The sequence below is a fragment of the Corynebacterium pacaense genome (assembly GCF_900169525.1).
Taxonomy (GTDB): domain Bacteria; phylum Actinomycetota; class Actinomycetes; order Mycobacteriales; family Mycobacteriaceae; genus Corynebacterium; species Corynebacterium pacaense.
In genome coordinates, this window is the sequence record NZ_LT821239.1 from 1,216,860 (window position 1) to 1,273,485 (window position 56,626).

Consider the following 56,626-nt stretch of genomic DNA (forward strand, 5'->3'; position numbering starts at 1 on the left):
GCGCTGGGTGGGCAGGCGGCCGCGGCTGTGGCGTTCGGTGATCCGCGAGCTGGAAATCGCAGAGGATCTGACCAGGGACAACACGAGGATGACGCTGGCGATGTGCGTCAACTACGGTTCCCGCGCGGAAATCGTGGACGCCGCGAAGGAGATCGCGCGGCAGGCCGCGGCCGGGGAGCTCCGCCCGGAGCAGATCACCGAGAAGACCTTCCCGGACTTCCTCGACGAGCCGGACATGCCCGATGTGGATCTGTTTCTCCGGCCCTCGGGGGAGAAGCGCATCTCCAACTTCCTGCTGTGGCAGTCGGCCTATGCGGAAATGGTCTACCAGGACAAACTCTTTCCCGACTTCACCCCGCAGGACCTGTTCGCGGCGGTCGAGGAGTATGCGCGCCGTGACCGACGGTTCGGAAGCGCGTAGATTGAAGCGGATGTCCAACGGAGGTAACCGAGTGTGGAGAAGGAAATCGCAGTGAACACCAGTGCACCGACACCGGCGCAGATCAGGAGATGGCAGCAGTATCTGGCCAATGAGCGGGCCGAGGCCAGTGTCTACCGTCAGCTCGCGCACCGGCGCAGCGGGGAGGAGCGGGATATCCTCCTGCGCATCGCCGAGGCCGAGTCCCGCCATGAGCGCTACTGGGAGGACAAACTCGGGGATGCGGCGCAGAGTATCCCGCGCGCGGATCTGAGAACCCGGATGCTCGCGGTACTCGCCCGCCGATTCGGTTCGGTCTTCTCCCTGGCGCTGATGCAGTCCGCGGAGTCGCGGAGCCCCTATGCCGACGATGAGGACGCCTCCGGACAGATCAGTGCCGATGAACGGATTCACGCGGAGGTTGTCCGGGGACTGGCCAGCAGGGGAAGGGAGCGGATGAGCGGTACCTTCCGCGCTGCGGTCTTCGGGGCGAATGACGGACTGGTTTCCAACCTCGCGCTGGTTCTCGGCGTTATGGCCAGTGGCGTATCGCCGCAGGTGGTGCTGGTCACAGGTGTCTCGGGTCTACTTTCCGGTGCCTTGTCGATGGCGGCTGGCGAGTACATCTCGGTGAAGTCGCAGAATGAGCTGCTCGAGGCCTCCGCACCAAATCCCGATATCACCTCAGCGCTGCCCGAGCTCGATGTCAACGCAAATGAACTGGAACTGGTGTACCGGGCGCGGGGTATGAGCCAGGAGGCGGCGAGCCAACGTGCGAGCCAGGTGTTCGCCGGTCTCCAGCGGGCCCACGGTGAGGAAGCCCCGGAGCTGATCGAGAAGCCCGCCGAACACGGGACGATGAGTTCCGCGCGTTCGGCCGCGCTGTCGAGCTTCATCTTCTTCGCCTCCGGTGCACTGATCCCGATCCTGCCGTTCATTTTCGGTGCGACGGGACTGACCGGTGGAGTGATCTCGCTGGTACTGGTCGGATTGGCGCTGCTGTGCACCGGTGGGATCACCGGTGTGCTGTCCGGCAAGCCCCCGACCATGCGGGCACTCCGGCAGCTGGGAATCGGCTACGGTGCGGCCGCCGTGACCTATGTTCTGGGGCTGGTTTTCGGCACGGTGATCGGCTAGCCGCGCCCCGCAGGGGTGTCCCCGCTCAATCGGTGGGGGTTGACGTAAGCCACGTCACAGTACATGATGGTCACCATGAACCTGTCTGACAGCTGGACACCCCAACAGCATGCGATCCACCGGACCAGTGCAGCCGAGGAGGTCTTCGTCGCCCTGCGTGCGGCGATCGAGGCCGCGGACATGCCCCTCGGCGCAAAACTGGGCTCGGAGGCGGCACTGGCACGGGCGTACGGGGTCAGTCGCTCCGTGGTCAGGGAGGCGCTGCGTTCCTGCGCGGCGCTGGGACTGACCCGTACCGAAACGGGACGGGGCACCTTCGTCATCTCCCGCACCCCGACCAGGGGTCTGGTGCTGGGAAACTACTCCGCCAGCGATCTCTACGAGGCACGCCCTCACATCGAGATCCCCGCGGCCCGGCTCGCCGCGGAACGCAGGAGCGAGGCGGACGTGGAGCATCTGTTCGGCCTCATTGAGCACATGGAGGTCGAGGAGGATTCCGCCCCCTGGGTCGAGCTGGACACCGAGTTCCACGCCTCCGTCGCCCGTGCCAGCCGCAACTCCGTGTTCAAGCAGGTGGTCGGGGATATCCGGGAATCACTCGCCAGGCAGTCCGAGACCGTCAACCTCGTGGCGGGCAGACGGGAGCCCTCCAATATCGAGCACCGCGCGATCGTCGAGGCCATCGCCGCCGGGGAACCCGATGCCGCGGCAGCGGCGATGGCCAGGCACCTCTCCGCGGTCCAGGTCATAGTTGACGCCATCGTGAGTACCGCGGACGCCGGTGAGCGGCACGCGACCCCGGTGAAAGCGCACAGAAGTGCAACGCCCAAGGATCCGACCCCTCCCACCGTTCAAGGATGACAATGCATAACAACCGACACGATCAAACCGGTCCTACCGTAAAGGTCCGGCCGGAGACCGCCATCACGGCGGGGGACAACGACTACCACAAGGGGCTGAGTACCCGGCACGTGAACATGATCGCCATCGGTGGTGCCATCGGCACCGGCCTGTTCATGGGTGCCGGAGGGCGTCTGGAGCAGGCGGGACCGGGCATCGTGTTCAGCTACGCCGCGTGCGGTCTGCTGGCGTTCCTCATTCTCCGGGCACTGGGGGAGCTGGTGATGCACCGGCCCTCCTCGGGATCCTTCGTCTCCTACGCCCGTGAGTTCTATGGAGAAAAGCGGCCTTCGCCACCGGATGGCTCTACTGGATGAACTGGGCGATGACATCCATCGTCGATATCACCGCCGCCGCCCTGTACATGAACTTCTTCGGCCGCTACGTCCCCTGGATAGCGGCGGTCCCGCAGTGGGGCTGGGCACTGGCGGCCCTGACCCTGGTTCTGGGGATGAATCTGATCTCCGTGAAGGTCTTCGGGGAAATGGAGTTCTGGTTCGCGCTGATCAAGGTGGTGGCGCTGTCGGTGTTCCTCGTGATCGGGTGCTACTTTGTCATCTTCGGCACACCCATCGAGGGCCATGATGTCGGGTGGTCGCTGATCACGGACAACGGCGGACTGCTTCCCGGCGGAATCCTTCCCGTCATCGTTCTGATGCAGGGTGTGGTGTTCGCCTACGCCTCGATCGAGTTGATCGGTACGGCCGCGGGGGAGGTGGAGAACCCCGAGAAGATCATGCCGAGGGCGATCAACACGGTGATTGTCCGGATCGCGGTGTTCTACGTCGGTTCGCTCATCCTCCTGTCGCTGCTGCTTCCCTACACCGAGTACCGGGCGGGGGAGAGTCCCTTCGTGACATTCTTCGCCGCCATCGGCGTTCCGGGCATGGATGTGGTGATGAACCTGGTTGTGCTCTCAGCGGCACTGTCCTCCCTCAACGCGGGGTTGTACTCCACGGGAAGGATTCTGCGTTCGATGGCGCTCAACGGCTCGGCTCCCCGCTTCGCCGGCCGGATGAGCACCTCCGGAGTCCCCTACGGGGGCATCGTGATCACCGCGGTGGTCGCCGCGTTCGGGGTCGGTCTCAACGCGATCGTGCCGTCGCAGGCCTTCGAGATCGTGCTCAACTTCGCCGCCCTGGGCATCATCGCGTCCTGGGCGATGATCGTGCTCTGCCACATCGCCCTTGTCCGCCACGCCAGGGCAGGTAGGCTGCAACGACCGGCGTTCAGGATGCCGCTGGCGCCCTACTCCAGCTGGTTCGTGCTGATCAGCCTGGTGTTCATCGTCATCATGATGGCCTTTGACAAGCCGGTGGGAACTTGGACCGTGGCCGGTCTGGGTGTGATCATCCCGCTGCTGGTCGGAGGGTGGTACGCCTGCCGCGGAAGGATCACCGCCATCGCCGCCGAGCGCGGGGCGGAGCTCAACCCCTAGGAAAGGAGCTGACAGTCGGGGCAGAGGCCGAAAACCTCCGCCTCGTGGCTGCTCACCAGAAAACCGTGGGAGGAGGCCACCTCCCGGGCCCAGGATTCCACCGGGCCCCCGTCGATCTCCACCGTTTTCCCACACCGCGTGCACACGAGATGGTGGTGGTGATGGCCGGCGACGCACTGCCGGTAGAGCGTTTCGCCCCCGGCTACGTTGAGCACGTCCACGGCGCCGATCTCGGTAAGGGACTGGAGGGTGCGGTACACGGTGGTCAATCCTACCGCGAGGCTCCTGGAATCGAGCTCGGAATGAATCTCCTTCGCCGAGGCGAAATGATCGAGCTCGTTGAGTACATCGACAACCGCCTTGCGCTGCCGGGTGCTGCGCACACCGAGCTTGGGGGCGCTCGCCTGCCCGACTCTGTTGGGGCCCACCTCGTGCCCTCCTGAATCCTGATAGAAAACGTTGAATCTCTCCCGTATCCTACCCCGGACCGACGTGCTACTGCTGTTCCTGGCTGTAGGAGCTGGCCTCGTGGGCCGCTCTGATCACGTCGATGACGGGCGGTGCACTGAGGCAATAGGTCATCTGTCTGCCGTTGCGGGTCGCCGAAACTATCCCGGAATCCTTGAGCACCTTGAGATGCTGGCTGATCAGGGGCTGGGAGTTTCCGATGACCGAGACCAGCTCGTGGACGTAGTGGGGGCGTTCGTACAGCGAGAGAATGATGTGGATGCGGATGGGGGAATCGAGCAATCGGATCAGGTTCGCGGTTGCGACCAGCGCGGCCCGTGATTCGATCACCGAGGAACCGGTGGGAACGGGATCGGTCGCTTGAAGATCGCTCACCTGATCCAGCGGACTCATGAACTCTCGCGGGGTGTCAAGCATCTCCGGTAACCCCCTTTCTATCGGGATGCAGGATAGGTTTTCCTACCCCTAACGACTAGCAATAATGCTATGCTATCGCATTTGAGATCTTCTGCCGGGTATTTGTGCCACCATTCACCGGAGGTGGGGATAACTGCAGGAAATTCCGCACCCGGCGCGCACAATCCACGGGGATTTCCGTCCGTGGGGGTCAGGGATGAAACCGGGGCATCTTGGGCTAGAATCGGACGGGTATGTCCCCGAGGGGGACCTGAGTTTTAGTAATCAATCTGGAGGAGAGCATCCGACGTGGCTCAGCAATCGATCATCGACACCGTAGTCAACCTGTGCAAACGACGCGGATTGGTCTACCCGTGTGGTGAGATCTACGGTGGCACCCGGTCCGCATGGGATTACGGTCCGCTGGGAGTGGAGCTGAAGGAGAACATCAAGCGTCAGTGGTGGCGTTCCATGGTGACCTCCCGGCCCGATGTCGTCGGCGTGGACACCTCCGTGATCCTGCCCCGTCAGGTCTGGGTCACCTCCGGGCATGTCGAGGTGTTCACCGATCCCCTGGTGGAATCGCTGCACACCCACAAGCGCTACCGCGCCGACCACCTGCTCGAGGCCTATGAGGAGAAGCACGGCCACCCGCCGGTCAACGGCCTGGCCGATATCAACGACCCCGAGACCGGTCAGCCCGGCAGCTGGACCGAGCCGAGGGCCTTCTCCGGCCTGCTCAAGACCTTCCTCGGTCCGGTCGATGACCAGGAGGGGCTGCACTACCTGCGCCCCGAGACGGCGCAGGGTATCTTCATCAACTTCAAGAATGTGATGAACTCCGCCCGGATGAAGCCGCCGTTCGGCATCGCCAACATCGGAAAGTCCTTCCGGAACGAGATCACACCCGGAAACTTCATCTTTCGTACCCGTGAGTTCGAGCAGATGGAGATGGAGTTCTTCGTCAAGCCCGGTGAGGACGAGGAGTGGCACCAGTACTGGATCGACACCAGGCACCAGTGGTACCTCAACCTGGGTGTGCGGCCGGAGAACCTCCGCCTCTACGAACACCCCAAGGAGAAGCTCTCGCACTACTCCAAGCGCACGGTTGACATCGAGTACGCCTTCAACTTCGCCGGCAGCAAGTGGGGCGAGCTCGAGGGTGTGGCCAACCGCACCGATTATGATCTCCGCGTGCACTCCGAGGGATCGGGGGAGGATTTATCCTACTTCGATCAGGAGACCGGGGAGCGCTGGATCCCCTACGTGATCGAGCCCGCCGCGGGTCTCGGTCGCGCGATGATGGTCTTCCTCATGGATGCCTATCACGAGGATGAGGCTCCCAACTCCAAGGGTGGAGTGGACAAGCGGGTCGTGCTCAGGCTAGACCGCCGTCTGGCACCGGTCAAGGTCGCGGTGCTGCCGCTGTCGAAAAAGGACACGCTCACCCCGGTCGCCGAGAAGCTCGCCGCGGAGCTGCGCCAGTTCTGGAACGTCGACTATGACACCTCCGGAGCCATCGGGCGCCGCTACCGTCGCCAGGATGAGATCGGCACCCCCTTCTGCGTGACCGTCGATTTCGACACCCTCGAGGACAACGCAGTGACCGTGCGCGAGCGCGACACCATGGAGCAGGTCCGTATCCCTCTGGATGAGTTGCAGGCATACCTCGGTGAGCGCCTCCTGGGCTGCTAGACTTCCTCGTATGTCCAACTTTTGATTGACACCGGCTTTGTTCAGGGCCGGTGCTAATCTGTTTTCATGACCACGAAGGATCTCGCCGTGACCTCATATACCTCCTGGAGCAAGCGCAGTAAACGCGAAGGGCAGCTGTCCACCGACCTGTTGCGGGGGGAGGAGGGCACGAAGGTGGCAACATTCGGGGATTCCCCGGCAAAGACATTCGAGTCCACCGCCACCGTCGAGAACGCGGACTGGAAGATCCACTTCGCAATCGGCGGTGAGGCGAGTGCGACCCTGCCGGACGGCCGGGTCTTCACCGCCGATCCCGGGGATAAGGGGTTCAGCAAGAGCAAGAGCATCGAGATCGATATGGCGGGTTTAAAGATGCTCGCGCTCAACGAGAACAAGAACAACTGGATCATCGACGACGCCGATTCGCAGAAGGTCGCGCAGTTCACCGGGGTCAACAACGGCGTGCGCCGGTCCATTCTCGAGTTCGAGGACGGGGTCGCGCTCCCTCTGGATCAGGAGGTTTTCCTGTCCTGGGTCGCACGGAAAACACTGGAATCCCGGCTCGTCGGCTCCAGCTGGGGCCTGACGCTCTTCCTCATCATCCTCACACCGATCATCATTTACCTCACCTTCAACTAGGGGATCGGCGCTGATGGAAGGCACGGACCACGCCAAGGCGGGCATCTTCGGCGCCCACGCCCAGGAGATCTGGGTGTGGATGGGGAATGAGCTTTTCGACGACAACGGGGGCGTCATCGCCGAGGTGCGCTCCGACGTGCTCTACGTGGCACATGAACGCATGCTCATCGAATCCACGCGGGGTTCCATGAAGTTCCGCTGCCGGGCGACCACGGCGGGCGGTGAGGTGTACACGATCACCCAGGAATCCTTCACCGTGTCCGAGCTGCACGCCAGTTGCGGGCAGCGCAGCTACACGCTGCGCAGGGTCTCGCCCTGGCGCAAGGAACGCGTCATCGACAACACGGGGGTGGAGGTGGCGCGGGTGCGCCCGATGACCAGTGGCCGGGTTGAGTTCCAGGTGGGAACCGTCGGCGATGAGAAGCTGCCCTTCATCGATGCGGTGTTTCTCAGCTGGGGCTGCGTGCTGGTCGATTCCGCGGTACGTCGTCCAAGATTCTAGAATCGACCTCCGCGGAACTGATCACCATTCCGGTCACGATGGCGCCGCCCGCGCCACCCCCTCGATTGTTACGGTTGTTGTAGTCTTTGATGTCCGAACGCGCCGATGCGGTTGCCCGCTGCGCCGCAACTGCCGACTGTCTGGCGAAATCAATGGCCTGGCGGGTGTCGGAGGTGCGTTGCTGTTGGGCCTGCGCATAGAGTCGTTGGGCATTGGCCAGGTGGGTGCGAGCCTCGGTTTGGATGATCCTTCCCCTGGTGGACACCAGATCCTCGGCACCCTGGATCTGCTTCGCCGCGGACTGCAGTTGTTGATCGAAGATCTGCAGCTGGCGGGCCTGATCGGCGGCGGTGGCACGGACCGTGTCCAACTGTTCATCCAGTGCGGAGTCGATGTCGGTGAGCTCGGTGTAGGTGCCCAGTGGGTCAGCGGAGGCGTCGGAACGCGCGCTCTGCACGGCGGCGACGGCCTTGCGCACCACCCGGTCGAGGGACTCCCAGTCCGCCTTCGTGCCGTCGGTGGCGGCGCGTTGCTTGATGTCGCCGGCCTCGCGTATCTCATCCTCGATCTCGGAGATCAGATCACCTACGTGAGCCCGTGCGGTGGCGATGTTCTCGTCGGCATTCTCCACACCCGACAGCAACCGGTCGGCGGTGGCGATCGCATGCTCCGAATCCCGGATGGCGTCGACGAGACCTCCCTGCTGGCCCGCCGGCTTCTCCTCGAGCCGCTGTGCCAGTGACAGTGTCTTCTCGGCCTCGTCGAGAGCCGCCGAGGCCAGATCGACGTTGTGGTCGATGCTCTCCAGCACCGCCGCGTCGTAGCTGCCACGCAGGGTGTCGAGGGTCTGCTGGGCCTTCGGCAGCCGCGTGCGCAGATCGATGGTCCGCTGGGTCAGCTCATTGAGTTTCGTGCCCGCGGTGAGCAGCAGATTGCGCATCTGACTGAAGTTCTCCGCCTCCGCGTCCAGGGCGGCATCGGCCTGCCCGCAGGAGGAGATGATCTCCACCAGCATGGACCGCCGCTCCGCCTCGGTCTCCGGAATGGAGTCGTGGAGCCGCTGCTTGATCTGGAAGGCGTTCTGCAGGGTGCCCACCGAATGGTTCATCGCCCTGGTGAAGCTCCTGGTGCGTTCGACACCGAACTCCGATTGCGCCAGTTCAAGTTCCTCCTTCCCCCGGCGGATGGATTCGTCCGTGGAGCTGAGCTCCTCCTCCGCGAGGTCCTCGAGGGTCTGCATCGGCAGCGAGATCAGGCGGTTGGAGTCCGCGGGGTCGATGGAGCGGGCATCCTCGAGCGTCGCGGCATTCTTCCTCTTGCCCTGGCGCCGACTGTAGGCCCAGATTCCGCCGCCGGCGGCAGCAACACCCGCCGCCCCGGCACCCAGCCACGCAGCGGACGCGCCGGATCCGCCGCCGCCGAGCGATTCCGCGACGGCAACCGCCGATCCCGCGATATTGCCCTGCTGCAGCTGCGCACGGGCGGCTCTGTCAGCCGCATCGAGCTGGGAGGCGGTCCACTGGCTGCCTCCGAGAATGCCATAGGTGCCCTCGCTGGGGGCGACGGCGTAGATGAGCACGTTGCCGGAGCCGTTCGCCGTCAACGCCTGGCGTGTCCAGGTCTCCGGATCCACACCCTCGAAGGAGTTGAGGATGACCACGAAGATCTCCTTCTGCTCCCTGGTGCGGACGGTATCGATGGCCGAATTGATCTCCGTGATCTCCGAATCGCCGAGTGTGCCGGTGTAATCGGTGACGCGGTCGGTGTAGCGCTGCGGTTGCTGCGCCAGGATCGAGGCGGGCGCGGCCATGGCGGGAAAGGTTCCCGTCATGACCATCGCCCCCGCTCCGATCGCGATGGCGGCGGAGGCTGTGGCGGCGATTTTTCGGACACGCGCCGGATTGGAGTTCATGGGCACCACATTACCCATCCTGCCTGGCAAACTGGATACGGTGAGAAGAAAACTTCTGGTCCTGCTGGGTGTGGTGCTCGTCCAACCCGCGCTGCGCATTCTGGGCTATTCCCTGGTCCGTCGCCCCAATGATGGAGAGACGATCGATTCCATTCTGGTGCTGGGCACCGCGCAGTACGATGGGCGGCCGTCGAAGCAGTTCGCGGCACGGCTGCGGCACACCGCCGAGCTGTGGCACCAGTGCGAAACGCAGCGTGTGTACACCGTGGGAGGAAAACTCCCCGGCGACCGCTTCAGCGAGGCCGCGGTCGGTAGGGAGTTTCTGCTGCGGGAGGGGGTGGATCCCGACTTGATACGGGTGCACCCGCACGGCTCGGACACCCGCGGATCCTACGCCGACCTGGATCCGCGGGAGGTCGGCCGGGTGCTCATCGTCACCGATCCGAACCACTCCTACCGTGCTGTGCGCATCGCGCGCCGCATGGGCTTCGACGCCGCGCCGTCCCCGACTCCCTTCAGCCCCACGGTCTTTCCGTCGAGAAGCTTTTTTCTGACCCTTCTCCACGAATCGGGCGGGGTGGTGGTCCTGGACGTGTCGGCGGTTTTCGGGCAACGGGTGGCCGATAGGCTGGAGGACACACTGAGATCGCTGCAGGCGGTGCTCCGGCCTTCCAGGCGGGTGCGCCATGAGCAGCTGCGAAGGCTGAGGGATTAGATGTATCACTACACCGCCGCGGATTCCGCGCGCCGACTCACCGAGCGTCCGAAGACGAGCAGAATGGCCTTCTCGGACGAGGATTCGCGCAGCGACTTCTCCCGTGACCGTGCCCGCGTGCTCCATTCCGCGGCGCTGCGGCGGCTGGCTGATAAGACCCAGGTGGTCGGACCCCGTGACGGGGACACGCCGCGCACCAGGCTCACGCACTCGCTGGAGGTGGCCCAGATCTCGCGTGGAATGGGTCAGGGACTCGGGCTGGATCCCGATCTCTCCGATCTGGCGGGGCTGTGCCACGACATCGGTCACCCTCCCTACGGGCACAACGGTGAAACCGCACTCAACATGGTCGCCGGGGCCTGCGGGGGCTTCGAGGGGAACGCCCAGACACTGCGGATACTCAGCCGACTCGAACCCAAGGTGGTCTCCGCGCAGGGGGAGAGCTTCGGTCTGAACCTCACCCGCGCGGCACTGGATGCCGCCTGCAAGTATCCCTGGACGAAAACGAACCTCGACGGTGGCACCAACCGCAAGTACGGCGCCTATGACGAGGATGCCGGGATTCTGGCTTGGGCGCGGGAGGGGCACCGAGATCTCCGGCCCAGCCTTGAGGCACAGACCATGGACTTCTCCGATGACATCGCATACTCGGTGCACGATGTCGAGGATGGAATCGTCTCCGGGCGCATCGATCTGAAGGTGCTCTGGGACCTGGTGGAGCTGGCCGCGCTGGCGGAGAAGGGCGCGCGCGCCTTCGGCGGCGACCCGGAGGAGCTCATCGAGGGGGCGGCGCAGTTGCGGGCCCTGCCCGTGGTGGCGGCCGCTTCGGATTTTGACGCCTCCCTCAGCTCCTACGCGGCACTGAAGGCGATGACCTCGGAACTGGTGGGCAGATATGTCGGTTCCACGATCGCGGCCACCAGGGCCGCGGGCGGTGAACTCGGACGCCAGCACGGCTCCCTGGTGATCCAGCCCAGGGCCGAGCGGGAGGTCAAGCTGCTCAAGACCCTGGCCGTGCTCTACGTCATGGACGACCCGGGCCATCTCGCACGCCAGGACAGGCAGCGCGACCGGATCTTCCGTGTCTTCGACTACCTGACCCTCGGCGCGCCGGGAGCCCTGGACCCGATGTACCGGCAGTGGTTCATCGACGCGGTGGATGATGCCCAACGGGTGCGGGTCGTGGTGGACCAGATCGCCTCGATGACGGAGTCCAGGTTGGAGCGTGTGGCCAGAAAGGCCTCTGAGATCTCCGGCTTCCTCGGGTAGGGAATCGGGCACTAACCCACATTTGGGGTGAGTTGTATCACCATAAATGTGGGTTTTCTTCCGGGCCGGCCCATCTGTGCTCGCCTGAAGCCGTGTAGCCGCTCAAACGTGTCCCCGATGTTTCACAAAACCAATGGACAAGACCTGTGTTTGTGGGGTTAGCTGGACTATAGGAAAACGATTTCATAATCATCAATCCACCACATGGAAGGGTTGAAGCATTGTCTACTTCAACACAAACTCAACAGAAGAGCGGGGGTATCCGGGTAGCGATTCAGAAGCTCGGAACCTTCCTCTCCTCGATGATCATGCCGAATATCGGCGCGTTCATCGCCTGGGGTCTGATCACCGCGTTCTTCATCCCGGCGGGATGGACGCCCAACGAGCAGATCGGAACGCTCGTCGGCCCCATGGTCACCTATCTCCTGCCGATCCTCATCGCCTACAGCGGTGGGCGCCTGATCTACGATGTCCGCGGCGGCGTCGTCGGCGCCATCGCCACCATGGGTGTCATCCTCGGCACCTCCTCGCCGGTGTTCATCGGTGAGGACGGCAACTCCTCGCCGATGTTCCTCGGAGCCATGATCTGCGGTCCGCTCTTCGCCTGGCTGATGAAGAAGATCGACGGACTCTGGGACGGCAGGATCAAACCGGGATTCGAAATGCTGGTGGACAACTTCTCCGCTGGCATTTTTGCGGGCTTGGGTGCGATCGCATCGATGTTCCTTCTGACCCCGGTTATGAACCTGTTCATGCGTTCCGCAGGTGCCGCCGTGGAGTTTCTCATCAATAACAACTTGCTGTTCTTCACCTCCATTCTCATTGAGCCCGCGAAGGTGCTGTTCCTCAACAACGCCATCAACCACGGTGTGCTCACACCGCTGGGCACCGAGCAGGCCGTGGAGACCGGGAAGTCGGTTCTCTTCCTCCTCGAGGCCAATCCCGGCCCCGGTCTGGGCATTCTCCTCGCCTACATCTTCTTCGGCAGCGGCGCGGCACGCGCGACCGCTCCCGGTGCCGCGATTATCCACTTCTTCGGTGGTATCCACGAGATCTACTTCCCCTACGTCCTGATGAAGCCCACGCTCATCATCGCCGCGATCGGTGGCGGAATGACCGGCGTGTTCGTCAACACCATCCTGGGCGCGGGACTGCGTTCACCGGCTGCCCCCGGATCGATCCTGGCCATCTACGCCACCACCGCCTCCGACTCCTACCTGGCGGTCACACTCGGTGTGGCCAGTGCGGCCATCGTGTCCTTCCTCATCGCCGCGGCGATCCTGAAGTTCTCCAAGGCAAGTGACGAGGACCTCGCGGAGGCCACCGCGAAGATGGAATCGCTCAAAGGTAAGAAATCCTCGGTGTCGGGTGCCCTGACCGGCAACGATGCCGAGAAGGCGCCACTGATCTCGAAGATCGTCTTCGCCTGCGATGCGGGCATGGGATCGTCGGCGATGGGTGCCTCGGTACTGCGCAACAAGATCAAGGAGGCGGGATTCGGCAAGGATGTCACCGTGGTCAACTCCGCGATCAACAATCTGCGCGATGAGTTCGATCTACTCGTCTGCCACGAGGATCTCATCTCCCGCGCGGAACCCCCGACGCCGTCGGCCATCCATGTGACCGTGGACAACTTCATGGCCTCGCCGCGCTATGACGAGATCGTGGATCTGGTCCGCAGTCAGCGTGAGGGTGGCGGCGCGGCGGAGCCCGCACCGGCGGGGTCCGCACCTGCGGGGGCGTCGGCACGCGGGGGCGCCGCCCAGGGGGCTACCGCAACCGCCACGGCCACCCGGGCTGAGGCGGAGGCCGAAGCGGAGGAGGAGAAGAAGGTCTTCACCCTCGACAGCATCGTCCTCGGTGGCACCGCGAGAAACCGTGACGACGCCATCGCCGAGGCTGGACAGATTCTGGTCGACAGTGGAGCCGTCGACGCCAGCTACGTTGACGCCATGCGCGAGCGTGAGACCTCGATTTCCACGTACATGGGCAATGGCCTCGCCATTCCGCACGGAACGAACGAGGCGAAGGATGCCATCCACGGATCGGCGATCTCCTTCATCCGCTACGACGAGCCGGTGGACTGGGGCGGGAATCCCGCCAGGTTCGTGGTCGGCATCGCCGGTGCGGACGGCTCCCACCTCGGGCTGCTGGCGAAGATCGCGAAGATCTTCGGCAACAAGTCCGCAGTGGAGAAGCTCGAGCAGGCAGCAACCCCAGAAGAAGTTCTCGAGATTTTCGGAAAGGTCAACAAATGAAAGCCCTCCATTTCGGAGCAGGCAACATCGGCCGTGGATTCGTCGGTGTGCTGTTGCATGAGGCGGGATATGAGATCGTGTTCGCGGATGTCGCGGGCGGGCTCATCGATTCCCTCAACGAAAAGGACTCCTACACCGTCCACGAGGTAGGCCTGGAGCCGCGGGACATCGAGGTCACCGGTTTCTCCGGTGTCAACTCCGCCACCGACCCGGAAGGACTCGAGGCGCAGATTCTCGACGCCGACGTGATCACCACCGCCGTCGGGCCCCGTGTCCTGACCATCATCGCCCCGGCCATCGCCGCCGGTCTGCGCGCCCGCGCCCGGTCCGGCAACGACTCGAAGGTGGCCATCATGGCCTGCGAGAACGCCATCAACGCCACCGACGGTCTGGCCGAGGCAATCAGGGCCGAGTTCCCCGAGGCGGATGAGGTGGCCATCTTCGCCAACACCGCCGTCGACCGGATCGTGCCCAACCAGAAGCCGGGCCAGGGCCTGGATGTGACCGTGGAGAATTACTACGAATGGGCCGTGGAATCCACCCCCTTCGACGGTGAGACGCCGAACATTCCGGGTATCACCTGGGTGGAGGATCTCGCCCCATACATCACCCGCAAGCTGTTCACCGTGAACACGGGCCATGCGGCCACCGCCTATTTCGGCTACGGCGCGGGCATTGAAAAGATCGCCGATGCGCTTGCCGACGCCTCCGTCCGCGACCGGGTCGCCGGTGTGCTGGGGGAGACCAAGCAGCTGCTCGTGGAGAAGTTCGGGTTCGCCCCCGAGGTGCAGCAGGGGTATGTGGACAAGATCCTCCACCGCTTCGCCAATCCCTCCCTCCCTGACACCGTGGTGAGGGTTGGCCGTGCCCCCCTCCGCAAGATCTCGGCCAATGAGCGTTTCGTCGGCCCGGCGGCCGAGCTGGTGGAGCGGGGCTTCCCGGCGGACAATCTCGTGGCCGCCGTCGGTGCCGCCCTCGCCTTCGACGTGGCGGAGGATCCGGAGGCCGTGGAGCTGCAGGCACGACTCGAGGCCACCCGTGGGGATGACGCTGCACGTGACGCACTGGTGACCGAACTCACCGGAGTGGAACCGACGCACCCGCTGTTCCCCGCACTGTCGAAGGTCTTCGCCGCCGCCTGAGAACACCATCGATGATCGGCCCGCCGTGTGGTTTCACCATTCGGCGGGCCTTTCCCCGTTCGCATACCTGTGCGTGGAAAATGGATTCAACGAGTGCGTACCGGTACCCACTGAATGGGCACCCGTGATGTACAGTTTGCTCCATGTGCGGAATTGTTGGATACATTGGCCAGGCGGGCGAATCCCGCGATTATTTTGCTCTCAATGTGGTGCTGGAGGGGCTGCGTCGTCTCGAGTACAGGGGCTATGATTCCGCAGGTGTGGCGGTTCTCACCGATGGTGAGATCAGTTTCCGGAAGAAGGCCGGAAAGGTCGCCTCACTGGAGCAGGAGATCGAGCGCGCGCCCCTTCCCGATGCCATCCTCGGTATCGGTCACACACGGTGGGCCACCCACGGAGGCCCCACCGACGCCAACGCGCACCCCCACGTCGTGGACAATGGCCGGCTCGCCGTCGTTCACAACGGCATCATCGAGAACTTCTCCGAGCTGCGCGCGGAACTGTCCGCGAAGGGCTACACCTTCGTCTCTGAGACCGACACCGAGGTTGCGGCGACGCTGCTCGGCGAAATCTACAACAACGAAGCTGAGGGTGATCTCACCCGCGCCGTGCAGCTGACGGCACAGAGGCTCGAGGGTGCGTTCACCATTCTCGCCATTCAGGCCGATCACGGAGACCGGATCGTCGCTGCGCGGCGGAACTCCCCGCTGGTCATCGGCGTCGGCGAGGGCGAGAACTTCCTCGGCTCCGATGTGTCCGGGTTCATCGATTACACGCGCAAGGCTGTGGAGCTGGGCAATGACCAGGTGGTCACCATCACCGCCACGGATTACACCATCACCAATTTCGACGGCACACCGGCCTCCGGAAAGCCCTTCGACATCGAGTGGGATGCCGCCGCAGCGGAAAAGGGCGGCTTCGACTCCTTCATGGACAAGGAGATCCACGACCAGCCCGCCGCCGTGCGCGACACCCTGATGGGACGCCTCGATGAGGACGGCAAGCTCGTTCTTGATGAGCTTCACATCGATGAAGCCATCCTGCGCAGCGTGGACAAGATCATCGTTGTCGCCTGCGGCACCGCCGCCTACGCAGGTCAGGTCGCCCGCTACGCCATCGAGCACTGGTGCCGTATCCCCACCGAAGTGGAGTTGGCGCACGAGTTCCGTTACCGCGATCCGATCGTGAACGAGAAGACCCTCGTGGTGGCCCTCTCGCAGTCGGGGGAGACCATGGACACGCTCATGGCGGTGCGTCACGCGCGCGAGCAGGGTGCCAAGGTCATTGCGATCTGCAACACCGTCGGCTCGACACTGCCCCGTGAGGCGGACGCCTCCATCTACACCTACGCGGGCCCGGAGATCGCCGTGGCCTCCACCAAGGCGTTCCTGGCACAGATCACCGCCTCCTACCTCCTCGGCCTCTACCTGGCGCAGCTGCGCGGCAACATGTTCTCCGATGAGGTCACGGGCATCCTGGAGAGTCTGCGGCAGATGCCGGAGAAGATCCAGACGGTCATCGACCATGAGGACCAGGTGAAGAAGCTCGGTCAGGATCTGGCGAATTCCGACTCGGTGCTGTTCCTTGGCCGCCACGTCGGGTTCCCCGTTGCTCTGGAGGGCGCGCTCAAGCTCAAGGAGATCGCCTACCTCCATGCCGAGGGTTTCGCCGCCGGCGAACTCAAGCACGGGCCGATCGCCCTGATCGAGGATGGACAGCCGGTCTTCGTCATCGTTCCGTCCCCTCGTGGACGCGATTCGCTGCACTCCAAGGTGGTGTCCAACATTCAGGAGGTTCGCGCCCGTGGCGCCATCACCATCGCCATCGCGGAGGAGGGGGATGAGGCCGTGAACGCCTACGCCAATTTCGTCATCCGGATCCCCCAGGCGCCGACACTCATGCAGCCGTTGCTGTCCACCGTTCCACTGCAGATATTTGCATGCGCCGTGGCCACCGCCAAGGGCTACGATGTGGATCAGCCCCGCAACCTGGCCAAGTCCGTGACCGTGGAATAAAATCCGCTCCACCGTCCCCTCAACACCGGCGCGGTGGCTTTTCTATCGGGGCAGCACCAGCTCCACGCCGAGGTCATCGAAGACCTCCTCCAGGCGTTCGGTGTTCCGGGCGTCCACCGTCCAGGATCCGTGCACATCGACACGGCCAACATGGGATTCTCTCAGTAGATCAGCCAGGCCGTCGAGGTTTGTGGGTGCGGGTCTGTCCGGACCCCACACCGCACGTCCCAGTAGGGTGTAAAAATCCCCGATCCTGTTGAAGTTGGCGTACAGAACGGTGTTTGTGGTGTCCATTGTGTCCGTGGCTCAGCCTTCCGCGTCGGTGATCGTGCAGAATGTTTCGTAATGGTCACCGGTGAAATACCAGACATCCGGGTCGGTCTGCGTCCCCCCGCCGGTGACGATACGCAATGGGCCACGGTGGCCCAATCCCGGGGTGGGCACCGTGTACTCGCGGTAGTAGTTCCGGGATTCCTCGGGAAGCGCACCCTCGTAGTTGCCGAAACGCACCCCGTCATTGTCGGGATAGCCGAAGGGGCCTCCCGCGAGGATATCATCGACGACGAGCTCCGTCTGGTCCGGAAGCGTCTCCAGTGCGCAGGAGGGCACGTTTCCGTTGGGCCCTGATTCCTGCGCGGTGGTGCGGGAGGCGGGGGATTGATTAGGCGTGGTCGGGGTGGTCGGGGAGGCTGGAGGCGGGGGATTGATTAGGCGTGGTCGGGGTGGTCGGGGAGGCTGTGGTCGGGGTGGCCCGACCCTGTTCGTCCTCGTAACCCACACCCAGCCATGCGGCGACGAGCATGAGTGCCGCCCCGGCCGCCCCTGCGACCACTTTCTTACCGTTGACCATGGTCTTGATCCTTCCATACGGTGATGAGGATAGAGTGTTGGGCATGGCGAAGGGACGGATACCGGAGAGTGACATTCAGGCAATCCGCGAACGGACCCCGATCGAGGAGATCGTGGGGGACTATGTACAGCTCAAGTCGGCCGGAGCGGACTCCCTGAAAGGGCTCAGCCCCTTCAAGGACGAGAAGACCCCGTCCTTCCACGTCCGCCCGAACCGTGGATACTACCACTGCTTTTCCACCGGCAAGGGTGGGGATGTGTTCTCATTCCTGATGGAGATGGAACATATCACCTTTCCCGAGGCCGTCGAAGTGTGCGCGGAGAAGATCGGCTACCAGATCAACTACCAGGGTGGGGGACCTGGCCGCAGGGAGGAACCGGGGACCAGACAGCGTCTGGTGGCCGCTAACAGGGCAGCCCACCAGTTCTACCGCGAGCAGCTGGAGACCGCCGAGGCGGAACCCGCCCGGGATTTCCTGCTCCAGCGCGGGTTCAGCCAGCAGCACATCTACACTTTCGAATGTGGCTATGCGCCCGCCGGCTGGGACACGCTGACCAAGCATCTGTTGCGGAAGGGTTTTAAGTTCCAGGAGCTCGAGGCCGCGGGGCTGTCCAAGATGGGCAAGCGCGGGCCGATCGACCAGTTCCACCGGCGCCTGCTATGGCCGATCAAGAATCTTTCCGGGGACGTCATCGGATTCGGTGCCCGCAAACTCTTCGATGATGACAAAATGGGCAAGTACATGAACACCCGCGACACCCTGCTCTACAACAAGTCCAAGGTGCTCTTCGGTCTGGACACCGCCAAGCGTGCGATCGCCGTGGGACACCAGGCCGTGGTGGTCGAGGGGTACACCGATGTCATGGCGATGCACGCCGCGGGGGTCACTACAGCGGTCGCGGCGTGCGGCACAGCCTTCGGTGACGAGCACCTGCAGATGCTGCGCCGGCTGATGCTGGATGACAACTACTTCCGCGGGGAGCTGATCTACACCTTCGACGGCGACGAGGCCGGGCAGAAGGCCGCCATGCGGGCCTTCGAGGGCGATCAGAAGTTCACCGGGCAGTCCTTCGTCGCCGTCGCCCCCGACGGCATGGATCCCTGCGATCTGCGCCTGGAGAAGGGCGATGCCGCCCTGCGGGATCTGATCGCCGGCCGCGTGCCCATGTTCGAGTTCGTCCTCCAGTCCATGATCGCCGAGTACCAGCTCGACACAGTGGAGGGACGCCTGTCCGCTTTACGACGCACGGTGCCCGTGGTCGCGGACATTCAGGACAGGACACTGCAGTCGGAATACGCCCGCCTGCTGGCGGGCTGGATCGGCTGGGCCGATCCTGCGGAGGTGCTCCAGCAGGTTCGCGAGGAGGCGCGGCGCCCCAGGCAGCAGCGCAGGCAGAACAGGGCAACGCGAATCACCGAGACCGTCGAGGACCAGTCCAGGCGACCGTCGATGACCATGCCCAACCCCCGCAACCCCGCACTCTGGCAGGAACGGGAATCACTCAAGCTCGCTCTGCAGTATCCCGAGCTCGCCGGAAGCTACTTCGACGGCCTGGCCACCGACAGTTTCACCAACCCCGCCTACCGGATGGTCCGCGATGCGATCACAGCGGCGGGTGGTTGTGACATGGCGGCCTCCGGGGTGGACTGGCTGCCGAGCGTTTCCGAGCAGATGAACGACATCCTCGGCACCTCCCTGGTATCCGAGCTGGCGATGGAACCCATCGCCATCGAACCAGAGGACCTGGAATCCTATACCGATGCGGTGCTCTCGCGCCTGCAGGAGGCCCGGGTGGGCAATCAGATCGCGGTACTGAAAAGTCAGCTCCAGCGGATGCGCCCCTCCGATGATGAGCAGGCCTACAACTCCCTGTTCTCCGACCTGGTGGCCATGGAGCAGGCGCGCCGGGAACTGCTCTCCCGGGCGTTCAGGGGATAGCGGCGGACCCGTGGTTCAGTCCTGATCGGGTTCCAAAACGGTGTTGCCGTCGTCGGTGCGGTAGTTCTTGACTTCCTTCATCCGCGGCTGCGGGTCGAGCTTGTTGGCGATCATCTTGCGGGTGGCCGTGACGGCGTTCCTGGTCACCGGCGAATTGATCGCGGTCTCATAGCCCTTCTTGATCTGGTGGTACCGCTTTCGCCCCGCCTTGGTGCCGAAAACGTAGCCCGCGGCGGCGCCGATCACGAACTGGATCATGGGTGGAATACTCTCCCTAAAGCTCTGGTGGTGGTCTGCAGACCAGACTACCTGTTTCTGGATTCCTCGAAATTGATGGCACGGGCCGCGCTGAGCAGTCCGATATGGGAGAAGGCCTGGGGGAAGTTTCCGGCGAGGCGATGGTGGGTGGTGGAATACTCCTCCGCGAGTAGCCCCAACGGTGTCTGGACGGCGAGGATCGTATCCATGATCCTCTTCGCATCCTCCAAACGCCCGGAGTGGGCGTACTGCTCGACCAACCAGAAGGAGCAGATCAGGAAGGGGTATTCGTCGCCGGCCAGGCCGTCACCGCCGTCGGTGTGGTAGCGGTGGAGGAAGCCGTGGGAATCGAGAAGCTCCTCCTCGATGCGGGCGACCGTGGAGACGATGCGGGGATCGTCATAGGGTAGGAAACCGATCTGGGACAGTTGAAGGAGAGAGGCGTCCATCTTCGTGTTGTCATAGGTTTGGGTGAAGGCCCGGATCTCCGGGTTGAATCCTCTGGTGAGAATCTCGTCCCGCAGTTGATCCCTGCGTTCACGCCACCGTTGAACCGGGCCGTCGAGTCCGAACTCCTCGACGGCCTTGACCCCGCGGTCGAAGGCGGCCCACATCATCGCCCGGCCGTGGGTGAAATACTGGGGATCCGAACGCATCTCCCAGATTCCCTGGTCCTTCTCATCGAAGCGGGCGTCCTGGAACTCAAGCATCGCCTTCTGCAGCTCCCAGGAGAACTCATCCTCCGCATGTCCGGCACGGCGTATGCACTCCAGCGCGATCATGACCTCGCCGACGACATCGGCCTGGTACTGCTCCGCCGCGCCGTTACCCACGCGCACGGGCACGGAATCCTCATAGCCCCGCAGATGGGGAAGTTCGCGTTCCGGCAGGTGGCGCTCGCCGCCGAGACCGTACATGATGCGCAGGTTTTCCGGGTCTCCGGCGATGGCTCGCAGCAACCACGCGCGCCACTGGCGGGCGGCCTTGGATAGCCCGTACTCCACCAGCGCCTCGATCGTCAGCGCGGAGTCACGCAGCCAGACATAGCGGTAGTCCCAGTTGCGCACGCCACCGAACTCCTCCGGGAGTGAGGTGGTGGGGGCGGCGACGATGCCGCCGGTAAGCATGTCGGTCAGAGCCCGCAGCACCAGCATGGACCGTCGGACCTCGGCGTCGTAACACTTTTCGGTGGGGATGTCCCTCATCCAGTCGGCCCAGAATTCCTTGGTGGCCTGCAGAGAGCGGGAGTAGTCCGGCATGGGGGGATGATCCTCGTAGGAAGGCGCCCAGGTGAGCACCCAGGACAGGGATCCGCCCTCCTCGAGCGTGTAGGCACCGCTGTGGCAGTCCTTCGAGGGCCGGTGCGGCATCTTCGGTCCGCTGACATAGACGGCGTTGGGGCCCGCGACGGCCTGGACGATGGAGAGATCCCCCGCATCGGTGCTGCGGAAGTAGGGCGTGGACTCGCCGTAGTCGAAGCGCAGGCGGAGGATCGACTCCACCTCCACCGAGCCCTCCAGACACCGCACCGAACGAACAAGGTCGGTGAGGTTCGGCTCGCCGTTAATGTGCACGGGCATGAAATCGGTGACCCTGGCGGTTCCGGTCGGGGATTTCCACACCGTGCGCACGATGAAGGAATCGCGGAGATACTCCTGACTGATCACCTCACCCCCGGAGATGCGCACACTCCAGTGGCCGTGCTCGCGATCGCCGAGAAGCCTGGTGAACACCGCATCGGAATCAAAGCGGGGCAGACACAGCCAGTCGATGCTGCCCTGGCGGGAGAGCAGTGCCGCGGTGTGGGTGTCCGAGAGCAGGGCATAGTCCTCCAAGGGAGTGTCCAGGGGGACATTGGATGGTTGCGGTTCGCTCGCCGTGATTCTCATGGACCTAGACTAGATCGTCGACGGCCCGGCATGAAACCCCGACTCTGTTTGCACGCAAAGAAGCCCGGCTCGCTATGAGCCGGGCTTTTAATCTGCTCCTCCAACTGGGCTCGAACCAGTGACCCTTCGATTAACAGTCGAATGCTCTGCCAACTGAGCTATGGAGGAATACGCTGCCCGAAGCATGGCTGTCATTCGGCCTGCGGTGCAACGAGAACTAACTATAGTTGGCTTCTTTCAGAAGGGGCAAATCGCCAGCTTGATTGATGTATTTGGGCGGTTTCCCGGGGCGGATCCGGTGGTTTGCCGGGGTATCCTGCCAAGGTGTCCGTTAGAACCAGCGCCGTTTGCCAACTGCGGTGGAACTCCCGCTATAATGACGGGGTTGCCGTAGGGCGGATTATCGTTTCCCGCCGGCATGGAGGGGCTATAGCTCAGTCGGTTAGAGCTACGGACTCATAATCCGTTGGTCCCGGGTTCGAGCCCCGGTGGCCCCACAAACACCTGTTCGACCGACCCCGGGCGGCTCTTCTCCTGCCGCCACCCCACGGGCGGGGATCCACCCCGGAGGAGCGGGCTAGGGTGCCGGGGAGTCCCCCATGGGCACCAGCAGGATGTCGGTGGCACCCTCGGCGATCGCGGTGTCGGTGTCGGGACCCGCGGTCGTGGCGTCGATAGGCACCTGCTCCACCTGGAGCACCCCGGGATCGCCGGCCTGCCCGGGCGCCGTCCGGAGACTGCGGGTCTGCGGGCCCTGGTTTATTCCGAAGTAGGTGTCCAATCCCTTCACGTTGAACTGCGTGGACATGTACCGGCTGTTGTTGGAGGTGTTCCACTGGGAGACGATGAGATCCATGTTGCCCAGAGTGGAGCCGGGTGCGATGTAGCCGCCGTAGAGCTGGGTGAAGTTATCGGGGTTCTGGGTCGAGCCCCAGCCGCCGGTGCCTGCGACGACCACATTGGCCACGGGTACGGAGTTCCAGTCGATCGCGATGTCGGAGGAGATTCGGATCTCGATCGCCATGGTCTCGGCATTGAACATCGCCAGTACCCAGTGTCCCTCGATGTAGCGAAGTGACATCTCGCCGGCGCTGACACGTTCGCTGAGTACAGGTGAGACCCTGCCGCCCCAGGATCCGGTGCCATCCTCCGCCAGGGAGAAGTGGCTCCATTTCGAGCGGTCGCCGATATCGCCGGGGAGAAAGCGGGTGAGGTAGACGTCATCGCGACGCTGGAAGCCCGAGGACATCATGTACACATAGCCGTCCGGGCCCAGTTCCCAGGTGATCAGCTGTGCCTTACCACCCAGGTAGGAGGCGGGAATGGTGCCCAGGCTTTGCCAGCTCGCCCCCTGGTTCTCCGACTTCCAGATCTGGGTGCGCAGCACGTTTCCCACGCCCTCATTCCACATGCCCTGCATGTAGAGGGTGCCGTCGATGTTGATCACATCCGAGGGCAGCAGGGTCAGGCCGCGGTCGTTGTGGGAGTAGTTGAGCAGCTGCTGGGCCTTCTCGCCCTCGTTGAGGGCGCGTTTGATGATGATCCGTCCAGCCTCGTCGAACTCCGCGACCACCCCGACGGGACTCAGCCATTCGCCCTCCCCGAAACGGGCCCCGCGGAAGGAATCGCCGAAGATGATGGCAAATTCCCTGCCCGTGCCGATTGCGGTCATGATGCCGAGATCACCGGCGAGAACACCGATGTGCTCGGAGACGCCCGGGCCGAGCACATCGCCGATGAGATTGACCACCAGCCCCTCGGAGACGCCGGGGGCCCAGGGGGTGGGGTCGGGCCTGGAATCCGAGGAGGAGGACGAGCTTGACGACGACTGCGCCGTCACGGGCGCAACGAGGAGCAGTTGGGTTGCGGTACCCAGGGTCACCGCGCAGGCGAGTGCACGCAGGTGCATGGAGGAGTTCATTTCAGGGAGCCTAGCAAGCTCACTACCCGTTGGCGCGGTTAGCTCAACGCACGCAGGATCAACGCCACCTCCGCGTCGGCGTCGCCGTATGACGGAGCCGGATCCAGAGCCTGCATGAGCAGTTCGCGGCCGATGATCGACAGACTCAGCGTCTCGATGGCGCCGTTCCGTGGCTCGGGAATCTCCCCGCGCAGAACGGCCCGCCGCAGCATCGCTTTCAGGTGCTGGTCCGTGGCCTCGATGACCTCGGTGCGCAGGATTGCCCTCAGCTCAGTGTCATGGCAGGACTCGGCGAGCAGGGACAGCAGGGCGGTGCCGACCTGGTCGAAGAGTCCGCGTTTGCGGGTGATCAGCTGGTCCAGGTCCCCCGCCAGCGTCCCGGAGTCGATCTCTCCCAGGGCGTCGAGAGTCAGACTGCGGGCGACATCGGAAACCAGTGCCTGCTTGGTGGGCCAGCGCCTGTAGAGACTGGCGGTGGAGGCTCCCGCGCGCCCGGCCACCGCCGCGGTGGTCACCGCGCGGTAGCCCTCGCTGGCCAACAGGTCGAGCGTTGCCTGCATGAATCGGCTGCTCAGGCGTGGATCTGCGGGACGGCCCCTGCCGTTGTCAGCCACGTCGCTGCACCTTTCCGATCACCCCGAGCAGGTGTGGAGCGGTTCCGGGGTTGAGCAGTCTCAGCGTGTCGGGGAAACTGGGCTTGTTCAGAACCGGCTTGAGGTGGGAGAAGGTCCGGATCGACTCTCTGCCGTGGTAGGCGCCGATGCCGCTGGCGCCCACTCCGCCGAAGGGTAGCGAGCCGTCGCCGACATGGATGATGGCGGCCCCGGAAACCACCGCACCCGATGAGGTGTTGTCCTCGAAGTATCGGCGTGTCTCCCTGGAATCGCTGAACACGTACAGGGCCAGCGGCTTGTCCCAGGCATTGATCACCCTGGCGGCCTCCTCCTTCGTGGAGACCGTGACGATGGGCAGGATCGGGCCGAAGATCTCATCGCGCAGCAGCTCAAACGGGGCGTCCGGACCCACGACGGCACGCTCGAGATCGGGGAAGGTGATCACCGTCGGTTCGATGTAGAGATCATCGCGGTCGTGGCGGCCGCCGAACTCGATCCGACCCTCGTCGAGGTACCCCGCGAGGCGGTCGAAGTGTCCTTCATTGATGATGCGCACATACTCCCCGCCGGTCGCAGGGTCGGTTCCCCACAGCTCCAGCACGGCACGGCGGAGAGCCGCGACCAGCGCGGGCACGCGCTCAGGGGTGGTCAGGACATAGTCGGGGGAGACGCAGGTCTGCCCGGCGTTGGTGAACTTTGCCCAGACCAGGCGGCGCGCCGCCGTCTCGAGGTTGCGGTCATCGTCGAACCAGGCTGGTGATTTCCCTCCGAGCTCGAGGGTCACGGGTGTGAGATGCTTGGCCGCGGCCTCCATCACCACTCTTCCGATCCGGCCGGAACCCGTGAAGATGATGTGGTCGAATCGTTCCTCCAGCACCTGCTGCGCGACCTCGACGGATCCGGGCAGGACCTGCACGGCGCCGTCCGGGAGGTACGTAGGGACCAACTCCGCGAGCAGTCGCGAGGTGTGCGCGGACTCCGGGCTGGGCTTGATCACCGCGGTGTTGCCCGAGGCGAGAATGCCCACCAGGGGCACCAGGGTGAGGTTGATGGGGTAGTTCCAGGGGGATATGACCAGCACCACGCCGAGGGGCTCGGGGACCAGCCGTGCCGAGGCCGGCCAGAGGGTCGGTGAGACCGTGGTCCGCCTGGGGGAGGTCCATCTCCGGAGATGGCGCAGGGTGTGGTTCGCCTCGCCGATGGCCACATCAATTTCGGTGAGACCGGCCTCACGCCTGCTCTTGCGCAGGTCCGCGTGCAGGACCCTTTCGAAATCCGAGCGGTTCTCCTCGAGCATGCGCCTGATTGCCGCCACATTGCGTCTGCGGGCGGACAGCGAGCGGGTGCCTCCTGATTCGAATACTGCTCGTGCGCGGTCAACTGTTTGGGTTACCTGTGTCTTTTGCATGAGCTCAGCCTAGGTTACAAACGATACGAGTACAATCAGTTTCGTTATTCGGTGGTGCACCTCCGGTGCATGCCGAGCGGGTGGGGCTTGTGCGTCGACAAGCAAGGCGCGACACTGGGGGTATGCGTCTCAAAGAAATTGACCCCCGCCTGCGGGCGGCTGCGGTGTACTCAAATATCCGGGGTGTGGACAGGCCGTTCATGCGCGGGGTGCTGCGCTTCGGAATGCGTCACCTACCTTCATTGAGGGTGAAGGGGGTCGGTGTCCGGGTTGTGAGGAGCGGCCTCATCACCATGCGGGTTTTCGAGCCGGAGGGGGAGCGGCTGCGCCCGGGTCTGCTGTGGATCCACGGAGGGGGCCTTGTCGTGGGCTCGGCCCGGCAGGATGATCGAATGTGTGCGCGGACCGCGGCGGAGCTGGACGCGGTGGTCGTCTCCGTTGACTATCGCCTGGCCCCCGAACATCCCTATCCTGCGGCGATCGATGATGTCCACGCGGCCTGGCTCTGGCTGGTGGACAATGCCGAGCAGCTGGAGGTGAACACCTCACACCTGGCCATCGGCGGCGAGAGTGCCGGCGGTGGGTTGGCTGCCTGCCTAGTCCAACGGGTCCATGACGAGGGCGGGGTCCAGCCGGTCGCTCAATGGCTGTTCGCCCCGATGCTCGATGATCGGACCGCGGCGAACACCGACCTCGACGCAATCAACCATCTCGTTTGGAACAACAAGGCGAATCGTTACGGCTGGTCGGCCTACCTCGGGAGGTCGCCGGGTGCGACCGTGGTGCCGGAGTATGCGGCGGCGGCCCGCAGGGCGGACCTGACCGGCCTGCCGCCCACCTGGATCTACACCACCGACCTGGAGCTTTTCCATGATGAGGTGACCACCTATGCCGCCCGGCTTCGGGATGCGGGGGTGGACGTCGAACTGCGGACCGTGCCCGCTGCGGCGCACGCCTTCGAGCTGATGGAGAACACTGCGCCGGCCCGCGAGCTCATGGCGGAGGCCAGGCGATGGTTGGGGACCACCCTTTAGCGCGGCTTTTCCGCCATGTCCTGCCAGGCTATCCACAGAGATCCTGCTATGGTTCGGGGCATGGTTCGGGATCTGGAGAGTTTCAACGCACTGGACGCTTGGCCGGTGGACCACGTTTCCGCGGCTGTGATCGCCGGAGGTGAACTAAGCACCCATGGTGATATTGAACGCGTCTTTGAGCTGATGAGTGTGACCAAACTACTGGTCAGCTACGGAGTGCTCATAGCGATCGAGGAGGGTGTCCTGGAGCTCGATGACCCGCTGGGGCCGCCGGGTTCAACCGTTCGGCATCTGCTCTCGCATGCTTCCGGAGTTGCCTTTGATTCCCCGGCACCGCAGCGGAAAGTGGGGGAGCGTCGCATTTATTCCTCAGCTGGGATGGACATTCTTGCAGACAAGGTTGCCGGGGAGACCGGCATCGCCTTCCCGGAGTACCTTCGGCAGGCGGTTTTCGAGCCACTGGGCATGGAATCCTCCGAGCTGTGGGGTTCCGCCGGCCACGATGCCCGATCCACCGTTGCGGACCTGGCGAGTTTCGCCCGCGAGCTGACCGCTCCGAGGCTGCTCTCCCAGCAGACCCTGGATGAGGCCTTCACCGTGCAGTTCCCCGAGCTGATAGGCACCATCCCGGGCTACGGCATGCAGAAACCCAATCCATGGGGCCTGGGTTTCGAGATCAAGGGGAGAAAATCGCCGCACTGGACCGGGGCGTCGATGCCGACGACCACCGCGGGGCATTTCGGGCAGTCAGGGACCTTTCTGTGGACGGTTCCGGGTTCCGGTGTCGCCGCCGTCGTGCTGACCGACCGGGACTTCGGAGACTGGGCGAAGCCATCGTGGGCGGCGTTCAACGATGCTCTGTGGACGGAGATCACAGACTCTTAACCTAAGGTTGAGCTTGAGTAAATGGGGGATAAAGCGGGGCTTTAGGGTTGTCGGTCCGGGCCGAAGTGGCCAAAATCGCATGTATCAGTCATTTGAGTCATTGACGAGAACGACGCACACGCGAGGCCGTTGGGGAAGACGAACCTCGTCTTAGATCGCCTGGAGGCAGACCTTTAGAACAGGGTGCCAATCCGGGCGGTGTCAGTGTTGCCGAAGGAATCCGACATGACTAATTTTGCATTAACCATGCCCACCCGGACTCGCCATAACATGGACCTGCTCTCGGCAGACTTCTGGGAGGACATGGACTTGCCCCAACAGCCGACGCCCGTTGTCGAAACAGTTGAGGACCTAGCTCGACCAGCGCTCACCGCTGTGCTGAACATCAGTGGCATGCCTCGTCAGTTCCGTCCACGTGTTGAGACTGCAATGGTTGTCTGCATTTCCAGCCCCTCCGAACTTGTCGTCGCAGGTGCCGATCCGTTGACCGCGCACTGGTTCACCAACTGGCGACGCGATCCCTTCGAACCGGGACTCATCGAGTGCCGAGAAGTGATCACCGGTTCCGCCCGGGAGCTGGACCACCTCCGCGTGGTACTGGACAATCTCTCCGTCGAACACAACTTCGACGCGGACGTGCGAATCGTCGACTAGCCGGGGCCGCCGGATGGTGCGGTGAGGCTGCGGTTTTCCGGTGGCCCGTCTGCGCGCCGATCGCCCTGTGGCCCTGGTGGCTTCCCCACCGGGTGCCGGTGGGCGGCGGCTGCGTCACCTGTGGTGGGGGCCGGTGTGGAGGGCGTGTGGATGGCAGGGGTGAACTTTCCGATGCGGCGACCGAAAGCCCAGGGGCCGGAAAGTTTCACCCGCCTGTGCACACACTGTGAGCATGTGGCCCTGTGGCCCTGGTGGCTTACCCATCGGGTGCCGGTGGGCGGCGGCTTCGTCACCTGTGGGGGGGCCGGTGTGGAGGGCGTGTGGATGGCAGGGGTGAACTTTCCGATGCGGCGACCAAAAGCCCGGGGGCCGAAAAGTTTCACCCGCCTGTGCACACACTGTGAGGACCCAGCGTTCACGCATCCGGTCGGGAGCCGAAGGGCGAGGAGCGATAGGCGCGGAGTAGTTCGTAGCCGTCCCTGCCGAAGATGGCATCGCCTGTGCGCCGTGCCTCCACGAGCGCCCCTGTCGTACCGTGGGACAACACGTGTTCGCCGGAGCTGAGCCGGCGAATGGCGAGGCCGGCGATGCGATCGGGGTGTTCGTTCGCCGCTTCGCCGTAGATCAGGGGATCGTGTTGGCCGTCGTCGCCGATGAGTAGCCAGCGCATCTCCGGGTACTCGATGATCAGGTTTCGCAGCTGGACCTTCTTGTGCTCCTGCCCGGAGCGGAACAGGCCGGTCTGTGTCGGGCCCCAGTCGGTGAGCAGCATCGGCCCTTCGGGGAATCCGTGACTGGATAGAAAGGCCTTCAGGGCGTCGAAGGTGTTCCAGGCTCCCGTGGAGAGGTAGAACACCGGCGCGTTCGGGTGGTCCCTTAGGATCTCGGCGTAGAAGTCGGCCATGCCGGGAACGGGTTTGCGTGTGTTGGTGTGGCGGATCCAGGAGTTCCAGGCCGCCACCAGGGCGCGGGGCAGCCAGGTGACCAGGACCGTGTCATCGATATCCGATATCACTCCGAAGCGTGCGGAGGAGTCGACGATGAGAACCTCCGCGGACGCGGAGACGACCCCTTCCCCGGAGATGGTGACCTCGTGCCAACCGGGTGGGAGACCGTGGTCGTCGATAAGGACGTCGACGTAGCCGTTGCCATCGGTCACCGTCTCGAAGCGTGGACCATCGGGGCCACCGAAACTGATGACGAGCGGGAGATCGCCGACTTGGATGGTGAGGAACTGCCGCCACCCGCGCGCCTGCAGCGAATCCGACTCGCTGGCGGGATTGGTCATGAGCACCCGGCCCAGCACGCGCATGCGTCGGGGCGAACCGTATCCGGAGAATCCGCTTACTCGAGGCACCCATCCGGCGCTGGCCGTCCTTCTCAGCCCGATTCGGTTGATGCCCCGTTCAACGGCGCGTGCAAAATCGGAGATGGCCATGGGCGGTGGGGTTACTCCTCGCCGTTGTCGTTGAAGGAGCCGTCTCCGAAGGGATCGTGCCAGATATCGGTGAGGTCCGCGATGGAGTTGATCACACTGGTGGGGCGGAAGGGGAAACGCCTGATCTCGGCGTCGTCGGAAATGCCGCTGCGCACGAGTACCGTCCGCATGCCGGCTTCCAGTCCGGCCTTGATATCGGTGTCCATGCGGTCGCCGATCATGACGGTGTTTTCCGAGTGCGCGCCGATGGTGTTCAGGGCGCTGCGCATCATCACCGGGTTCGGTTTGCCGATGTAATAGGGTTCTGCTCCGGTCGCCGCGGTGATCAGGGCGGCCACGGCCCCGGTGGCCGGCAGGATCCCCTGCGGCGAGGGGCCGGTGACGTCGGGGTTGGTGCAGATGAAGCGGGCACCGCCGAGGATCAGGTTGATCGCGGTGGTGATGGCCTCGAAGGAGTAGGTCCTCGTCTCGCCGAGCACCACGAACTCGGGGCTGGAATCGGTGAGGATCCAGCCGGCCGTGTGCAGAGAGGTGGTAAGGCCCGATTCGCCGACCACATATGCGGTGCCCTCCTTGACCTGCGCCTTGAGGAAGTGTGCGGTGGCGGTCGCGGATGTCCAGATCCGCTCCGGGGGAATATCGAGACCGGTGGAGTGCAGTCGGGCTGAGAGGTCCCTCTGGGTGTAGATGGAGTTGTTGGTCAACACCATGTACTCGATGCCGTTGGCGGAGAGCTCCCCGAGGAAACGATCCGCACCCGGAATCATGTCGCCCTCTTTGATGAGGACCCCGTCCATGTCGGTCAGATAGGAGATATTCGCAGTCATAGCACCATTGTGCTCTGAATCGGCTGGAATGTCTCGCTATTGACCGGCTTCGAGGCCCGCGGTGATGAAGTCGACGATGTCGGCCACGGTGTGGAATTCCTTCGCGTCCGAATCCTCGATGCGCACCCCGAAGGCGTCCTCGGTGTGCACGACGGCCTCGATGAAGTTCAGGGAGCTGATTCCGAGATCCTCGGTGATGCGCGATTCCGGTTTGATCTCCTCCGGGGAGAGACCGCCGACGTCGGAGAGAATGGTGCTCAGGGTGTCCAGAACTGGAGGGGTGTTCGTGCTCATGCGAGTTAACGCTACCGCTATGTGCTTGTAGTGTCATACCCATGAAGTTGAGACCCGCACACCTCGGCTCCACGCTGCGTTCCCTCGCCCTTCGGGTGACCGCGAGGGGGAGGCGTCGATTAGCACTTGAACATGGTGCGCTGCACAGCCGCACCCGGAAGCCGGGGCTGGTCGGAGTGGATTTCGAGGGCACCGTCTCCTCCGACGGCCTGGAGATCAGCACCTATGTCGTCGGGCCGGATGACGCGGAGGCCACCGTGGTGTTCATCCACGGGTTCACCCTGGCCGCCGAGGTGTTCTACATGCAGGTGGACTACCTGCGCACCAACTTCCCCGGCGTGAGAAGCCTGCTTATCGACGCCCGCGGCCACGGGCAGACCGGCCCCGTCGCCCCGGCGCTGTGCACGGTGGAGGGAACGGCGCACGATGTGCTCGCCGCCATCAGGGAGCATGCGCCCACCGGCCCGTTGATCCTCGTCGGGCACTCGCTGGGCGGACTCACCGCACTGAACCTGATCAAGAACGCCGATCACGAACTCGCTTCGCGCATCAGCGGGTTGGTGCTGGTGGCCACCTCGATCGAATCGCTGTCCGCGCAGGGACTGCCACAGGTGCTGGCGTCCCCGATAGCGGACAGGGTCAGGGGCACGGCGGAGGCATCCCCCGGTGACGCCGCGAAATTCCGGGAGTACGCCTCGCAGTTCCTCGCCCCGACGCTGGCCACCGCGGTTTTTCACCGGCCCACCAACTGGAAGGTCATCGAGTTTCACGCCGCGATGATCCATGAGACACCGCTGGAGACATTCGTCGGCTTCTTCGATGATCTCCAGGAACACGATGAGCTCGACGCCGCCGCGGCTCTGGAGGATGTGGACGGCTTCGTGATCGCGGGGGAGAAGGACAACGTCACCCCGCTCGGACAGGCCGAGCGCATCTGCGAGCTGTGGCCGAAGGCGCATCTCCAGATCGCCGCTGACGCCGGGCACATGATTCCGCTGGAGGCTCCGATGATCCTCAACAATGCCATCGCCGCCCTGCTCCGCGGAATCAGCCGCCGAAGATCTGCTCCCAGAAACCGACAGGCTCGTCGGGGCTCTTGGTGATCACCCTCAGCGTCGACCCCCGCGAGATTCCGGTGATGACCACGCGCGGTGCGTTGGGGGCGGGTGCTGAGGTGTCTATCTTGAACTCCGACCAGTTCTTGTTCTGCATCTGGACATCAACGAACACACCGGGCGGGACGATGATGGTCATGCTCGCCATGGAGGCGGTGATGTCGAAGGTGATCACCGGTGCGGCGGCGGTGGCCCTGCGCAGATCAAGATGAAGATCCGCACCGTTGAGCCGGTATTTCGAGTACGCGGGCACCAGCCACTGGCCGGTCCTGCGGATCGCGCCCATGGTGGATTTCTCCTCGACGTTCTGCGGGGTGGGCAGGTGCCCACCCATCGGGAAACCCTGCTGCTGGGGCGGCATCTGCCGGGGAGGCATCTGTTGGGGCGGCATCTGTTGGGGCACGCCGCCGAAGTACCGCCCACGGATCGCATTCAGATCCGAGGCCTGTGCGGTCGACCAGACGATGTCGACCAGCTCCTGATAGGTATCCAAATCCAGGCGTCCCTGCCCGACGAGGCGGGTGAGATCGGCCTGGAGAGCCTCGCGTTCGGCGTCGCTCGGCTGTGGGGTGTGTCCTGGGAGATTCATGATGCCGTCCACTTTAGTCGCCCACGCTCTCAAACGGGGGTCACCCGGTTGGCCTAATGAGCTGCAGAACAAGTATCTTCAAATCATGAATCAGCTCACAGAGCCGACTCCCTAATTTGTCCGCGCCGACAGAAAGACTACTCATGACCGCTCCACGCACAAAGCTCCTCGCCGGAATTGTGACCGCAGGTGCCCTGGTCCTTTCCGCTTGCTCCAGCGATACCTCCGGCTCCGATTCCGCCGGTGGGGATTCCTATACCATCGGCATCAACCAGCTGGTTCAGCATCCGGCGCTGGATGCCGCAACGGAAGGGTTCAAGGAGGCATTCGCCGATGCGGGCGTTGACGTCGACTTCAAGGAACAGAACGCCAACGGTGAGCAGTCCACTGCACTGACGATCGCCCAGCAGTTCGCCTCGGACAACCTCGACCTGGTCCTCGCCGTGGCAACACCGGCGGCGCAGGCGACGGCGCAGAACATAACCAACGTACCCGTGGTCTTCACCGCCGTCACCGATGCGGTGTCAGCGGAGCTGGTGGACTCCAATGAGGCTCCCGGCGGCAACGTCACCGGAACCTCCGACGCGGCTCCCATCGAGGATCAGCTGGAACTGCTCAAGCAACTGGTTCCCGATGCCTCCACCATCGGTATCGTCTACGCCTCCGGTGAGGTCAACTCCCAGGTCCAGGTCGACGCCGTCGAGAAGGCCGCACAGCCGCTCGGCATTGAGGTCAAGACCCAGACGGTGACCACCGTCAACGAGATCCAGCAGGCAGTTGACGCGCTCGGTGACGTCGATGCGATCTACGTGCCCACCGACAACATGGTTGTCTCCGGCATCTCCTCCCTGGTCCAGGTGGCCGAGCAGAAGCAGATCCCGGTGATCGCGGCGGAGGCCGGCACCGTGGAGGGAGGGGCGATCGCCACCCTCGGCATTGACTACACCGAACTGGGCCGCCAGACCGGCGAAATGGCACTGCGGATCCTGCAGGACGGTGCGGATCCGGCGACCATGCCCGTGGAAACCGCCACCGAGTTCACCTACGTGATAAATGAGGATGCGGCCAGGGCGGTCGGCGTCACCATCCCCCAGGAGATCCTGGACAAGGCTGAACGCGTATGATCGGCGCCGTCGAAGTCGGTCTCATCTACGGTGTGATGGCACTTGGTGTCTTCCTCACCTTCAGGGTGCTCAACTTCGCCGACCTGACCGTCGATGGCAGTTTCACCACCGGGGCGGCCACCTCCGCAATGGCGATCATGGCCGGCTGGAATCCCATTCTGGCCACGCTCGCCGGATTCGTCACCGGATTCATCGCGGGTATGGTCACCGGCCTACTGCACACCAAGGGCAAGATTGACGGGTTGCTCGCCGGCATCCTGACCATGATTGCGCTGTGGTCGATCAACCTCCGGATCATGGACGGAGCCAACGTCCCGCTGCTGCGCCAGGACACCATCTTCACCCCGCTGCGCGACGCCGGCCTGCTGGGTACCTGGGCCGGCCCGGGGATCCTCGCAGTGGCGGTTCTCCTCCTGGGTGGCGTGGTCATCTGGTTCCTCAACACCGACCTCGGACTCTCCCTGCGCGGTACCGGGGACAACGCCCCCATGGTCCAGTCCTTCGGTGTCTCCACCGATTTCACCAAGACCCTGACCATCGCCCTGTCCAACGGTTTCGTCGGCATGTGCGGCGCACTGATCGCGCAGTACCAGGGCTTCGCCGACATCTCCATGGGTATCGGCCTCATCCTCGTCGGCCTCGCCTCGGTGATCATGGGCCAGGCAGTCTTCGGTCACCGTCGGGTGTGGATGTCGGTGATCGCCGTTATCATCGGCGCCGTGCTCTACCGCCTGATCATTTTCGCTGCACTACGCGTGGGGCTCGACCCCAATGACATGAAGGCGATCACCGCCCTGCTGGTGATCATCGCTCTGCTGCTGCCCAGGTGGAAGGCGCTGAGCGGGAGATTCTCCCGCAAGCCCGCCGCGCCCGCCGCGGCGGGCACCAAGAAGGACGCACCCGCACCCGCCGTCGCCGGAAAGGAGGTGTAGGCGTTGATGCTGAAGATCTCCGGTATCGGAAAGACATTCTTCCCCGGAACGGTCAATGAGCGCCGTGCACTCGATGGGTTGAATCTGGAAATGAAGGAGGGGGATTTCGTCACCGTCATCGGTTCCAACGGCGCGGGCAAATCCACACTCCTCAACGCCGTCTCTGGCCGGCTGTTCGTGGACACCGGAACCGTCGCCATCGACGGTGTCGTGGTCAACAGGATGTCCGAACACAAACGCGCCCGCTACGTGGGCAGGGTCTTCCAGGACCCGCTCGCGGGAACGGCGCCCAACCTCAGTATCGAGGAGAACCTCTCGCTGGCGCTGCTGCGCGGGAAACCCCGGGGTCTGGGTCTGAGCCTGAGCACGAAGCGGCGCGAGGAGTTCAGGGAGCAGCTGACCACCCTGGAGCTGGGACTCGAGGACCGACTCACCGCGAAGGTCGGACTGCTCTCCGGCGGCCAGCGCCAGGCGCTTTCACTGCTCATGGCGGGTTTCACAAACCCGAAGATCATGCTTCTCGACGAGCACACCGCAGCACTCGACCCGCAGCGCGCGGAGCTGGTGACCACGCTGACGCAGAAGATCGTCGACCAGGGTGGGCTGACCACCCTGATGGTCACCCACAACATGGAGCAGGCGATCCGCCTGGGTAACCGGCTGATCATGATGCATGAGGGCCGGATCGTCTACGAGGCCGATCAGGCCACGAAGAAGAAGCTGACCGTCCGTGATCTCCTGAAGGAGTTCGCCACCATCAAGGGGGCGACCCTGTCCGACAAGGCTCTTCTGGGTTAGCGGGCATCCCCAGGTGAACCCGAACGCCCGCCTCCAGCACAGCTGGGGCGGGCGTCGTCACGCGTGGGTGCTCACAGATCGGCGATGATGCCGTTGACGGAGTCCTTCGCGTCGCCGAGGAGCATATCGGTGTTGTCGTTGAAGAACAGCGGATTCTGCACACCCGCGTAGCCTGCGCCCATGGAGCGTTTGAACACGATCACGTGCTCCGCCTCCCACACCTTGAGCACCGGCATGCCCGCGATCGGGGAGCCGGGCTCGTAGGCGATCGGGTTGACGGTGTCATTGGCCCCGATGACCAGCACCACGTCGACGGTGTCGAAGTCATCGTTGACCTCGTCCATCTCCGTGACAATGTCATAGGGGACCTTCGCCTCCGCCAGGAGCACATTCATGTGGCCGGGGAGCCGGCCGGCGACCGGGTGGATACCGAAGGTGACGTTGACGCCGCGTTCGCGCAGCTTCCGCGTCAGCTCGGCGACGGGATACTGCGCCTGCGCGACGGCCATGCCGTATCCGGGGGTGATCATGACATTCTTCGCCTCCCGCAGCAGCTCCGCCGTCTCGGCTACGCTTGTCTCGGTGTGGCTGCCGTAGTCACGGTCATCGGCCACGGCACCGCCGTCGGAACCGAAACCGCCCAGGATCACCGAGATGAAGGAACGGTTCATCGCCCGGCACATGATGAAGGACAGGTAGGCACCCGAGGAGCCGACGAGCGCGCCGGTGATGATCAGCAGCGGATTGGAGAGCATGAAACCCGCGGCCGCCGCCGCCCAACCCGAGTAGGAGTTGAGCATGGAGACCACCACCGGCATGTCACCGCCCCCGATGGCGGCCACAAGGTGCAGCCCGAGCAGGAGCGCCAGCACGGTCATCGCGATGATGGACACCCACGCCCACACCCCGTGCCCTCCGCTGAGGATGAAGATCACCATGAACGCCAGGGAGGCGAGGAGGATACCCAGATTGAGCAGATTGCGTCCTGGCAGGGTCAGCGGGGCTCCCTTTATCTTCCCCGACAGCTTCAGATAGGCGATGATGGATCCGGTGAAGGTCACCGCACCGATGAACACGCCGAGGAATACCTCGCCGAGGTGGAAGGATTCCATGTCCGCGGTCAGGCCTTGGGGGTGCAGCCAGGAATTGAAGCCGATGAGTACCGCCGCCAGTCCGACGAAGGAGTGCAGCAGCGCGATGAGTTCGGGCATACCGGTCATCTCCACCCCGCGTGCCCGCGGGATGCCGATTCCGGCGCCGATCGCCATGGCCAGCGCGATGAGGATGGCGGTGGTCAGCGCGGAGCGGTAATGCTCCGGTTCGGTGTGCGACTGCACCAGGGCCTTGATGATGGTGGCCACCAGCGCGATCGCCATGCCCGCGATACCGAAGGTGTTCCCGCGTTGGGCGGTTTCCTGCTTCGACAGTCCCGCGAGAGCCAGGATGAACAGCACCGCGGCGAGCAGGTATGCGAGGTTTGTCCCGCGTGTGGTCCAGGTCAGGAGTTCGGCAAATGGTGTTGTCATGATGTCCTAGGCCTCCCTGGTGAACATGCTCAGCATGCGGTGGGTGACCGTGAAGCCACCGAAGATATTGATCGAGGCCACCACGATCGCGGCGAAGGCCATGATCGAGACCGCGAGGTTGGCGGAACCGACCTGCAGGATCGCACCGACCAGGATGATTCCGGAGATCGCATTCGTCTCCGACATCAGGGGTGTGTGCAGCGAGTGCGTAACCGAGGTGATCACGTAGAAGCCGACCACAACCGCGAGCATGAGCACCATGTAATCGGCACTGACCTGAGCGGGACTGGCGAGCACGAGGGCCACTCCGAGCAGTCCGGCCACCCATTTCCACCAGGCACCCCGCTTCTCGACGCCCACCTCCGCGCCCGTGGGCACCGCGGGCGGGGCCTCCGCCGGCGCCACCGACGGGGCGGCGGACACCTTCACCGGCGGGGGCGGCCACAGGATGTCCGTGAGTTCGCGTCCGTCCCTTACATGGTTGTAGGTCACCGTGATGCCGCGGACGATCTCATCCTCCAGATCGAGCACCACCCGGCCATCGCGGTCCGGGGTGACCAGGGTCAGCAGATTGACGATGTTCTGCCCGTAAAGCTGCGAGGCCTGCCCGGGCAGCCGCCCCGCCAGATCGGTGTATCCTATGATGCGCACTCCGTTGTCGGTGGTGAACACCTCACCGGGGCGGGTGAGTTCGCAGTTTCCCCCGTTGGCCGCGGCCATGTCCACGATCACCGAGCCGGGTCGCATGGCCGCGACATCGTCCGCAGTGAGCAGGATGGGGGAGGTGCGGCCGGGAATGTTCGCGGTGGTGATCACGATATCGGCCATGGCCGATTCCCGCGCGTAGAGGGCCGCGGCCGCGCGCGCCTGATCGTCGGTCATCTCCCTGGCGTAGCCGTCCTCGGATCGCCTTGTTTCGGCGGGGATGGCCACGAACTCCGCTCCCATGGACTCCACCTGCTCGCCCGCCTCCGGGCGCAGGTCGGTCGCCCGGACGATCGCGCCCATGGAATTGGCGGTACCGATGGCGGCGAGGCCGGCGACGCCGGCTCCGATCACGTACACCGTCGCCGGGGGAACCTTGCCCGCCGCGGTGACCTGCCCGGTGAAGAGCCTGCCAAAGTGGGAGGCCGCCTCGATGACCGCACGGTAGCCGGCGATGTTCGCCATCGAGGACAGCACATCCATGGACTGGGCGCGCGAGATGCGCGGGACCGCGTCCATGGCCAGGGCGGTCAGCCTCTGTTGCGCCAGGGATTCCACCAGTTCGGGGTGGCGTCCCGGGGCCATGCGGGCGATGAGCACGGTGCCCGGACGGATCCCCGACAGGATCTCCGCGGGCGGAGTGTCCAGGGTGGTTATAATATCCGAGTTTCCCCACACGGAGTGGTCGACGATCCCGGCTCCGGCCGCGGCATACAGATCATCGGGGTAGGAGGCCGCGGCGCCTGCACCCTTTTCCACATCGACCTGATATCCGAGCTTGATCAATTTGGCCACGGTATCCGGGGTTGCGGCCACGAGCGTCTGCTCGGGATCCGGTTCCCGGGGCACTCCGATGAGCACTGGGCACTCCTCACACGTTAAATTTCCGCATTCATTTCCGGATCCAATTCTAGTACCTCAACCGGACATAACCAGGCATATCGGAAATGGGGAGAATCACAGAAAAGGCACACTCCCGTCCAAGGTGGGACCTTGAGCGGGAGTGCGCGGGGTGTGAGCGGGGGGTGGTTACTCCTCCGGTGCGTCCAGCGGTACCGACACCGAGGTCGGATCCGCGATCTGGAACTTCTCCGCGGCCAGGGCGGCCACGGACTCGTCGATCTTGCCCTCGCGGGCGAGTCCGTTGAGGACCGCGACCACGATGGACTCCGCATCGATGTTGAAGTAGCGTCGGGCCGCGGGCCGGGTGTCGGAGAATCCGAAACCGTCCGCGCCGAGCACCGTGTAGTCCCCGGGGACCCATTCCCGGATCTGGTTCGGCAGATCGGTGGCGAAATCGGACACCGCGACGTAGGGGCCGGATGCCTGCTTGAGCTGGGTGGTCACGAAGGCCTCACCCACATCGCTGCCGGGGTGGCGGAGGAATTCGCGGTTGCGGCGGGCACCGTCGCGGGCCAGTTCCACCCAGGAGGTGGCGGAGAAGATGTTCGCACGCACACCGTACTCGTCCCGGAGGATGTGCTGGGCCTTGATCGCCCACTGCATGCCGACACCGGAGGCGAGGATGGAGGCCTCGTGACCGGTTCCCTCACCCCTGGAGTAGAGGTAGATTCCCCTGTGCAGGCCCTCGACATCGAGATCCTCGGGCTCCGCCGGCTGCGGGACCGGCTCGTTGTAGATGGTGAGGTAGTAGATGACATTCTCACCCTTGCCCGGGCCGTACATGCGGTCGATGCCGCGGTGGACCAGGTGCGCGATCTCGTAGGAGAACGCCGGATCGTAGCTGAGGACACCCGGGTTGGTCGAGGCCAGGATCGGGGAGTGGCCGTCCATGTGCTGAAGGCCCTCGCCGGTCAGCGTGGTGCGTCCCGCGGTGGCGCCGAGGAGGAAGCCACGGGTCATCTGATCGGCTGCGGCCCAGATCGAGTCACCGGTGCGCTGGAAACCGAACATCGAGTAGAAGATGTACAGCGGGATCATGGCCTTGCCGTGGGTGGCGTAGGAGGTGCCCGCGGCGATGAAGGATGCCAGGGAACCGGCCTCATTGATGCCCTCATGGAGAATCTGACCGTCGCTGGCCTCACGGTAGGACAGCATGAGGTCGTGATCGACGGGGACGTAGTTCTGGCCGTGCGGGTTGTAGATCTTGAGTGTCGGGAACCAGGAGTCCAGTCCGAAGGTGCGCGCCTCATCCGGGATGATCGGGACCAGGCGCTCGGCGAGGTTCTTGTCCCTCATGAGCTCCTTGAAGGTGCGCACGGTCGCCATCGTGGTGGCCACCTGCTGTTTGCCGGAGCCCTTGCGCACCGAACGCAGCTTGTCCAGCGGCGGAACGACCAGGGGTTCGTAGTTCTCCCGGCGTTCGGGAAGATAGCCGCCGAGTTCCTGGCGACGCCGCTGCATGTACTCGATTTCCTCGGTGTCATTGCCGGGGTGGTAGTACGGGGGCAGGTAGGGATCCTTCTCCAGTTCCTCGTCGGAGATCGGGATGCCCTGCTTGTCGCGGAAGAGCTTGAGGTCCTCGAGGGTCAGCTTCTTCATCTGGTGGGTGGCGTTGCGGCCCTCGAAGTTGTGTCCGAGTCCGTATCCCTTGATGGTGTGGGCGAGGATGACCGTCGGGCGGTCCTTGGTCTCAAGGGCACGCTTGTAGGCTGCGTAGACCTTGCGGTAGTCGTGTCCACCGCGGGGCAGCTTCCAGATCTCCGCGTCGGTCATGTCCTCGACGAGCTTGGCGGTTCGTGGATCGCGGCCGAAGAAGTGCTCGCGGACATAGGCGCCGTCGTTGGCCTTGTAGGTCTGATAATCACCGTCGGAGGTGTTGTTCATCAGTTCGACGAGCGCGCCGTCCTTGTCCTTCTCCAGCAGCGCATCCCACTCGCGCCCCCAGACGACCTTGATCACGGACCAGCCGGCGCCGCGGAAGAAGGACTCCAGTTCCTGGATGATCTTGGTGTTTCCGCGCACCGGGCCGTCGAGACGCTGCAGGTTGCAGTTGACCACGAAGGTCAGGTTGTCCAGGTTGTTCAGTGCGGCCAGCTGGATGAGTCCGCGTGACTCGGGCTCATCCATCTCGCCGTCACCGAGGAACGCCCAGACGTGCTGATCGGAGGTGTCCTTGATGCCTCGGTTGTGCAGGTAGCGGTTGAAGCGCGCCTGGTAGATGGCATCCATCGGGCCGAGGCCCATGGACACCGTGGGGAACTCCCAGAACTTCTTCATTCCGTGCGGGTGCGGGTAGGAGGGGATGCCACCCTGCGGGCGGGAAACCTCCTGGCGGAATCCGTCGAGGTCGTCCTCGCTGAGACGTCCCTCCATGAAGGCGCGGGCGTACATGCCCGGCGAGGCGTGTCCCTGGAAGAAGATCTGGTCACCACCACCGGGGTGGTCCTTGCCGCGGAAGAAGTGGTTGAAGCCGACCTCGTAGAGTGGGGCGGCGCCGGCGTAGGTGGAGATGTGCCCGCCCACCCCGATCCCCGGACGTTGGGCGCGGTGGACCATGATGGCGGCGTTCCAGCGGATCCAGCGGCGGTAGCGCTTCTCAATTTCCTCGTCCCCCGGGAAGTCGGGTTCCATGGACGTGGGGATCGTGTTGACGTAGTCCGTCGAGGTCATCGGCGGCAGTGAGACGCGTTTCGCGGAGGCCCGCTCCAGCAGCCGCAGCATCAGGTAACGGGCGCGCTCCGGGGATGAATCCTGAAGGAGTCCGTCGAGGGAGTCCATCCACTCATTGGTCTCCTCCGGATCGGCATCGTTGAGATAAGATGCAACGCCGTCGCGGATCAGCGCGAAGTTCGTGTCATCCGAGGGCTTGCCACCAAGTTTTGCTTGATCGGCCATTTCCACACCTCCTGTTGGAATGTTTGTTTTCGTTCATGCGGTCAGTTGCCCGACAAGAACCGGCAAAGATGGGGTACCGCCTGGAGCTGGACGTAGGGAACAGCACTCAGCGTCTCGCATCTTCCCGGAATTCAACGCACAAGTCATTTCCCAGAATACGCGGGATTGCTCCGGAGGCCGCACCGGTACCCCGGCAGTGAGGTTGCAGCGGTACACCGGTGGAGCGGCACCGGGCTTTACAAGATATCTCACGCTCGGCCTTGATGTGATCTATGACGCGGGTTGACCACTGTGTTCGAGTGGACGGGACGTGGGAGGTGAAAGTTCGCAAAGTTAACAAAAAGTCTAGTCGGCGTTTGCAGGGGTGGTAGGAGTTGTCGGAATGCTGTGAGCTTTCTCTCACCCCGTGGTTCGCGGTGTCCGGGTGGGGAATAAAAGGCCGTTTTCATGTCACGAATGAGGTCGATGATTGCCCAGTTCCGTGCCGCTTTTTCAACGCCGGACCCAAAATAATCCATTTAAGTCTGGGAAAACCATAGGGGGAGACGGTATTGTGCATTGCGTATAAAGGAAATACGTCTCTTCCGGAGCCGATTGCCGCACAGCGTGGCCGAACTCCGGCGGGGCACTATCTATCAGGAGGAACATTACAGTGGCCGACGCTCCGGGCGCAGTCAAGCAGGGTGCCCAGGATTATGCTCAACTCCTCGGCATCCAATCGGGCCATTCCGTCCAGGAAGTTGGCTGGGATAACGATTGCGATTCGCTGATCAGTGAATCCATCGAGGACGTCATCGGTGAGGAACTCCTCGATGAAGAAACCGACGAGCTGTGTGATGTCGTGCTGCTCTGGTGGCGCGAGAGCGATGGGGATCTCGTTGACGGCCTCGTGGATTGCATCCGCTCGCTCGCGGACAACGGTCGAATCTGGCTCCTTAGCCCGGGTGCTGGCAAGCCGGAGGCGCTCGCCTCCGGGGTCATTTCCGAATCCGCACAACTGGCGGGACTGGTCCAGACCAAGGCGGAACGGCTCGGTGAGTGGCAGGGCTCCTGCCTGGTCCAGCGGGGCACCAAGAAGATCGTCTAGTCCCGGCCCCGCAGGTGACCTGCGGTTTCCGCGTCGCCGTCACCTTGTGTTAACATTTCAACCGGTGATTTCGGGCCACCACGAGCAGAGGTGTGGCCCGGGGTTGCGTGCGCGCCTTTAGCTCAGCTGGAAGAGCAGCTGGTTTACACCCAGCAGGTCGGCGGTTCGAGCCCGTCAGGGCGCACCATTGTTGAAGCAGGTCAGGACAGGTTTTGCATTAACCGTCCCGGCCTGTTTTCTTGTTCGCGGGCACAATCCGCCCACATCAGGGGGCATGATCGACCGGGCACACGATCCCGACGCTTCCGCTACATTGAGATGGTCAACCCTGTTCAAGTCCGAGGAGCCCGATCTCCGATGCACAGAGTAGCCGGAATTGCAGCCGGAGTGGCAGCCGACCGCATCATCGCCGACCCCTCGGGTCCCTTCCATCCCGTCGCGATGTTCGGAGCCTACGCATCCGAGCTGGAGAAGCGTCTCTACGCACCGTCCCGGACCCGCGGGGCGCTGTTCTGGGCGGCCGCGGTCCTGCCCCCGGTGGTCCTCAGCGCGGTCATCGCGCGCCGCGCCCCGGCGCTAGCCACGGCGGTGGCGCTGTGGGCCTGCCTGGGCGGCTCGATGCTTGAGGACACCGGACTCCGGATGGCCGCGCGCCTGGAGGAGGGCGACATCGACGGTGCCCGGGAACTCGTGCCCTGGCTGTGCTCGAGGGATCCGGAGCTTCTCGACGCCGCGGGCATGGCTCGCGCCACTGTGGAGTCACTGGCGGAGAACACCAGCGACGCGGCGATCGCGACGCTGTTCTGGGCCGGCGTGGGTGGGGCGCCCGCGGTGGTCGCGCACCGCTGCATCAACACCCTCGATGCCATGGTTGGCTACCGCAACAGCCGCTACCGCGACTTCGGTTGGGCATCGGCGAGAATCGACGATCTCGCCGCGTGGTTGCCCGCACGCCTCACCGCGGGTGTCCACACCGCGCTGGCAGCCCTGCACGGCAACGGTGCGGAGGCGGTTCGCGCGTGGCGCGAGGACGCGCCGGCGCACCCCAGCCCCAACGCCGGACCGGTGGAGGCGACTGCCGCCGCGGCACTGGGGGTGCGGCTCGGCGGGTTGACCGTCTATGGTCACGGCGCGGAGCTGCGACCGGTCATGGGCCGGGGCGGGGACCCGGACGTGGCGACGGTGCGCCGGGCGGTGTCGTTGTCCCGGACAACGCAGATCGCCAGCACCCTGATTGCAGTGGTGCTGGCGGCCGGGGCACGGAAGGTGCGTCAGAAGCGTTCCTCGTGTCGCTTGTTGAAGTGCGAGTAGTGATCCGGGTGCTGATCACCGTAGCGGGATCGACGGCGCACCTGCGAGACGGTGGGGGTCTCCTCCGCTGGTGTGGCCTCGGTGACGGTGGTCGCTGACATCTCGGCGCGCTCGGCCCTGTCACGGCGCCGCTCGCGCAGCTCCGCCCAGATGAAGTATCCCAGTCCCAGGGGTGCCATGATTCCGAAGGCGATCCACTGGAACCCGTAGGACAGGTGACTGCCCCGGTCCAGTTGGGGAATCGGCATGGGGGTCAGGACACCGGGCTCTCCCTCAGCCAGCTGGACGTAATCCTCCCCGAGATCAAGGCCCGTCAACTCACCGATCTGCCCGGTGTTGATTCCATAAACCTGCTGGTAGCCGGCATCACTCATGGGAGCGGAACCCGGGACCCTCTCATTCTTGCGGAGGAAACCGACGACGGTGACATCACCCGAGGGCGCCGCCTGCATCTCCGGAACCACATTGCCCTTCGAGGGCATGTAGCCGCGGTTGACCAGGACGACGCGGCCTCCGTCGAGCTGAAAGGGGACCAGCGATTGGTACGCGGGGTTGTCAGCGACCGGGCGCAGGCGCAGCAGCACCTCGTCACCGGGCAGATAGTGGCCGGTCAGTGAGACGCGGTACCACTCGTTGTCATCGGCGACGGTGCCGTCGGCGTCGACAAGCTCGGAATAGGGGACCACCTCGTTGCTGAAACCCTCCTGGATCTGGTGGTTCCTGCTGGTGATATCGGCGTCCTTATTCAACTGCCACGGGGCGAGCATGGTGATCGCCGCATAGGAGAACGCCACGATCAGGACCGCCGAGATCAGCCAGCCGGGCGTGAGAAAGGCCCGAAGGCCCTTTCCCCGGGGCCTGCGGCTGCTGCTGTCGGAACCGTGATCTTTTCCCTGTTCCCTGGTTTTCACACCCATCACCTTAGATCCAGTTTCCCCGATCGCCTAAGTGCGCGACTCAGTGTGATCGATCACCCACCGGAGGATTCCAGGGACGGCATCCTCGATGTTTTCTCTGGTGAGTGCGAAATCGGAGTCGGTTCCGTAGTAGGGATCCGCCACGTCGTCGGTCGGTTCCGACTCCGGATCGAAGGACCTCAGCAGACGGATCTTCTCATTCGGTGCACCTGTGGCCGCCAGCTCATGGGCGTGGCCGGAATCCAGCGCGATGAACAGATCGGCGCGCATGTGCTCGGGGCCGAGCTGGGCGGCGCGGTGCGCCGCGCCGTCATAGCCGTGCCGCGACAGTTCGGCCACCGCCCGGCGGTCGGCGGGTTGACCGACTGCCAGTCACCCATGCCGCAGGAGGAGAAGATCACCTGATCGCCGAGGCCGGCCTCCTCCGCACGGCTGCGCGTGATGATCTCCGCCATCGGTGAGCGGCAGATGTTTCCGGTGCAGACGAACACCACCTCCAGCGGGCGGGTTGGTTCAGGACCATTCATGGATGATCTCCTCGAGCTGCTCAGGTGTCTCCGCGATATACCGGGCGCGTGCCCATTCCTCCGGGGTTCCATAGCCCCAGGTGACTGCGACGCAGTCGATGCCGAACTCCGTGGATCCCTCGATGTCGTGCTCACGGTCGCCGATCATGAGCACCCGCTCGTGATCGTCGAGGCCCACCGAATCGATCACATGCCGGATCACCTGGGCCTTGCCCCGACGCGGCCCCTTCTCCTGGGCGGCACCGAGAAAGTCGAAGAGATCGAACATGTCGAACTTGCGCAGCACCTTCTCGGCGAAGAACTCGCCCTTGGAGGTCGCGGTGCACAGGCGGTACCCCTGCTCCCTCAGTCTGATCAGCAGCTGGCGCATCCCGGGAAACGCGGATGACATGTCCCAGCCGACCCTGCCGTAGTCCTCCAGGTAGATCGCCAGGCCGCGCTTCGCCTGCTCCGGGCTCATACCCAGATCCTGCAGGGTCCATTCCATCGGTGGTCCGGGGACCCGGGCGATCCGCTCCTCCCCGGGGACCTCCCAGTCCATCGCCCTGAGGGTGTGCAGAAACGAGGCGCGGATGCCGGGAAAGGAATCCACGAGCGTGCCGTCTAGATCGAAAAGCAGGGTTTTCTGATTCTGTTCATTCACGGTCACCACTCTGCCAGAAAGTAGTATGAATGTGGTGAGTGTCAACAGTGGTCATCCCCTCCGCTATCACGGTGATCAGGCGGCAGCCGGGGCGAGGCTGGATTTCGCCGTCAACGTGGTCTCGCCCTCGCCCCCGGAATGGCTGCAGCGGGTCCTCATCGATGAGATTCCGCGGCTGGGTTCCTACCCGCCCGCAGAGCTGCAGCGTCGTGCGGTGGCCGCGGTGGCGGCCGGGGTGGGCGTCGACAAGCACGACGTGCTGCTGCTCAACGGTGCCGCGGAGGGCTTTTCACTATTGTCGCGTCTGCAGCCGCGCAGTGCGGTGGTGCTTCATCCCGGATTCACGGAACCACAGGCGTGTCTGGAGGATGCCGGGGTCACGGTCGGGGAGGTGATCATGTCCGCCCCCTACACCCTGGACACCGTCGCCGTTGATGAGGCCGCGGACATGGTGGTCATCGGAAACCCCACCAATCCCACCGGGGTGCTGCATCCGGTTGACCAGCTCAGCGCACTGGCGCGCCCGGGGAGGTTCCTGGTCGTGGATGAGGCCTTCCTCGATGTCACCGGAGGTGAATCCATGGCTTCGCTGGTCGGAAGGCTGCCCGGTCTAATCGTCCTGCGGAGTCTGACCAAGACCTGGTCGATCGCGGGGTTGAGATGTGGTTTCCTCATCGCCGATCCGCAGACGGTGGACAGGCTCGCGGCCTTCCGCCCGCACTGGCCGCTGGGCACGCTGCAGCTTGCGGCGATGATCGCGGTGATGGATCGGGGAGGGGAGTTTCTCCCCGGGATCAGCGCGGACATCGCGGCGCAGCGTGCGGACATGGTCGCATCCCTGGGTGCGGCGGGTTTCCACGTCCACCCCTCCCGGGCGCCCTATCTTCTGGTCAACCCGCCCGGGGACGCGGAGGGGCTGCGGCTCGGACTGGCGGCACGGGGCATCGCGGTGCGTCGATGCGATACTTTTCCTGGGCTAGACTCAAGGTTCTGGCGCCTGGCGGTGCGTCCGCCGGAGCAGGTGGACGCACTGCTGGAGGCCGTGGAAGAACTGACCCGTGTTAAGGACGTGAGACGTGAGTGAACTGACCGTCGGCGGAATCCGAGAGATCATGGATGCGGCCTACCCGCCCGCGCTGGCCGAGAGCTGGGACAGGGTCGGCTTGATCTGCGGCGACCCGGAGAATCCGGTACGCAGGGTGGCACTGGCACTGGACTGCACCCAGGAGGTCGCCCAGCGGGCGGTGGACATCGGCGCGGACATGCTCATCATCCACCATCCGCTCCTGCTGCGCGGGGTCACCTCGGTTGCCGCGGATGAACCGAAGGGCAGGGTGCTGCACACCCTGATCCGGGGCGGGGTGGCGCTGTTCTCCGCACACACCAACGCCGATTCCGCCCGTCCCGGGGTCAATGACAAGCTCGCGGAACTGGTCGGTATAACCCCCGGCCGCCCCATCTCCCCGCGCTACCTCGGTGGATTGGACAAATGGGGCGTGCATGTTCCGGGCAAGGATGCGGCCCAGGTGAAAAGAAGGCTTTTCGACGCCGGCGCAGGCACCATCGGCGACTACAGCGAGTGCACCTTCGAGGTGGAGGGCACCGGACAGTTCCGCCCCCTCGAGGGGGCGAACCTCACCGAGGGGGAGCCTGATGAGCTTTTCCGCGCACCGGAGCTGCGCATTGAGTTCGTCGCGCCGCGCCACCTGCGCGACACCCTCATCGACGTACTCCGCGAACAGCACCCCTACGAGGAACCCGCCTTCGACATCGTGGGCATGGAATCGACAATCCCCCTCGACAGTGCCTTCGGGCTCGGCAGGGTGGGCGAGCTGCCCGAGGCGATGCGCCTTGCGGACTTTGTGCAGCAGGTGGCCGACAACCTGCCCGAGACGGTGTGGGGAGTCCGCGCGAGCGGTGATCCGGACGCACTAGTCAGGCGCGTCGCCGTTTCCTCAGGGTCAGGTGACGGATTCCTCAACGATGTGATTAAGCTCGGGGTGGACGTCTACGTCACCTCCGATCTGCGCCACCATCCGGTGGACGAGTACCTGCGTGCAGGTGGCCCCGCCGTGATCGACACGGCGCACTGGGCGAGCGAATTCCCGTGGACCTTCCAGGTCAGGGAGATCCTCCAGGTGCAGGCCCCGCACATCGAGGTTGATGTGCTGAACATTCGAACCGACCCGTGGACCCTGTCCGCACAACCGCACAAGGAGCCCTTGACATGAAGCTGGACCCGCAGAGACAGAAAACCCTCCTTGAACTGGCCAACCTCGAACGTTCCCTGGCCTCGGGAGTATCCGGCAGGGTGTCCCCGGAGCAGGAGACCCTCGACCGGCTCGAGGCGGAGCAGATCCGGCTGCGCGATGCGGCCTCGGCCGCCCAGATGGCCGTCGACGACATTGACAACGAGATCCTGCGCATCCAATCCGACGAGCGGAAGCTGCGCCGCCGGAAGAAGGACGGTCAGGATGCACTGGGTGCGGAGACCGATCCTGAACGGCGCCGCGATCTCACCCACGATGTCTACACCGCGAAGTCACGGATCGCCGACCTCATGAGTGAGCTGCAGGAGGCACACAACGAGATCCACGCACTGCGTAACAACCGCGATCTCGCACAGGAGCGGATCCGGCAGCAGGAACAGCGCATCGAGGGTGCGCGGGAGGCACGGGACGCAGCGGTCGCGGCGACCGCACAGGTCGAGGATCCGCGGGATATCATCACCCGTCTTGCGGAATCTCTTCCCGCCGATGTCATCGCCGAGTATGAGCGGCAGCGAGCCGAGAACGGCGTGGGAGTCGCCCAGTTCAACGGCCGATCCTGCACGGGGTGCGCGATGGTTCTTCCCGCCGGACCCATCGCCCTGGTGCGCAACACCCCCGCCGACGTACTCCCACAGTGCCCCGAATGCGGCTCCTACCTGGTGCGTAACCACGCATGAAGCTCATAGTCGAAGCCGATGGTGGCTCCCGCGGCAATCCCGGTATCGCCGGGTCCGGCACCGTTGTTCTCAACGCGGACAAGACGCGGACCCTGCGTGAGATCGCCTACGTTGTGGGAACGAGAGCATCCAACAACGTCGCCGAGTACCGCGGACTGATCGAGGGGCTGAAGGCCGCGAGGGATCTCGGTGCGACCGAGGTCGATGTGTTCATGGACTCCAAGCTCGTGGTGGAGCAGATGTCGGGTCGCTGGAAGATCAAGCATCCGGACATGAAGCAGCTGGCGGGGGAGGCCGCGGCCCTGGCCTCGGCGATCGGCGGGGTGAGCTACACCTGGATCCCACGTGAGAAGAACAAGCGTGCCGACGCCCTGTCCAACGTGGCCATGGACGCCGCGGCGGCCGGAAAGCCGGTCGGGCCCGTCGATGACGGCGGCTCCGCCGCGGAGAGGGGGCCAGACCTGAAATGCCCGGCCACCAGACCCTCCAATTGGAACGGGGCTACCTCCGAGCCGACCAGGCTGCTGCTGTTGCGCCATGGACAGACACCGATGTCGGCGGCACGGCAGTATTCGGGGATCTCCAACCCGGATCTCTCCGCTCTCGGACGCGATCAGGCCGAAGCCGCGGCGGATTTCCTCGCGCGCCGGGGCGGGATCGATGCGATCGTGTCCTCCCCGCTGAACCGCACGAGGCAGACTGCGCAGTCCGTCGCGACCAGGCTGGGGCTGGAGGTGGAGATCATGGAAGATCTCATCGAGACCGATTTCGGACGCTGGGACGGTCTGACCTTCGCCGAGGCCCATGAGTCCGATCCGGATCTGCACACCGTCTGGTTGAGCGACAGCGCCGTCGCCCCACCGGAGGGCGAGACCCTGCAGCAGGTGCACCGCAGGGCAAAGAAAGCGCGTGAGCAGCTGCAGGCCCGCTACGGAGCCGCCAATGTGCTGGTGGTCAGCCATGTCACCCCGATCAAATCCATTCTGCGTCAGGCGCTGGACGCCGGCCCCTCGCTGTTCAAGAAGGTGCATCTGGATCTGGCGTCGCTGTCCATCGCCGAGTTCTACGCGGACGGACCCACCTGCGTACGTCTGGTCAACGACACCTCCTACCTCGACGCCTGAAGCGACCCGGATTCGGTGGCCATCTATGCTCCGGTTACTATCAATGCCGTGTGCATGAGTTGGCCGGGGTGATCCCACAAGGATCACCCCGCGTCCGACGATGCTGCTGCCGGCTCCGGACCCACCCCGATCGCCTTTCCCCGGCAGGTCCATCAACTGTTATTGATCCACGCACCTGACCTCCGAGGGGAGGTCGGTGGGACAGAAATGAACCCCGGGGGCATTATGAGTCTTGAGTTTCTGACTATCGGCGTCTTGATCCTCATCTTCCTGATCGGCACCATAAGAAATATCAACCTGGGCGTGCTCGGCCTGGTGGGCGCATTCATCGTTGCCCTGTTCGTCCCCGCCTACACCGAATCCGGTGACGTGTTCAGTCAGGTGTTCTCTGGGTTTCCGGTCAGCCTGATGATGGCACTGATGGGGTTGACCTATCTCTTCGGCTTCGCCCAGAGCAACGGGACCATCGATATCATCCTCGAGTGGTCGATGAAAGCCGTGCGGGGCAACCGCGCACTGATGCCCTGGATCTTTTTCCTGATCACAGGGGCTTTCATGTCGATCGGAGCGATCTTCTGCATCGGGGTGATTTCGCCACTGGCGATTCCCTTCGCACGCCGCTACCGGATAAACCAGCTGATGATGGGCATGATGGTCGTGCACGGCGGAATGGCTGGGCTGCTGTCACCCCTGAGCGTCTACGGGATCTACGTGAACAACTTCCTGGCGGACAACGGGCTGGGCAACCACCAGAGCGCCCTGTTCTGCACGGCACTGGTGTTCAACGTGATCATGGGCCTCATCGTCTACTGCTTCCTCGGTGGTCTGAAACTGCTCCGGGGACGGGATGCTCCGGACCCTGAGGGCGGGGAACCCGGGGAACCGGACTCCGGTGGAGCCACCCGCACCCGCGCCGAGACCAGGATCGAGGGCGCAACGGCGTCCGGGATCACCTTCTTCCAGTGGCTGACACTGATCGGCCTGGCGGTACTCGTCATCGGGGCCGGTGTGTTCGCCATCGACATCGGGGTCCTGTCACTGATCATCGGGGCATGCCTGGCCATCTACCGCCCGGAGGCCTCCAAGAAGGCGTTGAACGACGTGTCCTGGTCCACGATCGTCCTGGTAGGAGGCATGGTCACCTACATCGAGGTGCTGGAGGCGGCGGGCACGGTGGAGTTTATTTCCGGAGGGATCGCGGCCCTGGGCGCCCCGATGATCGGATTGCTCCTGCTGTGCTACATGTCCGGAATTGTCTCCGCACTGGCATCCTCGATCGCGACCATAGGAATCGCCATCTCCATGGCGTCCCCCTTCCTGCTGTCCGGTGACCTGCCCATCGTCGGCACCGCCGCAGCCATCGCCATCGCCGCGACCGTGGTCGATGTCAGTCCCTTCTCCACCAACGGCGCGATGGTACTGGCCAATGTTGATGCCGGTCACCGCGACCGCTTTTTCAGGCAGATGCTCATCTACTCCGGTGTCGTGGTCGCGCTCGGTCCGCTGCTGGCGTGGTCACTGGTGCTGCTGCCGATCTGATCCCGGGGCCACCCGGTACGACGGTCCCCGCGGTGCCCCGGGCGCACCTCCTGCCCGTGGGGCGCAGGGGGCCGTGCGCCGACCACGGGCCGTCTGGGTTTTGCGGCCTTCGCGGTGTAGAGTTGTGCTTCGCGAATGAGTCGTTCAGGTGACCGCGTCCGGTGAACCCGGCACCCCGTGTGCCCAGGCATCGGCCGAGGAAAGTCTGGACTCCACAGAGCACGGTGGTTGTTAACGGCAACCCGGAGCGATCCGCGGGAAAGTGCAACAGAAAGTAGACCGCCGCCGGTTGATTCCGGCGGTAAGGGTGAAAGGGTGCGGTAAGAGCGCACCGGCAGGCCAGGTGACTGGCCTGGCCAGGTAAACCCCACCGGGAGCAAGGCATGAGGACGCACCACCGGTGTGTCTGTGCAGGTGTTATCGGGCTGCTCGCCCGGCCTGCAGGTAGCTGCTGGAGGCAGTCAGCAATGACTGCCCAAGATGGATGGTCACCGCTCCGGCGTGACATGTGGCTTCGGCCCGCACGCGGGGGAGACAGAATCCGGCTTATCGATCGGCTCATTCGCCCTGCACCCCTTTTTTCACTGTGGAACAATGGGTCCGCATGAAACTCTACGCGGCTGTACTTGACTTCGACGGCGTCGCCGAGGAATTCGGGGTCGAGCGCACGTTCCCCGCCCACCTGCATGAGCAGGCCGCGGTCGCGGGGGACAGATTCGCAGATGCCCGCGAGGATCTGGTGCACATGGAATTTGTCACCATCGATCCCGAGGGGTCCAGGGACCTCGATCAGGCCGTGTGCATTGAGGGCATCAGTGGCGGATTCCGCGTGCACTACGCCATCGCCGATGTCGCCGCGTTCATTGAACCCGGTTCCGACCTGGAGGCGGAGTCGCTCAGGCGCGGCCAGACGATCTATCTCCCCGACGGGCCGGCACGCCTGCACCCGGAGGAGCTCTCCGAAAATCGCGCGAGCCTGCTCGCGGGCGAGCAAAGACCGGCGGTGGTCTGGTCGATCGATCTGGATGCCGAGGGTGAGATCGTGGATTCGGCGGTCCTGGTGCGCCGGGCGATGGTGAAGTCGCGGGCGCGTCTGGATTATGATCAGGCGCAGGCGGACATGGACGCAGGCACCCTCCATCCCTCCATCGAGCTGCTGCCCGAGGTCGGTCGGCTCCGCCGCATGTCGGCGCTGCGGCGCAGGGCGATCAACCTGAACATCCCCAGCCAGCGAGTGGTTCGGGTGGTGGATCCAAGGCAGGGTGGCCACTATGAGATCATCATCGAGCCGCGTCATCCGATCATGGACTACAACTCGGAGATCTCCCTGCTCACCGGAATGGTGGCGGGAAACATGATGGTGGACGCCGGGCACGGACTGCTGCGCACCCTGGCACCGGCCACCGGTGATTCCGAGGCCACCTTCCGCGCGGAGGCGCGTGCCCTGGGCTATCCGATCGCCCCTGAACAGCACATCGGTGAGTTCCTGCAAGGCGTGGACTCGGATTCCCCCAACGGAATGGCGGTGCAGCGTGAAGCGCAGAAACTGTTGCGCGGATCCGGGTATCTGAGCATCACACGGGAGCCCGCGGAGGTGCATTCCGGGGTCGGAGGCTACTACGCCCACGTCACGGCGCCACTGCGGCGACTGGTGGACCGCTTCGCCACCGAGCACTGCCTCGCCATCGCCGCCGGCGCGGAGGTTCCCGAATGGGTCGTTGAAACCCAGGACCGCGTCGTGGAGTCGATGAGGGCTACCTCGATCCTCGCCGGGCAGGTCGACAACGCCTGCCTCGACCTGACCGAGGCCACCGTGCTCGAGCCCTGGGTGGCGCAAAACTTCCGGGCCGTGGTACTTACCAGCGACGGGCAGAAGGGGCAGTCCCGGCTGTTTGTCGCCGATCCGCCGGTGCTGGCCGCCTGCCTGGGCGCACCGAGACAGGGAACGACCCAGGAAGTGACCCTGATCAGGGCGGACGTGGACAGAAGGATCGTCCAGTTCGTCTGGCCGGCCGATTAGGCTGTGGGCCTATGAGGCCGGCGAGGCCACGTCCCCGTGGTCGAGGGGGACCACGAGCAGACCGTCGGCGGAGAGGTCGGCGCTGAAGTTTTCGGTGCTGCGGGCGTCGATAAGCACAATGACCGCCGATGACAACCCGGCGCTGGAGCTGCGTGCACTCAGCGCACCGCGTGCCAGGCACAGTTGTGCCAGTGCGCCGTCCGTGGAGATCAGCTGATAACGAGCGCCGAGATCCTCCTGGGATTCGCCGAGGAGCCGGGCGATGTCTGAACGACGTCTGGAGCGCAGCGCGCTGACGGTCCGCTGGGCGCGCAGCGTTTCATCCTCCCAGAACCCCAGCCAGTCCCGCGCGGCGGTGAGGGTGGGCAGATCCGGTCGGGAGACGACCTCGTGCATCGCGGCCAACCAGTCGGCGACCCGGGTGGGGGCATCGGGGAGCAGCCGGAGGGATTCCACGCTGAACGCGCGGGCCGCCTCATCGAGGAAGCGTCGACGCTGCAGGAGCACCTGCGGTTCGGTAGTGTTTCCGCCGGCGGTTCCGGGGGTGAACGGTGCGGACACGGCGAGTGCCCGGAGTCCTGATGTGGCACTGACAGGGTGGGCGATCTGGGTGACCGAACAGTCGGCGTAGTTGACCACTGACACCCGGGAACGGTCACCCCGCAGTGCCACGGTGTGTCGTGCGCGCAGCGGGGCCGTGGGGTTGAACATGATCGCCGCCTGGGTGCACGCTTCCGCCAGGCGGGCGCGAACCGGAGCCTCCCGGGTATCCTCGGCGTACAGCGCCAGCGCGGTGGCCGTCTCCAGGGCGGCATCCTCACCAAGGCCGCACCCCTGCGGGATCGTGGAGATGACGGTGATGTTGACCCCACGCGTGTCACGTGAGAGCAGTTGGCGGTGCACCATGGTCCAGACGAGGCCCCCGAGTCGGATCTCCGGTCCGGCCGGGGGCGGCGGGGTCGCCCGCACCGGATCCTCGTCCTGCTTGGCTGCCGCCAGTGCCAGGATCTCGGCGAACTCCGCCTCCCGCCTGTCGACGCCGCCCTCCCCGACGATGGCGACCGAAACGGTGTCGCCGCTGGCGGGCGCCACCGACACGGACGTAGTCCACTGCGCCAGGGCCGCAACCACGATGCCCCCGGCGTGATCGGTGTGCTCGCCGATCAGCGACCAGGTTGCCGGGGCCGTCGCGGTCCCCGTCGGCTCCTCGTTGAACAGTTCGCGATGATAGGCGATGGAGGCGGCCGCGAGTTCCCGGGGGGTCGTCCCGATCGGTTCCCCGGCGGGGTTGTTCAGTCGTGGTTGCCAGATGGGCATGAGGATGCGGGCCCTCCCGGGGTTGATCTCGAAGCTGTCCGGCGCGCTGGGGATCGGCGGGCCTCGGTGGACAGCGGGTGCAACGGTACGCGCCCAGTGTAGTCGCAGGGGCAGGCCGCGGGCACCGGACCCCGGTGGGATGCGCTAACTATAGTGGTTAAGGGGACTCCCAGGAGAACCGAAGAACTGATGACAATGCGAGCGAAGGAGTTTGACATGGCTGTCGAGGACTACAAGTGGTATTACGATCTCTCCACCGGCGAGGTGTCGCAGGGGAAGAAGTCGGGTTTCGAGAACCGGATGGGGCCCTATGACACCGAGCAGGAGGCCCGCGAGGCGCTGCAGATCTCCCAGCAGCGCAATGAGGCCGCCGATGACTGGGACGAACAGGAGCAGTAGTTCCTCAGGGCCCTCCCACCCGCCTGGGCTTTAGCCCCGGCTCTTCTTCCGTACCGATTCGATGCCGGGGTTCAGGGCCTTGTAAGCCTTGGCCACCTGCGTGTATGCGTCGGCGTATCCCTTCAGGTAGTCCCGGGACAGAGCCTGTTCGCGCTGATAGAGGACGCCGTACACGAAGGTGTCCAGGCCACTTCGGTGGGCGCGTTTGGCGCGGTGGAGAATCTCGTCCCGTGAGGTCACCGCATCCTGGAAATCTCCCAGCACCGACTGCAGCCTGCTGCACGCCTTGTAGAGTTTCTTGGTGTTGACCTCAGTGGCGTCGCCGACCGCCTCGGCACTGTAACGGAGCTTCTTCACGGCCTTGCGCACATTGTGGAAGTTCTCCTCGCGCTCGGCGACGGGAACATCCTCGTTCCATTCCTTGACGGCCTTTTTGTGCAGTTTGACCAGCTTTGAATGGGCCTTGTCCAGGTGCGCGAGAAGGACCCCGGCCGCGTCGACCTCCTCCGACCGGCTGTCTCCGGATTCCTTTTCGTCCTTTACCTTCCCGCCACCGGAGACCTCTCCCTCCCCGGACTCGGGGGAGCGCAAATCTTCCTCGGCACCGGGCTCGGCCTGCGGTTCCGAACCGGGTTCGGTGTCCGGTTCAGCACCGGGTTCGGCATGGGGATTGGTGACCAATGGTGGATTGGACAGTAACTGTTCGAGGGACTGGAGCAGGTTAGTGTACCTGTCATCATCGAGACTGCGGATCACCCGCGCCCATTCCCGCTGGTACACCCTGCCCAGATCCTCGATGAGTTCGGCCCTGGTCGCCTCATCCACCACGGTCTCGTCCTCGGCGTTGAGCAGTTCGGTGAGTCTCTCCTCAATCACCTCGGCATCGCGGGCCCTGCCCAGTACGGAGGCCAGAGCCTTGAGTTCCTTCTCCAGCTGCAGATATTCCGTGCCACCGAGAATTCCCTCGAAGGTCTGCATGTGGCTTCGAAGCTCCCGGGTGGCCACGCGCATCTGGTGGACGGAATCAAACTCATCGGCGCGGACCTTGGGATCGTATTCGACGATCTTGTCCGCATTGGCTTTGATGGCCTTGAGAACCGCCCGGGCGGGTGATCCCTTGGGGAGATCGGCCATCTCCGGGGGATGGGGGGCGTTGTTGATCGAAGTTCCGAGCGCCGAGACCAGTTTGGAGGGTGACTCCGAGAGGTAACCTCCGGCAGCGGTGAGAACCTCGATCGCCGAGGCCATGAGTTCGGTCGCGACATCGGAATCGCCGACCGCAGGGGTGAGCTC

General features: G+C 64.3%; 49 protein-coding genes, 3 tRNA genes, 1 other RNA gene and 3 pseudogenes (2 of these 56 only partly in view). 32 read left to right on the top strand and 24 right to left on the bottom strand.

Annotation, left to right across the window (positions count from 1 at the left end):
- The 4 genes and pseudogenes from B7E02_RS05810 to B7E02_RS05825 form a co-directional block, all read left to right on the top strand.
- Positions 1–421: the 3' portion of an isoprenyl transferase gene (locus tag B7E02_RS05810; RefSeq protein WP_080793892.1), read on the top strand. Its footprint begins 311 nt before the window's first position; only the last 421 of its 732 coding nucleotides appear in the window; its start codon lies off the left edge, out of view; the stop codon is at positions 419–421.
- A 51-nt stretch (positions 422–472) separates the two neighbouring features.
- The gene (locus B7E02_RS05815; protein ID WP_080793894.1) at positions 473–1,555 is read left to right on the top strand and encodes a VIT1/CCC1 transporter family protein; all 1,083 of its coding nucleotides are present in this window, start codon (positions 473–475) and stop codon (positions 1,553–1,555) included.
- Between the two features lie 63 nt (positions 1,556–1,618).
- Entirely contained in the window at positions 1,619–2,416 is a 798-nt protein-coding gene (locus tag B7E02_RS05820; RefSeq protein WP_080793896.1) for a FadR/GntR family transcriptional regulator, read from the top strand.
- 2 nt (positions 2,417–2,418) lie between these two features.
- Positions 2,419–3,893 (top strand): annotated as a pseudogene (locus tag B7E02_RS05825) (amino acid permease).
- On the opposite strand, the gene B7E02_RS05830 reads toward B7E02_RS05825, so the two are convergent.
- Positions 3,890–4,321: a Fur family transcriptional regulator gene (locus B7E02_RS05830; RefSeq protein WP_080793898.1), complete on the bottom strand. Its 432-nt coding sequence runs from the start codon at positions 4,319–4,321 to the stop codon at positions 3,890–3,892. The pseudogene B7E02_RS05825 and the gene B7E02_RS05830 sit on opposite strands and share 4 nt — an antisense overlap.
- 67 nt (positions 4,322–4,388) lie before the next feature.
- A complete protein-coding gene (locus tag B7E02_RS05835) occupies positions 4,389–4,736 on the bottom strand; it encodes an ArsR/SmtB family transcription factor (RefSeq protein WP_425429776.1) in 348 nt (115 codons plus the stop codon).
- A 330-nt stretch (positions 4,737–5,066) separates the two neighbouring features.
- Between B7E02_RS05835 and B7E02_RS05840 the strand changes: the two genes are divergently transcribed.
- The 3 genes from B7E02_RS05840 to B7E02_RS05850 all read left to right on the top strand — a co-directional run bounded on the left by B7E02_RS05840 (position 5,067) and on the right by B7E02_RS05850 (position 7,593).
- Positions 5,067–6,452, top strand: a complete 1,386-nt coding sequence (locus B7E02_RS05840; RefSeq protein ID WP_080793900.1) for a glycine--tRNA ligase — start codon at positions 5,067–5,069, stop codon at positions 6,450–6,452.
- 66 nt (positions 6,453–6,518) lie between these two features.
- The gene (locus tag B7E02_RS05845) at positions 6,519–7,091 is read left to right on the top strand and encodes a hypothetical protein (RefSeq protein WP_080793902.1); all 573 of its coding nucleotides are present in this window, start codon (positions 6,519–6,521) and stop codon (positions 7,089–7,091) included.
- A 13-nt stretch (positions 7,092–7,104) separates the two neighbouring features.
- Positions 7,105–7,593, top strand: a complete 489-nt coding sequence (locus B7E02_RS05850; RefSeq protein WP_080793903.1) for a hypothetical protein — start codon at positions 7,105–7,107, stop codon at positions 7,591–7,593.
- Here B7E02_RS05850 and B7E02_RS05855 read toward each other — a convergent pair.
- Positions 7,541–9,505, bottom strand: coding sequence for a TPM domain-containing protein (locus B7E02_RS05855; protein ID WP_080793905.1), 1,965 nt, complete (start codon positions 9,503–9,505; stop codon positions 7,541–7,543). The two genes, B7E02_RS05850 and B7E02_RS05855, sit on opposite strands and share 53 nt — an antisense overlap.
- A gap of 112 nt (positions 9,506–9,617) precedes the next feature.
- Between B7E02_RS05855 and B7E02_RS05860 the strand changes: the two genes are divergently transcribed.
- The 5 genes from B7E02_RS05860 to glmS all read left to right on the top strand — a co-directional run bounded on the left by B7E02_RS05860 (position 9,618) and on the right by glmS (position 16,904).
- Positions 9,618–10,220, top strand: a complete 603-nt coding sequence (locus B7E02_RS05860) for an ElyC/SanA/YdcF family protein (protein ID WP_080794463.1) — start codon at positions 9,618–9,620, stop codon at positions 10,218–10,220.
- Complete coding sequence (locus tag B7E02_RS05865; protein ID WP_080793906.1) at positions 10,221–11,489, top strand: deoxyguanosinetriphosphate triphosphohydrolase; 1,269 nt, start codon at positions 10,221–10,223, stop codon at positions 11,487–11,489.
- A gap of 302 nt (positions 11,490–11,791) precedes the next feature.
- The gene (locus B7E02_RS05870; RefSeq protein ID WP_245802209.1) at positions 11,792–13,747 is read left to right on the top strand and encodes a PTS mannitol transporter subunit IICBA; all 1,956 of its coding nucleotides are present in this window, start codon (positions 11,792–11,794) and stop codon (positions 13,745–13,747) included.
- A complete protein-coding gene (locus tag B7E02_RS05875; RefSeq protein WP_080793911.1) occupies positions 13,744–14,889 on the top strand; it encodes a mannitol-1-phosphate 5-dehydrogenase in 1,146 nt (381 codons plus the stop codon). The genes B7E02_RS05870 and B7E02_RS05875 overlap by 4 nt, the downstream gene beginning before the upstream one ends.
- 143 nt (positions 14,890–15,032) lie before the next feature.
- Positions 15,033–16,904, top strand: coding sequence for a glutamine--fructose-6-phosphate transaminase (isomerizing) (gene glmS / locus B7E02_RS05880; RefSeq protein WP_080793912.1), 1,872 nt, complete (start codon positions 15,033–15,035; stop codon positions 16,902–16,904).
- 42 nt (positions 16,905–16,946) lie between these two features.
- On the opposite strand, the gene B7E02_RS05885 is transcribed toward glmS, so the two are convergent.
- The 3 genes and pseudogenes from B7E02_RS05885 to B7E02_RS14655 all read right to left on the bottom strand — a co-directional run bounded on the left by B7E02_RS05885 (position 16,947) and on the right by B7E02_RS14655 (position 17,799).
- Positions 16,947–17,198, bottom strand: a complete 252-nt coding sequence (locus B7E02_RS05885; RefSeq protein WP_080793914.1) for a barstar family protein — start codon at positions 17,196–17,198, stop codon at positions 16,947–16,949.
- Positions 17,199–17,210: 12 nt separating this feature from the next.
- A pseudogene (locus B7E02_RS05890) lies at positions 17,211–17,519 on the bottom strand (guanyl-specific ribonuclease); the annotation flags it as partial.
- Positions 17,520–17,565: 46 nt separating this feature from the next.
- Entirely contained in the window at positions 17,566–17,799 is a 234-nt protein-coding gene (locus B7E02_RS14655; protein ID WP_245802215.1) for a hypothetical protein, read from the bottom strand.
- Between B7E02_RS14655 and dnaG the strand changes: the two genes are divergently transcribed.
- Positions 17,798–19,693, top strand: a complete 1,896-nt coding sequence (gene dnaG, locus B7E02_RS05895) for a DNA primase (protein ID WP_179129664.1) — start codon at positions 17,798–17,800, stop codon at positions 19,691–19,693. The two genes, B7E02_RS14655 and dnaG, sit on opposite strands and share 2 nt — an antisense overlap.
- Before the next feature lie 15 nt (positions 19,694–19,708).
- Here dnaG and B7E02_RS05900 read toward each other — a convergent pair whose 3' ends face one another.
- From B7E02_RS05900 to B7E02_RS05910, 3 genes are all read right to left on the bottom strand, one after another.
- The gene (locus tag B7E02_RS05900) at positions 19,709–19,951 is read right to left on the bottom strand and encodes a hypothetical protein (RefSeq protein ID WP_080793917.1); all 243 of its coding nucleotides are present in this window, start codon (positions 19,949–19,951) and stop codon (positions 19,709–19,711) included.
- A gap of 47 nt (positions 19,952–19,998) precedes the next feature.
- Positions 19,999–21,840 (bottom strand): glycoside hydrolase family 15 protein, encoded by a 1,842-nt coding sequence (locus tag B7E02_RS05905; RefSeq protein WP_080793919.1) that lies wholly within the window; start codon positions 21,838–21,840, stop codon positions 19,999–20,001.
- A gap of 95 nt (positions 21,841–21,935) precedes the next feature.
- Positions 21,936–22,008, bottom strand: a tRNA-Asn gene (locus B7E02_RS05910).
- 255 nt (positions 22,009–22,263) lie between these two features.
- Between B7E02_RS05910 and B7E02_RS05915 the strand changes: the two genes are divergently transcribed.
- Positions 22,264–22,337: transfer RNA gene (locus B7E02_RS05915), tRNA-Ile, on the top strand.
- A gap of 80 nt (positions 22,338–22,417) precedes the next feature.
- Here B7E02_RS05915 and B7E02_RS05920 read toward each other — a convergent pair.
- From B7E02_RS05920 to B7E02_RS05930, 3 genes are read right to left on the bottom strand one after another with little or no spacing between them, the layout of a single operon-like run.
- Entirely contained in the window at positions 22,418–23,761 is a 1,344-nt protein-coding gene (locus tag B7E02_RS05920) for a DUF4185 domain-containing protein (protein WP_080793921.1), read from the bottom strand.
- A 38-nt stretch (positions 23,762–23,799) separates the two neighbouring features.
- The gene (locus B7E02_RS05925) at positions 23,800–24,375 is read right to left on the bottom strand and encodes a TetR/AcrR family transcriptional regulator (RefSeq protein ID WP_080793923.1); all 576 of its coding nucleotides are present in this window, start codon (positions 24,373–24,375) and stop codon (positions 23,800–23,802) included.
- Positions 24,368–25,783 (bottom strand): aldehyde dehydrogenase family protein, encoded by a 1,416-nt coding sequence (locus tag B7E02_RS05930; protein ID WP_080793924.1) that lies wholly within the window; start codon positions 25,781–25,783, stop codon positions 24,368–24,370. The genes B7E02_RS05925 and B7E02_RS05930 overlap by 8 nt, the downstream gene beginning before the upstream one ends.
- A gap of 122 nt (positions 25,784–25,905) precedes the next feature.
- On the opposite strand from B7E02_RS05930, the gene B7E02_RS05935 reads away from it, so the two are divergent.
- From B7E02_RS05935 to B7E02_RS14930, 3 genes are all read left to right on the top strand, one after another.
- Positions 25,906–26,817: an alpha/beta hydrolase gene (locus B7E02_RS05935; protein WP_080793926.1), complete on the top strand. Its 912-nt coding sequence runs from the start codon at positions 25,906–25,908 to the stop codon at positions 26,815–26,817.
- A gap of 60 nt (positions 26,818–26,877) precedes the next feature.
- The gene (locus tag B7E02_RS05940; RefSeq protein ID WP_425429777.1) at positions 26,878–27,702 is read left to right on the top strand and encodes a serine hydrolase domain-containing protein; all 825 of its coding nucleotides are present in this window, start codon (positions 26,878–26,880) and stop codon (positions 27,700–27,702) included.
- A gap of 429 nt (positions 27,703–28,131) precedes the next feature.
- The gene (locus B7E02_RS14930) at positions 28,132–28,356 is read left to right on the top strand and encodes a hypothetical protein (protein ID WP_425429778.1); all 225 of its coding nucleotides are present in this window, start codon (positions 28,132–28,134) and stop codon (positions 28,354–28,356) included.
- A 415-nt stretch (positions 28,357–28,771) separates the two neighbouring features.
- On the opposite strand, the gene B7E02_RS05950 is transcribed toward B7E02_RS14930, so the two are convergent.
- From B7E02_RS05950 to B7E02_RS05960, 3 genes are read right to left on the bottom strand one after another with little or no spacing between them, the layout of a single operon-like run.
- Positions 28,772–29,794, bottom strand: a complete 1,023-nt coding sequence (locus B7E02_RS05950) for an App1 family protein phosphatidate phosphatase (RefSeq protein ID WP_080793931.1) — start codon at positions 29,792–29,794, stop codon at positions 28,772–28,774.
- Between the two features lie 11 nt (positions 29,795–29,805).
- The gene (locus B7E02_RS05955; protein WP_080793933.1) at positions 29,806–30,621 is read right to left on the bottom strand and encodes an HAD-IIA family hydrolase; all 816 of its coding nucleotides are present in this window, start codon (positions 30,619–30,621) and stop codon (positions 29,806–29,808) included.
- 36 nt (positions 30,622–30,657) lie between these two features.
- Positions 30,658–30,915, bottom strand: a complete 258-nt coding sequence (locus B7E02_RS05960; protein ID WP_080793935.1) for an acyl carrier protein — start codon at positions 30,913–30,915, stop codon at positions 30,658–30,660.
- A gap of 95 nt (positions 30,916–31,010) precedes the next feature.
- Here B7E02_RS05960 and B7E02_RS05965 point away from each other — a divergent pair, with 95 nt between their 5' ends.
- The gene (locus B7E02_RS05965; protein WP_080794466.1) at positions 31,011–32,018 is read left to right on the top strand and encodes an alpha/beta fold hydrolase; all 1,008 of its coding nucleotides are present in this window, start codon (positions 31,011–31,013) and stop codon (positions 32,016–32,018) included.
- On the opposite strand, the gene B7E02_RS05970 is transcribed toward B7E02_RS05965, so the two are convergent.
- Positions 31,963–32,619, bottom strand: coding sequence for a DUF1707 SHOCT-like domain-containing protein (locus tag B7E02_RS05970; protein WP_080794467.1), 657 nt, complete (start codon positions 32,617–32,619; stop codon positions 31,963–31,965). The genes B7E02_RS05965 and B7E02_RS05970 overlap by 56 nt on opposite strands.
- 143 nt (positions 32,620–32,762) lie before the next feature.
- On the opposite strand from B7E02_RS05970, the gene B7E02_RS05975 reads away from it, so the two are divergent.
- Genes B7E02_RS05975 through B7E02_RS05985 form a run of 3 tightly spaced genes read left to right on the top strand, consistent with a single transcriptional unit; the run spans position 32,763 to position 35,473 of the window.
- Entirely contained in the window at positions 32,763–33,743 is a 981-nt protein-coding gene (locus B7E02_RS05975; RefSeq protein ID WP_080793937.1) for an ABC transporter substrate-binding protein, read from the top strand.
- On the top strand, positions 33,740–34,675 hold the full coding sequence (locus B7E02_RS05980) for an ABC transporter permease (RefSeq protein ID WP_080793938.1): 936 nt from the start codon (positions 33,740–33,742) through the stop codon (positions 34,673–34,675). The genes B7E02_RS05975 and B7E02_RS05980 overlap by 4 nt, the downstream gene beginning before the upstream one ends.
- 6 nt (positions 34,676–34,681) lie before the next feature.
- Positions 34,682–35,473 (top strand): ABC transporter ATP-binding protein, encoded by a 792-nt coding sequence (locus B7E02_RS05985; RefSeq protein ID WP_080793940.1) that lies wholly within the window; start codon positions 34,682–34,684, stop codon positions 35,471–35,473.
- 71 nt (positions 35,474–35,544) lie between these two features.
- Here the strand turns inward: B7E02_RS05985 and pntB are convergent, their stop codons facing one another.
- The 3 genes from pntB to aceE form a co-directional block, all read right to left on the bottom strand.
- Entirely contained in the window at positions 35,545–36,999 is a 1,455-nt protein-coding gene (gene pntB, locus B7E02_RS05990) for a Re/Si-specific NAD(P)(+) transhydrogenase subunit beta (protein ID WP_080793942.1), read from the bottom strand.
- Positions 37,000–37,005: 6 nt separating this feature from the next.
- Positions 37,006–38,565 (bottom strand): Re/Si-specific NAD(P)(+) transhydrogenase subunit alpha, encoded by a 1,560-nt coding sequence (locus B7E02_RS05995; protein ID WP_080793944.1) that lies wholly within the window; start codon positions 38,563–38,565, stop codon positions 37,006–37,008.
- A 168-nt stretch (positions 38,566–38,733) separates the two neighbouring features.
- A complete protein-coding gene (gene aceE, locus B7E02_RS06000) occupies positions 38,734–41,502 on the bottom strand; it encodes a pyruvate dehydrogenase (acetyl-transferring), homodimeric type (RefSeq protein ID WP_080793946.1) in 2,769 nt (922 codons plus the stop codon).
- Positions 41,503–42,154: 652 nt separating this feature from the next.
- Here aceE and B7E02_RS06005 point away from each other — a divergent pair.
- From B7E02_RS06005 to cbiB, 3 genes are all read left to right on the top strand, one after another.
- On the top strand, positions 42,155–42,589 hold the full coding sequence (locus B7E02_RS06005; protein ID WP_080793948.1) for a DUF3052 domain-containing protein: 435 nt from the start codon (positions 42,155–42,157) through the stop codon (positions 42,587–42,589).
- A 111-nt stretch (positions 42,590–42,700) separates the two neighbouring features.
- A tRNA-Val gene (locus B7E02_RS06010) sits at positions 42,701–42,776 on the top strand.
- 170 nt (positions 42,777–42,946) lie between these two features.
- Complete coding sequence (gene cbiB / locus B7E02_RS06015; RefSeq protein WP_179129665.1) at positions 42,947–43,900, top strand: adenosylcobinamide-phosphate synthase CbiB; 954 nt, start codon at positions 42,947–42,949, stop codon at positions 43,898–43,900.
- On the opposite strand, the gene B7E02_RS06020 is transcribed toward cbiB, so the two are convergent.
- From B7E02_RS06020 to B7E02_RS06030, 3 genes and pseudogenes are all read right to left on the bottom strand, one after another.
- Positions 43,861–44,811 carry an SURF1 family cytochrome oxidase biogenesis protein gene (locus B7E02_RS06020; RefSeq protein WP_483862418.1) on the bottom strand — a complete coding sequence of 317 codons (951 nt, stop codon included), beginning with the start codon at positions 44,809–44,811 and terminating at the stop codon, positions 43,861–43,863. The two genes, cbiB and B7E02_RS06020, sit on opposite strands and share 40 nt — an antisense overlap.
- A gap of 33 nt (positions 44,812–44,844) precedes the next feature.
- Positions 44,845–45,344: pseudogene (locus B7E02_RS06025) on the bottom strand (low molecular weight protein-tyrosine-phosphatase).
- On the bottom strand, positions 45,331–45,987 hold the full coding sequence (locus B7E02_RS06030) for an HAD-IA family hydrolase (protein WP_080794468.1): 657 nt from the start codon (positions 45,985–45,987) through the stop codon (positions 45,331–45,333). Before B7E02_RS06030 ends, B7E02_RS06025 begins: the two are co-directional and overlap by 14 nt.
- A 25-nt stretch (positions 45,988–46,012) precedes the next feature.
- Here B7E02_RS06030 and cobC point away from each other — a divergent pair, with 25 nt between their 5' ends.
- The 7 genes from cobC (at position 46,013) to B7E02_RS06065 (ending at position 53,617) form a co-directional block, all read left to right on the top strand.
- Entirely contained in the window at positions 46,013–47,071 is a 1,059-nt protein-coding gene (cobC, locus tag B7E02_RS06035; RefSeq protein ID WP_080793954.1) for an Rv2231c family histidinol phosphate aminotransferase CobC, read from the top strand.
- A complete protein-coding gene (locus B7E02_RS06040; RefSeq protein ID WP_080793956.1) occupies positions 47,064–48,218 on the top strand; it encodes a Nif3-like dinuclear metal center hexameric protein in 1,155 nt (384 codons plus the stop codon). Before cobC ends, B7E02_RS06040 begins: the two co-directional genes overlap by 8 nt.
- Positions 48,215–48,934, top strand: a complete 720-nt coding sequence (locus B7E02_RS06045; RefSeq protein ID WP_080793957.1) for a zinc ribbon domain-containing protein — start codon at positions 48,215–48,217, stop codon at positions 48,932–48,934. Before B7E02_RS06040 ends, B7E02_RS06045 begins: the two co-directional genes overlap by 4 nt.
- Positions 48,931–50,058: a bifunctional RNase H/acid phosphatase gene (locus tag B7E02_RS06050; protein ID WP_080793959.1), complete on the top strand. Its 1,128-nt coding sequence runs from the start codon at positions 48,931–48,933 to the stop codon at positions 50,056–50,058. Before B7E02_RS06045 ends, B7E02_RS06050 begins: the two co-directional genes overlap by 4 nt.
- Before the next feature lie 225 nt (positions 50,059–50,283).
- Positions 50,284–51,597, top strand: a complete 1,314-nt coding sequence (locus tag B7E02_RS06055) for an SLC13 family permease (RefSeq protein ID WP_080793960.1) — start codon at positions 50,284–50,286, stop codon at positions 51,595–51,597.
- Between the two features lie 136 nt (positions 51,598–51,733).
- An RNA gene (rnpB, locus tag B7E02_RS06060) (RNase P RNA component class A) lies at positions 51,734–52,162 on the top strand.
- Positions 52,163–52,201: 39 nt separating this feature from the next.
- Complete coding sequence (locus B7E02_RS06065) at positions 52,202–53,617, top strand: ribonuclease catalytic domain-containing protein (protein ID WP_080793962.1); 1,416 nt, start codon at positions 52,202–52,204, stop codon at positions 53,615–53,617.
- Between the two features lie 9 nt (positions 53,618–53,626).
- Here the strand turns inward: B7E02_RS06065 and B7E02_RS06070 are convergent, their stop codons facing one another.
- Entirely contained in the window at positions 53,627–54,934 is a 1,308-nt protein-coding gene (locus tag B7E02_RS06070) for a galactokinase family protein (protein ID WP_080793964.1), read from the bottom strand.
- A 216-nt stretch (positions 54,935–55,150) separates the two neighbouring features.
- Between B7E02_RS06070 and B7E02_RS06075 the strand changes: the two genes are divergently transcribed.
- Positions 55,151–55,333 carry a hypothetical protein gene (locus B7E02_RS06075; RefSeq protein WP_080793966.1) on the top strand — a complete coding sequence of 61 codons (183 nt, stop codon included), beginning with the start codon at positions 55,151–55,153 and terminating at the stop codon, positions 55,331–55,333.
- A gap of 30 nt (positions 55,334–55,363) precedes the next feature.
- Here B7E02_RS06075 and B7E02_RS06080 read toward each other — a convergent pair whose 3' ends face one another.
- Positions 55,364–56,626: the 3' portion of a CYTH and CHAD domain-containing protein gene (locus B7E02_RS06080; RefSeq protein ID WP_080794470.1), read on the bottom strand. 489 nt of this gene lie beyond the right edge of the window; 1,263 of the gene's 1,752 nt are visible here — the last part of the coding sequence; its start codon lies off the right edge, out of view — the gene reads right to left on this strand; the stop codon is at positions 55,364–55,366.

What these genes read in the sequence shown, in the direction of transcription:
- B7E02_RS05845 (WP_080793902.1), top strand. Translation starts at nt 6,519, where the DNA reads ATGACCACGAAGGATCTCGCCGTGACCTCATATACCTCCTGGAGCAAG.
- B7E02_RS05905 (WP_080793919.1), bottom strand. Translation starts at nt 21,840, where the DNA reads ATGAGAATCACGGCGAGCGAACCGCAACCATCCAATGTCCCCCTGGAC.
- B7E02_RS05870 (WP_245802209.1), top strand. Translation starts at nt 11,792, where the DNA reads ATGATCATGCCGAATATCGGCGCGTTCATCGCCTGGGGTCTGATCACC.
- B7E02_RS06055 (WP_080793960.1), top strand. Translation starts at nt 50,284, where the DNA reads ATGAGTCTTGAGTTTCTGACTATCGGCGTCTTGATCCTCATCTTCCTG.
- B7E02_RS05930 (WP_080793924.1), bottom strand. Translation starts at nt 25,783, where the DNA reads ATGCAAAAGACACAGGTAACCCAAACAGTTGACCGCGCACGAGCAGTA.
- B7E02_RS05975 (WP_080793937.1), top strand. Translation starts at nt 32,763, where the DNA reads ATGACCGCTCCACGCACAAAGCTCCTCGCCGGAATTGTGACCGCAGGT.
- cobC (WP_080793954.1), top strand. Translation starts at nt 46,013, where the DNA reads ATGAATGTGGTGAGTGTCAACAGTGGTCATCCCCTCCGCTATCACGGT.
- B7E02_RS05875 (WP_080793911.1), top strand. Translation starts at nt 13,744, where the DNA reads ATGAAAGCCCTCCATTTCGGAGCAGGCAACATCGGCCGTGGATTCGTC.
- B7E02_RS06050 (WP_080793959.1), top strand. Translation starts at nt 48,931, where the DNA reads ATGAAGCTCATAGTCGAAGCCGATGGTGGCTCCCGCGGCAATCCCGGT.
- B7E02_RS05970 (WP_080794467.1), bottom strand. Translation starts at nt 32,619, where the DNA reads ATGAATCTCCCAGGACACACCCCACAGCCGAGCGACGCCGAACGCGAG.
- B7E02_RS05955 (WP_080793933.1), bottom strand. Translation starts at nt 30,621, where the DNA reads ATGACTGCGAATATCTCCTATCTGACCGACATGGACGGGGTCCTCATC.
- dnaG (WP_179129664.1), top strand. Translation starts at nt 17,798, where the DNA reads ATGGCGAAGGGACGGATACCGGAGAGTGACATTCAGGCAATCCGCGAA.
- B7E02_RS06045 (WP_080793957.1), top strand. Translation starts at nt 48,215, where the DNA reads ATGAAGCTGGACCCGCAGAGACAGAAAACCCTCCTTGAACTGGCCAAC.
- B7E02_RS05865 (WP_080793906.1), top strand. Translation starts at nt 10,221, where the DNA reads ATGTATCACTACACCGCCGCGGATTCCGCGCGCCGACTCACCGAGCGT.
- cbiB (WP_179129665.1), top strand. Translation starts at nt 42,947, where the DNA reads ATGCACAGAGTAGCCGGAATTGCAGCCGGAGTGGCAGCCGACCGCATC.
- B7E02_RS06070 (WP_080793964.1), bottom strand. Translation starts at nt 54,934, where the DNA reads ATGCCCATCTGGCAACCACGACTGAACAACCCCGCCGGGGAACCGATC.
- B7E02_RS05980 (WP_080793938.1), top strand. Translation starts at nt 33,740, where the DNA reads ATGATCGGCGCCGTCGAAGTCGGTCTCATCTACGGTGTGATGGCACTT.
- B7E02_RS05820 (WP_080793896.1), top strand. Translation starts at nt 1,619, where the DNA reads ATGATGGTCACCATGAACCTGTCTGACAGCTGGACACCCCAACAGCAT.
- glmS (WP_080793912.1), top strand. Translation starts at nt 15,033, where the DNA reads ATGTGCGGAATTGTTGGATACATTGGCCAGGCGGGCGAATCCCGCGAT.
- B7E02_RS14930 (WP_425429778.1), top strand. Translation starts at nt 28,132, where the DNA reads ATGGTTGTCTGCATTTCCAGCCCCTCCGAACTTGTCGTCGCAGGTGCC.
- B7E02_RS05920 (WP_080793921.1), bottom strand. Translation starts at nt 23,761, where the DNA reads ATGAACTCCTCCATGCACCTGCGTGCACTCGCCTGCGCGGTGACCCTG.
- B7E02_RS05950 (WP_080793931.1), bottom strand. Translation starts at nt 29,794, where the DNA reads ATGGCCATCTCCGATTTTGCACGCGCCGTTGAACGGGGCATCAACCGA.
- B7E02_RS05855 (WP_080793905.1), bottom strand. Translation starts at nt 9,505, where the DNA reads ATGAACTCCAATCCGGCGCGTGTCCGAAAAATCGCCGCCACAGCCTCC.
- B7E02_RS05985 (WP_080793940.1), top strand. Translation starts at nt 34,682, where the DNA reads ATGCTGAAGATCTCCGGTATCGGAAAGACATTCTTCCCCGGAACGGTC.
- pntB (WP_080793942.1), bottom strand. Translation starts at nt 36,999, where the DNA reads ATGACAACACCATTTGCCGAACTCCTGACCTGGACCACACGCGGGACA.
- B7E02_RS06075 (WP_080793966.1), top strand. Translation starts at nt 55,151, where the DNA reads ATGGCTGTCGAGGACTACAAGTGGTATTACGATCTCTCCACCGGCGAG.
- B7E02_RS05935 (WP_080793926.1), top strand. Translation starts at nt 25,906, where the DNA reads ATGCGTCTCAAAGAAATTGACCCCCGCCTGCGGGCGGCTGCGGTGTAC.
- B7E02_RS05850 (WP_080793903.1), top strand. Translation starts at nt 7,105, where the DNA reads ATGGAAGGCACGGACCACGCCAAGGCGGGCATCTTCGGCGCCCACGCC.
- B7E02_RS05900 (WP_080793917.1), bottom strand. Translation starts at nt 19,951, where the DNA reads ATGATCCAGTTCGTGATCGGCGCCGCCGCGGGCTACGTTTTCGGCACC.
- B7E02_RS05885 (WP_080793914.1), bottom strand. Translation starts at nt 17,198, where the DNA reads ATGGACACCACAAACACCGTTCTGTACGCCAACTTCAACAGGATCGGG.
- B7E02_RS14655 (WP_245802215.1), bottom strand. Translation starts at nt 17,799, where the DNA reads ATGCCCAACACTCTATCCTCATCACCGTATGGAAGGATCAAGACCATG.
- B7E02_RS05940 (WP_425429777.1), top strand. Translation starts at nt 26,878, where the DNA reads ATGGTTCGGGATCTGGAGAGTTTCAACGCACTGGACGCTTGGCCGGTG.
- B7E02_RS06065 (WP_080793962.1), top strand. Translation starts at nt 52,202, where the DNA reads ATGAAACTCTACGCGGCTGTACTTGACTTCGACGGCGTCGCCGAGGAA.
- B7E02_RS05960 (WP_080793935.1), bottom strand. Translation starts at nt 30,915, where the DNA reads ATGAGCACGAACACCCCTCCAGTTCTGGACACCCTGAGCACCATTCTC.
- aceE (WP_080793946.1), bottom strand. Translation starts at nt 41,502, where the DNA reads ATGGCCGATCAAGCAAAACTTGGTGGCAAGCCCTCGGATGACACGAAC.